63 protein-coding genes and 1 riboswitch (1 of these 64 only partly in view) are annotated in these 55,896 nt (G+C 48.7%); of the genes, 55 read left to right on the forward strand and 8 right to left on the reverse strand.

From position 1 onward, the window contains the following. The 9 genes from ABDK92_00770 to ABDK92_00810 form a co-directional block, all read left to right on the forward strand. Positions 1 to 626: BamA/TamA family outer membrane protein (locus tag ABDK92_00770; GenBank protein MEN3185155.1), on the forward strand; the 626-nt coding region annotated here is incomplete at its 5' end. 26 nt (positions 627 to 652) lie between these two features. Beyond that, a complete protein-coding gene (locus tag ABDK92_00775; GenBank protein ID MEN3185156.1) occupies positions 653 to 1,231 on the forward strand; it encodes an OmpH family outer membrane protein in 579 nt (192 codons plus the stop codon). Continuing rightward, entirely contained in the window at positions 1,228 to 2,253 is a 1,026-nt protein-coding gene (gene lpxD / locus ABDK92_00780; protein ID MEN3185157.1) for a UDP-3-O-(3-hydroxymyristoyl)glucosamine N-acyltransferase, read from the forward strand. The genes ABDK92_00775 and lpxD overlap by 4 nt, the downstream gene beginning before the upstream one ends. Then, the gene (locus ABDK92_00785; protein ID MEN3185158.1) at positions 2,246 to 3,088 is read left to right on the forward strand and encodes a UDP-3-O-acyl-N-acetylglucosamine deacetylase; all 843 of its coding nucleotides are present in this window, start codon (positions 2,246 to 2,248) and stop codon (positions 3,086 to 3,088) included. The genes lpxD and ABDK92_00785 overlap by 8 nt, the downstream gene beginning before the upstream one ends. After that, complete coding sequence (gene lpxA, locus ABDK92_00790) at positions 3,075 to 3,896, forward strand: acyl-ACP--UDP-N-acetylglucosamine O-acyltransferase (GenBank protein ID MEN3185159.1); 822 nt, start codon at positions 3,075 to 3,077, stop codon at positions 3,894 to 3,896. Before ABDK92_00785 ends, lpxA begins: the two co-directional genes overlap by 14 nt. Then, entirely contained in the window at positions 3,865 to 4,650 is a 786-nt protein-coding gene (lpxI, locus tag ABDK92_00795; protein ID MEN3185160.1) for a UDP-2,3-diacylglucosamine diphosphatase LpxI, read from the forward strand. Before lpxA ends, lpxI begins: the two co-directional genes overlap by 32 nt. 1 nt (position 4,651) lies before the next feature. Then, entirely contained in the window at positions 4,652 to 5,764 is a 1,113-nt protein-coding gene (lpxB, locus tag ABDK92_00800; protein MEN3185161.1) for a lipid-A-disaccharide synthase, read from the forward strand. After that, positions 5,748 to 6,872 carry a hypothetical protein gene (locus tag ABDK92_00805; protein ID MEN3185162.1) on the forward strand — a complete coding sequence of 375 codons (1,125 nt, stop codon included), beginning with the start codon at positions 5,748 to 5,750 and terminating at the stop codon, positions 6,870 to 6,872. The genes lpxB and ABDK92_00805 overlap by 17 nt, the downstream gene beginning before the upstream one ends. Further along, entirely contained in the window at positions 6,853 to 8,607 is a 1,755-nt protein-coding gene (locus tag ABDK92_00810) for an ABC transporter ATP-binding protein (protein MEN3185163.1), read from the forward strand. The genes ABDK92_00805 and ABDK92_00810 overlap by 20 nt, the downstream gene beginning before the upstream one ends. On the opposite strand, the gene ABDK92_00815 is transcribed toward ABDK92_00810, so the two are convergent. Further along, positions 8,562 to 9,107 carry a DUF4416 family protein gene (locus tag ABDK92_00815; GenBank protein MEN3185164.1) on the reverse strand — a complete coding sequence of 182 codons (546 nt, stop codon included), beginning with the start codon at positions 9,105 to 9,107 and terminating at the stop codon, positions 8,562 to 8,564. The two genes, ABDK92_00810 and ABDK92_00815, sit on opposite strands and share 46 nt — an antisense overlap. Positions 9,108 to 9,210: 103 nt before the next feature. Here ABDK92_00815 and ABDK92_00820 point away from each other — a divergent pair, with 103 nt between their 5' ends. The 11 genes from ABDK92_00820 to ABDK92_00870 all read left to right on the forward strand — a co-directional run bounded on the left by ABDK92_00820 (position 9,211) and on the right by ABDK92_00870 (position 18,326). Then, positions 9,211 to 9,675 carry a ferritin family protein gene (locus ABDK92_00820; protein MEN3185165.1) on the forward strand — a complete coding sequence of 155 codons (465 nt, stop codon included), beginning with the start codon at positions 9,211 to 9,213 and terminating at the stop codon, positions 9,673 to 9,675. A 1-nt stretch (position 9,676) separates the two neighbouring features. Then, positions 9,677 to 10,645 (forward strand): DJ-1/PfpI/YhbO family deglycase/protease, encoded by a 969-nt coding sequence (locus ABDK92_00825; protein MEN3185166.1) that lies wholly within the window; start codon positions 9,677 to 9,679, stop codon positions 10,643 to 10,645. A gap of 12 nt (positions 10,646 to 10,657) precedes the next feature. After that, positions 10,658 to 11,302, forward strand: a complete 645-nt coding sequence (locus ABDK92_00830; protein MEN3185167.1) for a thioredoxin family protein — start codon at positions 10,658 to 10,660, stop codon at positions 11,300 to 11,302. A gap of 30 nt (positions 11,303 to 11,332) precedes the next feature. Continuing rightward, the gene (locus tag ABDK92_00835; GenBank protein ID MEN3185168.1) at positions 11,333 to 12,391 is read left to right on the forward strand and encodes an NAD(P)-dependent alcohol dehydrogenase; all 1,059 of its coding nucleotides are present in this window, start codon (positions 11,333 to 11,335) and stop codon (positions 12,389 to 12,391) included. Positions 12,392 to 12,431: 40 nt separating this feature from the next. Beyond that, positions 12,432 to 12,547: riboswitch (TPP riboswitch) on the forward strand. 42 nt (positions 12,548 to 12,589) lie between these two features. Beyond that, positions 12,590 to 13,102: an energy coupling factor transporter S component ThiW gene (gene thiW / locus ABDK92_00840; GenBank protein ID MEN3185169.1), complete on the forward strand. Its 513-nt coding sequence runs from the start codon at positions 12,590 to 12,592 to the stop codon at positions 13,100 to 13,102. Beyond that, positions 13,087 to 14,331, forward strand: a complete 1,245-nt coding sequence (gene cytX / locus ABDK92_00845) for a putative hydroxymethylpyrimidine transporter CytX (GenBank protein ID MEN3185170.1) — start codon at positions 13,087 to 13,089, stop codon at positions 14,329 to 14,331. Before thiW ends, cytX begins: the two co-directional genes overlap by 16 nt. Further along, positions 14,316 to 15,125 carry a hydroxyethylthiazole kinase gene (gene thiM, locus ABDK92_00850; protein MEN3185171.1) on the forward strand — a complete coding sequence of 270 codons (810 nt, stop codon included), beginning with the start codon at positions 14,316 to 14,318 and terminating at the stop codon, positions 15,123 to 15,125. The genes cytX and thiM overlap by 16 nt, the downstream gene beginning before the upstream one ends. A 1-nt stretch (position 15,126) precedes the next feature. Beyond that, positions 15,127 to 15,759 carry a thiamine phosphate synthase gene (gene thiE, locus ABDK92_00855; GenBank protein MEN3185172.1) on the forward strand — a complete coding sequence of 211 codons (633 nt, stop codon included), beginning with the start codon at positions 15,127 to 15,129 and terminating at the stop codon, positions 15,757 to 15,759. Next, positions 15,756 to 16,763 carry a thiamine-phosphate kinase gene (thiL, locus tag ABDK92_00860; protein MEN3185173.1) on the forward strand — a complete coding sequence of 336 codons (1,008 nt, stop codon included), beginning with the start codon at positions 15,756 to 15,758 and terminating at the stop codon, positions 16,761 to 16,763. Before thiE ends, thiL begins: the two co-directional genes overlap by 4 nt. Before the next feature lie 13 nt (positions 16,764 to 16,776). Continuing rightward, a complete protein-coding gene (gene thiD, locus ABDK92_00865) occupies positions 16,777 to 17,604 on the forward strand; it encodes a bifunctional hydroxymethylpyrimidine kinase/phosphomethylpyrimidine kinase (GenBank protein MEN3185174.1) in 828 nt (275 codons plus the stop codon). Further along, positions 17,598 to 18,326 carry a DUF72 domain-containing protein gene (locus ABDK92_00870; protein MEN3185175.1) on the forward strand — a complete coding sequence of 243 codons (729 nt, stop codon included), beginning with the start codon at positions 17,598 to 17,600 and terminating at the stop codon, positions 18,324 to 18,326. Before thiD ends, ABDK92_00870 begins: the two co-directional genes overlap by 7 nt. On the opposite strand, the gene ABDK92_00875 is transcribed toward ABDK92_00870, so the two are convergent. Then, positions 18,323 to 18,715 carry an OsmC family protein gene (locus tag ABDK92_00875; GenBank protein MEN3185176.1) on the reverse strand — a complete coding sequence of 131 codons (393 nt, stop codon included), beginning with the start codon at positions 18,713 to 18,715 and terminating at the stop codon, positions 18,323 to 18,325. The two genes, ABDK92_00870 and ABDK92_00875, sit on opposite strands and share 4 nt — an antisense overlap. An 81-nt stretch (positions 18,716 to 18,796) precedes the next feature. Between ABDK92_00875 and ABDK92_00880 the strand changes: the two genes are divergently transcribed. Together ABDK92_00880 and ABDK92_00885 are read left to right on the forward strand one after the other, a co-directional pair. Then, entirely contained in the window at positions 18,797 to 19,396 is a 600-nt protein-coding gene (locus tag ABDK92_00880) for a hypothetical protein (GenBank protein ID MEN3185177.1), read from the forward strand. A gap of 12 nt (positions 19,397 to 19,408) precedes the next feature. Further along, complete coding sequence (locus ABDK92_00885; protein MEN3185178.1) at positions 19,409 to 20,413, forward strand: uroporphyrinogen decarboxylase family protein; 1,005 nt, start codon at positions 19,409 to 19,411, stop codon at positions 20,411 to 20,413. On the opposite strand, the gene ABDK92_00890 is transcribed toward ABDK92_00885, so the two are convergent. After that, positions 20,404 to 21,600 (reverse strand): VanW family protein, encoded by a 1,197-nt coding sequence (locus ABDK92_00890; protein ID MEN3185179.1) that lies wholly within the window; start codon positions 21,598 to 21,600, stop codon positions 20,404 to 20,406. The genes ABDK92_00885 and ABDK92_00890 overlap by 10 nt on opposite strands. A gap of 27 nt (positions 21,601 to 21,627) precedes the next feature. Further along, entirely contained in the window at positions 21,628 to 22,674 is a 1,047-nt protein-coding gene (locus tag ABDK92_00895; protein ID MEN3185180.1) for a SurA N-terminal domain-containing protein, read from the reverse strand. A 140-nt stretch (positions 22,675 to 22,814) separates the two neighbouring features. On the opposite strand from ABDK92_00895, the gene fabZ reads away from it, so the two are divergent. The 7 genes from fabZ to ABDK92_00930 are packed head-to-tail and all read left to right on the forward strand — an operon-like array spanning position 22,815 to position 28,132. Continuing rightward, positions 22,815 to 23,264 carry a 3-hydroxyacyl-ACP dehydratase FabZ gene (gene fabZ, locus ABDK92_00900; GenBank protein ID MEN3185181.1) on the forward strand — a complete coding sequence of 150 codons (450 nt, stop codon included), beginning with the start codon at positions 22,815 to 22,817 and terminating at the stop codon, positions 23,262 to 23,264. After that, on the forward strand, positions 23,261 to 24,244 hold the full coding sequence (locus ABDK92_00905; protein ID MEN3185182.1) for a beta-ketoacyl-ACP synthase III: 984 nt from the start codon (positions 23,261 to 23,263) through the stop codon (positions 24,242 to 24,244). The genes fabZ and ABDK92_00905 overlap by 4 nt, the downstream gene beginning before the upstream one ends. A 16-nt stretch (positions 24,245 to 24,260) precedes the next feature. Beyond that, positions 24,261 to 25,502, forward strand: coding sequence for a beta-ketoacyl-ACP synthase II (gene fabF, locus ABDK92_00910; GenBank protein MEN3185183.1), 1,242 nt, complete (start codon positions 24,261 to 24,263; stop codon positions 25,500 to 25,502). Between the two features lie 6 nt (positions 25,503 to 25,508). Next, complete coding sequence (gene plsY, locus ABDK92_00915) at positions 25,509 to 26,141, forward strand: glycerol-3-phosphate 1-O-acyltransferase PlsY (protein MEN3185184.1); 633 nt, start codon at positions 25,509 to 25,511, stop codon at positions 26,139 to 26,141. Next, on the forward strand, positions 26,104 to 26,430 hold the full coding sequence (gene trxA, locus ABDK92_00920; GenBank protein MEN3185185.1) for a thioredoxin: 327 nt from the start codon (positions 26,104 to 26,106) through the stop codon (positions 26,428 to 26,430). Before plsY ends, trxA begins: the two co-directional genes overlap by 38 nt. Next, the gene (locus tag ABDK92_00925; GenBank protein ID MEN3185186.1) at positions 26,363 to 27,109 is read left to right on the forward strand and encodes a polysaccharide deacetylase family protein; all 747 of its coding nucleotides are present in this window, start codon (positions 26,363 to 26,365) and stop codon (positions 27,107 to 27,109) included. Before trxA ends, ABDK92_00925 begins: the two co-directional genes overlap by 68 nt. Beyond that, positions 27,110 to 28,132, forward strand: coding sequence for a Clp1/GlmU family protein (locus ABDK92_00930; protein MEN3185187.1), 1,023 nt, complete (start codon positions 27,110 to 27,112; stop codon positions 28,130 to 28,132). A 1-nt stretch (position 28,133) separates the two neighbouring features. On the opposite strand, the gene ABDK92_00935 is transcribed toward ABDK92_00930, so the two are convergent. After that, positions 28,134 to 28,379 carry a hypothetical protein gene (locus tag ABDK92_00935; GenBank protein MEN3185188.1) on the reverse strand — a complete coding sequence of 82 codons (246 nt, stop codon included), beginning with the start codon at positions 28,377 to 28,379 and terminating at the stop codon, positions 28,134 to 28,136. 324 nt (positions 28,380 to 28,703) lie between these two features. Between ABDK92_00935 and ABDK92_00940 the strand changes: the two genes are divergently transcribed. The 26 genes from ABDK92_00940 to ABDK92_01065 all read left to right on the forward strand — a co-directional run bounded on the left by ABDK92_00940 (position 28,704) and on the right by ABDK92_01065 (position 53,767). After that, positions 28,704 to 28,991, forward strand: coding sequence for a hypothetical protein (locus tag ABDK92_00940; protein ID MEN3185189.1), 288 nt, complete (start codon positions 28,704 to 28,706; stop codon positions 28,989 to 28,991). A 99-nt stretch (positions 28,992 to 29,090) separates the two neighbouring features. Next, a complete protein-coding gene (locus ABDK92_00945) occupies positions 29,091 to 29,279 on the forward strand; it encodes a hypothetical protein (protein ID MEN3185190.1) in 189 nt (62 codons plus the stop codon). A 76-nt stretch (positions 29,280 to 29,355) separates the two neighbouring features. After that, entirely contained in the window at positions 29,356 to 29,904 is a 549-nt protein-coding gene (locus tag ABDK92_00950) for a LemA family protein (GenBank protein ID MEN3185191.1), read from the forward strand. Between the two features lie 367 nt (positions 29,905 to 30,271). After that, complete coding sequence (locus tag ABDK92_00955; GenBank protein MEN3185192.1) at positions 30,272 to 30,466, forward strand: hypothetical protein; 195 nt, start codon at positions 30,272 to 30,274, stop codon at positions 30,464 to 30,466. Positions 30,467 to 31,240: 774 nt separating this feature from the next. After that, positions 31,241 to 32,677: a sugar ABC transporter substrate-binding protein gene (locus ABDK92_00960; protein MEN3185193.1), complete on the forward strand. Its 1,437-nt coding sequence runs from the start codon at positions 31,241 to 31,243 to the stop codon at positions 32,675 to 32,677. Beyond that, positions 32,674 to 33,549 carry a TIM barrel protein gene (locus ABDK92_00965; protein MEN3185194.1) on the forward strand — a complete coding sequence of 292 codons (876 nt, stop codon included), beginning with the start codon at positions 32,674 to 32,676 and terminating at the stop codon, positions 33,547 to 33,549. Before ABDK92_00960 ends, ABDK92_00965 begins: the two co-directional genes overlap by 4 nt. 15 nt (positions 33,550 to 33,564) lie before the next feature. Next, positions 33,565 to 34,404 (forward strand): phosphogluconate dehydrogenase C-terminal domain-containing protein, encoded by an 840-nt coding sequence (locus tag ABDK92_00970; GenBank protein ID MEN3185195.1) that lies wholly within the window; start codon positions 33,565 to 33,567, stop codon positions 34,402 to 34,404. A gap of 12 nt (positions 34,405 to 34,416) precedes the next feature. Continuing rightward, positions 34,417 to 35,286: a sugar ABC transporter permease gene (locus ABDK92_00975; GenBank protein MEN3185196.1), complete on the forward strand. Its 870-nt coding sequence runs from the start codon at positions 34,417 to 34,419 to the stop codon at positions 35,284 to 35,286. Between the two features lie 24 nt (positions 35,287 to 35,310). Continuing rightward, a complete protein-coding gene (locus tag ABDK92_00980) occupies positions 35,311 to 36,117 on the forward strand; it encodes a carbohydrate ABC transporter permease (protein MEN3185197.1) in 807 nt (268 codons plus the stop codon). A 31-nt stretch (positions 36,118 to 36,148) separates the two neighbouring features. Further along, on the forward strand, positions 36,149 to 36,877 hold the full coding sequence (locus tag ABDK92_00985) for a FadR/GntR family transcriptional regulator (GenBank protein ID MEN3185198.1): 729 nt from the start codon (positions 36,149 to 36,151) through the stop codon (positions 36,875 to 36,877). Between the two features lie 3 nt (positions 36,878 to 36,880). Then, a complete protein-coding gene (locus ABDK92_00990) occupies positions 36,881 to 38,827 on the forward strand; it encodes a hypothetical protein (GenBank protein ID MEN3185199.1) in 1,947 nt (648 codons plus the stop codon). A 534-nt stretch (positions 38,828 to 39,361) separates the two neighbouring features. Continuing rightward, positions 39,362 to 40,315 (forward strand): sugar-binding transcriptional regulator, encoded by a 954-nt coding sequence (locus ABDK92_00995; protein MEN3185200.1) that lies wholly within the window; start codon positions 39,362 to 39,364, stop codon positions 40,313 to 40,315. Between the two features lie 3 nt (positions 40,316 to 40,318). After that, a complete protein-coding gene (locus tag ABDK92_01000; GenBank protein MEN3185201.1) occupies positions 40,319 to 41,362 on the forward strand; it encodes an alcohol dehydrogenase catalytic domain-containing protein in 1,044 nt (347 codons plus the stop codon). Then, positions 41,359 to 42,060, forward strand: a complete 702-nt coding sequence (locus tag ABDK92_01005) for a ribulose-phosphate 3-epimerase (GenBank protein ID MEN3185202.1) — start codon at positions 41,359 to 41,361, stop codon at positions 42,058 to 42,060. Before ABDK92_01000 ends, ABDK92_01005 begins: the two co-directional genes overlap by 4 nt. Then, complete coding sequence (locus ABDK92_01010; protein ID MEN3185203.1) at positions 42,057 to 43,562, forward strand: FGGY family carbohydrate kinase; 1,506 nt, start codon at positions 42,057 to 42,059, stop codon at positions 43,560 to 43,562. The genes ABDK92_01005 and ABDK92_01010 overlap by 4 nt, the downstream gene beginning before the upstream one ends. A gap of 90 nt (positions 43,563 to 43,652) precedes the next feature. Further along, a complete protein-coding gene (locus tag ABDK92_01015; GenBank protein ID MEN3185204.1) occupies positions 43,653 to 43,877 on the forward strand; it encodes a hypothetical protein in 225 nt (74 codons plus the stop codon). A gap of 15 nt (positions 43,878 to 43,892) precedes the next feature. Further along, positions 43,893 to 45,203 (forward strand): hypothetical protein, encoded by a 1,311-nt coding sequence (locus ABDK92_01020; GenBank protein MEN3185205.1) that lies wholly within the window; start codon positions 43,893 to 43,895, stop codon positions 45,201 to 45,203. 245 nt (positions 45,204 to 45,448) lie between these two features. Next, on the forward strand, positions 45,449 to 46,783 hold the full coding sequence (locus tag ABDK92_01025) for a glutamine synthetase family protein (protein ID MEN3185206.1): 1,335 nt from the start codon (positions 45,449 to 45,451) through the stop codon (positions 46,781 to 46,783). 18 nt (positions 46,784 to 46,801) lie between these two features. Then, on the forward strand, positions 46,802 to 47,899 hold the full coding sequence (locus tag ABDK92_01030; GenBank protein ID MEN3185207.1) for a glutamine amidotransferase family protein: 1,098 nt from the start codon (positions 46,802 to 46,804) through the stop codon (positions 47,897 to 47,899). Continuing rightward, a complete protein-coding gene (locus ABDK92_01035) occupies positions 47,868 to 49,382 on the forward strand; it encodes a glutamate synthase-related protein (GenBank protein MEN3185208.1) in 1,515 nt (504 codons plus the stop codon). The genes ABDK92_01030 and ABDK92_01035 overlap by 32 nt, the downstream gene beginning before the upstream one ends. Before the next feature lie 2 nt (positions 49,383 to 49,384). Then, the gene (locus ABDK92_01040) at positions 49,385 to 49,825 is read left to right on the forward strand and encodes a 4Fe-4S dicluster domain-containing protein (GenBank protein ID MEN3185209.1); all 441 of its coding nucleotides are present in this window, start codon (positions 49,385 to 49,387) and stop codon (positions 49,823 to 49,825) included. Then, positions 49,818 to 51,095, forward strand: a complete 1,278-nt coding sequence (locus tag ABDK92_01045) for an FAD-dependent oxidoreductase (protein MEN3185210.1) — start codon at positions 49,818 to 49,820, stop codon at positions 51,093 to 51,095. Before ABDK92_01040 ends, ABDK92_01045 begins: the two co-directional genes overlap by 8 nt. Then, positions 51,092 to 51,817, forward strand: a complete 726-nt coding sequence (locus tag ABDK92_01050; protein MEN3185211.1) for a hypothetical protein — start codon at positions 51,092 to 51,094, stop codon at positions 51,815 to 51,817. The genes ABDK92_01045 and ABDK92_01050 overlap by 4 nt, the downstream gene beginning before the upstream one ends. Before the next feature lie 60 nt (positions 51,818 to 51,877). After that, positions 51,878 to 52,030, forward strand: a complete 153-nt coding sequence (locus tag ABDK92_01055) for a hypothetical protein (GenBank protein MEN3185212.1) — start codon at positions 51,878 to 51,880, stop codon at positions 52,028 to 52,030. 5 nt (positions 52,031 to 52,035) lie between these two features. After that, positions 52,036 to 53,442, forward strand: coding sequence for an ammonium transporter (locus ABDK92_01060; GenBank protein MEN3185213.1), 1,407 nt, complete (start codon positions 52,036 to 52,038; stop codon positions 53,440 to 53,442). After that, complete coding sequence (locus ABDK92_01065; GenBank protein MEN3185214.1) at positions 53,423 to 53,767, forward strand: P-II family nitrogen regulator; 345 nt, start codon at positions 53,423 to 53,425, stop codon at positions 53,765 to 53,767. The genes ABDK92_01060 and ABDK92_01065 overlap by 20 nt, the downstream gene beginning before the upstream one ends. 27 nt (positions 53,768 to 53,794) lie before the next feature. Here the strand turns inward: ABDK92_01065 and hisIE are convergent, their stop codons facing one another. The 3 genes in view from hisIE to hisA are tightly spaced (at most 3 nt apart) and all read right to left on the reverse strand, a layout consistent with a single transcriptional unit that may run on beyond the window. After that, the gene (gene hisIE, locus ABDK92_01070) at positions 53,795 to 54,478 is read right to left on the reverse strand and encodes a bifunctional phosphoribosyl-AMP cyclohydrolase/phosphoribosyl-ATP diphosphatase HisIE (protein MEN3185215.1); all 684 of its coding nucleotides are present in this window, start codon (positions 54,476 to 54,478) and stop codon (positions 53,795 to 53,797) included. Next, entirely contained in the window at positions 54,478 to 55,257 is a 780-nt protein-coding gene (hisF, locus tag ABDK92_01075; protein MEN3185216.1) for an imidazole glycerol phosphate synthase subunit HisF, read from the reverse strand. Before hisF ends, hisIE begins: the two co-directional genes overlap by 1 nt. A gap of 3 nt (positions 55,258 to 55,260) precedes the next feature. Beyond that, positions 55,261 to 55,896: the 3' portion of a 1-(5-phosphoribosyl)-5-[(5-phosphoribosylamino)methylideneamino]imidazole-4-carboxamide isomerase gene (gene hisA, locus ABDK92_01080; protein ID MEN3185217.1), read on the reverse strand. 90 nt of this gene lie beyond the right edge of the window; only the last 636 of its 726 coding nucleotides appear in the window; the start codon falls outside the window, past its right edge; it ends in the stop codon at positions 55,261 to 55,263.

Raw genomic sequence — 55,896 nt, forward strand, 5'->3', positions numbered from 1 at the left:
TAGGAGAGCACTGGAAATGGACATTGCGTTACAAGACTGAGGATATTGCCATCACTGTTCTGGATGGAGAATCGCCTGATGGGGGCGGAAAAAGCAATTCGATTACTCCCACGATTATCTATGATACCCGAGATGACATTTTCAATCCTCATAGTGGTTGGTGGTGTAGTTTGCAAGCAGAGTTTGCAGGGAGATTTTTAGGGGGTGATTATAACTACAGTAAGTATGTATTAGATGTTCGCAACTATATCGATACGGGTGAGAATGCCACCCTGGCGCTCCGTTTTGTAGGAGGTATTGCCGATGTGGAATTACCCAGATTTGAACAGTTCTCGGTTGGTGGGGTCAATACCTTAAGGGGGTACGACCTCTACGAGTTTCAGGGTGAGAAAATGCTGGTCTTCAATCTGGAGTACCGTTTCGATATTGCTAAGAACACCCAGTTGGTTGTGTTTGGGGATGCGGGATATGCATGGCCTTTAGGTGAAACAATCCGCTTTGCAGACTTGAAAACTGGTTATGGCATAGGGCTGCGTTTCGATACCCCTATTGGTCCGATACGGCTTGATTACGGGATCGGAGAAGAAGGCGGACAGACCTACGTCAGCATTGGGCAAACTTTTTAAGATTTGGTGGAAAGGAGAAAAAGCACATGAAGAAGATGTATCACCGGTTGGTCATTGTTTCAGTGGTGACGATATTCCTCCTGGTTTCGGGACTGGCTTTTGCTCAGAGCAAAAAGGCCACTCCTTCTCCAAAGCCGGCTCCGACGGGTAATCCAGAGACCAACGTATCTTCTATTGGGTTGCTGGACATTAACAAGATTTTTGAGGCTCACCCGAATACCGCGAAGATCGTGGAGCTGGAAAAGAAAATCAATGAGGAATTCCAGAAAAGGCAGCAGGAATTAACCGAGAAAGGAAAAGGGAAAACCAAAGAAGAGGTGCAGAAGTTAGAAGAAGAGATGAATGCCGAATGGATGCCGATTCGGGATGAGATGTTAAAAAATCGGCAGGCGCTCCTCGATGAGCGGTATGGTGATATCATTGCTGCGGTGAAGAACGTTTCCGAAAACATGAAACTTACCCTGGTTATTCGGAGTGAACTCCGCATTCCGGTAAGCCAAAAAGAACTCTTAGAAATGCCCCTTATTTTTTATGGTGGTGTCGATATTACGGACAAGGTGATTGAGGAACTCAAAAACCTGGTTGCGAGTAAGACCAATCAATGAAACTTCGGGAGGTATGTCAAATCATTGGGGGTCTCCTTGATGGAGACCCCGATTTCGAGGTGGAGGGGATTAAGGAGCCTCAGGAAGCGACGGTTAATGACCTTGTTTTTCTGTATCACCCTCGTTTTATTACCAGTGTCCAGAATTCGCCGGCGCTGGCGGTGGTGGCGCAAAAGGATTTTCAAGGAAAATTACCAGGAAAACATTGCATTCTCGTCGATAATCCCCGGTACACCTTTACCCAGCTTGTTCCTTATTTTTTTGGGTTTCCGTCATTTCCAGTGGGGGTTCATCCTCAGGCGATGGTTCATTCTAAGGCGATTCTCAAGGAGGGTGTCTCAGTTGGAGCTTTTTCGGTTGTTGAAGAGGGAGCGCTGATTGGCGAGCGTACGGTAGTCTATCCTCAAGTGTATATCGGAAAAGATGTGGTCATTGGGCGGGAATGCCTCATCTACCCTCAAGTGGTGATTCGAGAACGATGTGTACTTGGTGATCGGGTTATTCTTCACAGTGGGGTGGTAATCGGAGCCGATGGCTTTGGATATGAATGGTATCAGGGAAGATATGTGAAAATTCCTCACGTGGGTCGAGTGGTCATTGAAGACGACGTAGAAATCGGAGCCAATGCCACAATTGACCGAGCAACCCTGGGAACGACCCGGATTGGACAGGGCTCGAAAATCGACAATCTGGTTACCGTAGCTCACAATGTGAGCGTGGGAAAGCATGTGGTAATTGCTGCACAATCCGGTATTGCTGGAAGTAGTCAGGTCGGAGACCGGGTGGTTATGGGGGGCCAATCTGGGGTTGTGGATCATTGTGATGTGCCTGAGGGAGTGCAGGTTGCCGGGCGAGCTGTGATTACGTCACGAGTGGAAAAAGGTTCTATGGTGTCCGGTTTCCCTGCCCAGGACCATCATAAGGAGCTTAGAGAGAGGGCTCTGGTGCGGAAATTACCTGAGATATGGCAGAGGTTGAAGAGTATCGAGGAGAAACTGACCAGGATCTTCCAGCATGGATGAGGGAGTACGGCAAAAGACTGTAGCAACTCCAGTTACTTTAGAAGGGAAGGGGTTACATACCGGAGAAGAGGTCTCGATGACGCTTTTTCCCTCCAAGGAGGACACCGGTATCGTCTTTCGGGTGATACAGAATTCTCGGGAAATTTGGATTCCGGCCCGGATTGAATATGCAACGTTCGGTTCCCGTTCGACTGCGTTGGCTAATGAAGGTGTTGTGCTCCGAACCGTAGAGCATTTTCTTGCTGCTTGCTGGGGGTGGGGGATAACCAATTTGGAGGTATGGGTCGAAGGAGGAGAACTTCCTGGAGGTGATAGCAGTGCGCTCATTTTCTTTGAAGCGCTTGCTCGCGCCGGGATGGTCATCCAGAATAAACTCTGTCCTGTACTTTCGCTGCAGCATGTGCTTAGAGTGGGTGACACAGAAAAAGGCCTGTTTGCGTTTCCGGCTCAGGACACCCAGGTTTTTTACCTTCTCGATGTGACGCAAAAAGGAATGTTCTTGCAGAGTGTACAGTTTCGAGAAGGGGATGATTTTGCTTGTCTTGCCCAAGCTCGAACCTTTGCTTTCGAATGGGAGATTGCTCATATTCTGGAACATGGGCTTGGATTAGGAATACGCAGCGAAGCCCTGGTTTTGGATCCCTGGGGGCGGAGTAACCACCCTTTACGCCATCCTCAAGAAGCGGCCTACCATAAAATCCTGGATTTTCTGGGAGATTTGATGCTTTTGGGGGTAAGAGTTCAGGGGGGATTCTTGGGTATTCGCTCTGGGCACCAACTTAATCAGCGGATGGTGGAGCTTTTGCGAAAGGAGGTCAAAAATGGTTACCATTGATCCCACCGCCAGAGTATCGAAACATGCCATACTGGAAGAAGGGGTTGAGGTAGGACCGTATGCTATCATTGGAGAAGGAACAAAGATTGGAGCACATGCGAGCATTGGTCCTTTTGCGGTTCTCGAAGGACGGGTGGAGATTGGTGCGCATTGTGTCATCGGTCCCCATACCATCATTGGCGCTCCGCCACAAGACCTCTCATACCGGGGTGAAGAAACTGCAGTAGTCATTGGAGAGGGAACCACCATCCGAGAGTTTGTGACCATTCACAGAGCGACTGGGGAAGGAAAAACCACCCAAATTGGCCGGGCTTGTTTCATCATGGCCTACTGTCATATTGCGCATAATTGTTCTATTGGTGATGGTGTGGTGATGGCCAATGGCGCCATGCTCTGTGGGCACGTAATCATTGAAGACTGGGCTACCCTAAGCGGGCTTTTGGGAATTCATCAGTTTGTTCATCTTGGGCGGTTGTGTATGGTGGGGGGGCTGGCCAAAGTAACTATGGATATTCCTCCCTATACCCTGGCTGACGGTCATCCGGCGCGAATTTATGGCCTCAATCGAGTGGGTCTAAAAAGGCGGGGATTTTCCCCGGAAAAACGTGAAGCGATCAAGAAAATTTACACTTTTCTTTATCGGAGTGGTTTACCGCTTCGTAAAGCTCTGGAAGAGCTTCCCAAAACGGGGTACGATATGGCTTTGGTTGAAGAGATTATTGCCTTTTTTGCTCGAAGTAAAAGAGGTGTAACCCGTTGGACCAAGGGCATGGAAGATGTCCGAGAAGATGCTTCTTTTGACGGGTGAAGGTAAGATTCCTCTTCTTGTCTATCAGAGAGCCAGCCTTACCAGTGAAGTGCTGGTACTCAGTTCTTCTTTTTTATGCCCTGAGGAGGGACTCCCGGTTCACTTCTTTTGTTCTTCGTTCTCGGTGAACGATGTGATTCGTTTGGTAAAGGACCATGGGATTCGCAGGGTATGTCTGGCTGGGAAGGTTCCCAAGAGGGTGCTTTTTCAGGGGGGTTTTCTATCGCAGGAGATCGAAGCGACTTCTCCCTCTTTTGCTGATCAGGTGATTATCAAAAAAGTTATGATGGATTTGATGCGTGAAGGGCTAGAAGTGGTTTCACCGCTTACCTTTCTCGCTGATTCTTTGACTCCGCCAGGGGTACTCACCGAGAGAATTCCTGATGTCCAGGAATGGTCTGATATTGCCTTAGGCTTTCGAGTGGCACGATTTCTGGCTGATGAAGAAATTGGTCAGACGGTGGTGGTGAAAAGGGGGACGGTCCTTTCTCTTGAGGGGGCAGAAGGAACTGATACCGCGATTCAAAGGGGTCTTGAACTTGGACGTGGGGGTGTAGTGGTCAAAGTGGCGCGCAGCAGCCAGGATTTCTTTATCGACATTCCCACTATTGGGTTACAGACGATAGAACTGTTAGTGCGCTTCGGGGGTCAAGTTCTGGCCGTGGAGAGCGGGAAAACCCTCTTTTTAGACCGAGACGAAGCACTGGACCGAGCCGAAAAGCATTCACTGAGCATTGTGGGAATTGAGCGATAAAGTGGGTAAGGCGATTCTTTTTTCCTGTGGTGACATTTCGGGAGATCGGTATGTGGGTGCAATGGTGCGTCTTCTCCGGAGGCGATTTCCGGACGTGGATGTGTTTGCTCTGGGAGGGGAAGAAAGCGCCAGCTCTGGAGCACAGCTTCTTTATTCTACCGCTTCGCTCTCGACCTTCGGGCTTCTGGAGGCGATTGGTTCCTTGCGCCAGTGGTGGAAGGCGTGGAATCTTGCCCGTCTCTTTATCAGAACGTATCGCCCCCAAGCGGTGGTGCTTGTTGATAATCCTGGTTTTAACTTTCGTCTGGCGCATTTCTGTCGAAAACAGAGAATTCCGGTGGTGTACTTTGCTCCACCTCAAGTGTGGGCCTGGGGTAAAAAAAGAGGCTGGGAGTTAGCAAGACTTGCTGACTGGATTTTCCCCCTTTTCCCCTGGGAAGTTCCCTACTTTTCTTCTGGTCGGGCCTGTGTTAGGTGGGCTGGGCATCCCCTTTTGGAATTGTTGCGGCAGGGTTTACCGGATATCTGGGAAGTTTTCTCTGAGATTCCCTGGGTAGTTCTTCTTCCGGGCAGTCGCAGAGCAGAGGTATTGCGATATCTTGAAGTTGTTCAAGAGTACCTCCAAAGGAATCCTTCTCTCGGAGATTCATATCGTCTGGTGGCCGTGGCAGCATCCCCGGAGCTACGGACCCTCTTAACTGAAAAACTGTGTCAATTTTCGGTAACAGTGGTGATGAAAAAGGAACTTCCTCGTGTTTTGCGTAACGCCAGCCTTGCCATTGCCTGTGCCGGGACGGTCACTCTGGAAGTGGCTCTGGCGGGAGTTCCTCAGATTATCGTCTATCGCCTCTCTCCATTCACTTTCTGGGTGGCGAAGATGGTATTTCAGGAATCTTTTATTGGATTGCCAAATATTGTTCTGGGGGAACGTATTTACCCTGAGCTTATCCAGGATGATTTTTCCTGGCGAAACCTGCAGCGAGAGGTGGAGAATATGTTGCAGGATGCACAGATTCGTGAAAAAGCGCTTTTCTGGGCGAGACAGATTCGGGAACGCCTTGACCGGGGGGATCCGTTCGCACAGGTGGTGGAAGTTCTTGGTACCTACCTCTAACCAAGGGGGACATCTTCTCATCACGGTCAATAGCCCTGGAGAGGTGTATTACTGGCTATGGCCTCTTTTAGAGGAATTGAAGTGTTGCTCGTGTGTTCCCCGGATATGGGTTTTTGTATCCCCCTGTCAGTTTGCCACCGGTCGAGAAGTTGAGATCGTCCGGAGTTTTCCCTTAGTTGAAAGGGTTTTTTCTCCCCGGGAAACCATCTGGTTTACCTTAGGTCTGTCACGATTTACACCCGCTTCTTGGGGTCTTACACTCTTTTTGGGGGGTGATCTTCTCTATGCGGTGCTCTTAAAAAGGAGAACTGGCTACCCCCTGTGGGCGTACGGTGTATCCCCCCGGTGGGTTTCTCAGGTGGATCGGTACCTGGTGCGTTTTCCAAATGATATGGTTCGCTTTCCTCAAAAGCAGCGTGTTTACGTGGGGGATTTACTGGCCTCGGCGGTGGCAAAATTGAAAACCGAACCCCTTTTCCCTTCAGGTACTCCTCGCTTTCTCTTTTTACCCGGGAGCCGAAGGTTTGCTTACCCGGCTCTTTTCCCTCTTTTCCAAACCTGGGTAAAGGCGCTGAGAGGACGATATCCGGAGGCTTCCTTTGTCATGGGTTTACCTTTTCATTATCAGCGTGCAGTGGTACCGGAAATATCGGAGATGGTGGTTTTCTTTGGGAAAACTTCGAGTCTTATCCAGGAGGCGGATCTCGTTATCACGGTACCGGGTTCCAACAATTTGGAAATTGTGTATCGGGAAAAAAGAGGAATCGTTGTTTTCCCCGCTTCCAGGAAAATTGAAATGCTCCCGGTTATGGGACCGCTGGCTATTTTGGAAAAAATTCCCTATTGGGGTAAAATATTGAAAAGAAGAATCCTTTATCGGAGGTTGGAGGAAGCCGGATGGATTTCCCTTCCCAACCTGCTCTGGCAAAAAGAGATCTTGCCAGAGCTCAAAGGGAACATTCCTGTGGAGCAATTCCTCGAAGTGGTAGAGAAAACTTTACGGGACCAGACCAAAAAGCTTTTACCGGAAGAACTTCCATCCCCCGATGCGTCGCTCCGTCTTGTAAACCTCATCATGGAGGCGTGGCATGGTGAAAAGGTCCGGTAGTCTTTGGCGGCTTTTGCGTTATCTCCGTCCCTATGGGTGGTATATCATGGGGGCTTTGTTGATGGCTCTTTTTGGCGCCGGCCTTAACCTCCTTCTGCCTTGGCTTTTGCGGGATACCATCGATCGGGTTCTCATTCAAAAGGATTTAAGACTTCTGATGTTTATTTCTCTGGGTGTCATTGTGATCTTTTTTGTAAAAGGGATTACCTCATATGCCCAGAATTTCTGGATTTCTCTGGCTGGTTTTCGGGCCATTACCAAACTCCGTTCAGACCTGTATCAGCATCTCCATTCTCTTTCGGCGTCCTTTTTTCAAGAAACACACCCTGGAGAAGTGATTTCTCGCATGACCAACGACATCACCATTCTGCAGAACCTATTTTCCAGTGTTTTTGTGAACATCATCATGGATTTTCTCATCTTTGCCGGTTCGGTAGTTTTCCTGTTTTTCATCCATTGGAAGCTGGCAGCGCTGTCGCTTCTCGTTTTTCCCTTGGTGGGGACGAGCGTCGATTACCTGGGCAAAAAAATCAAAAGTTTTTCGCATCTTTTGCAAAATAGAGCTGCGCTCCTCACTTCGCTCGTTGAGCGAGCTGTGACGGGAATGAAGATTATTCAATCGTATGTGAGCGGACACTATGAAGTGGAACGTTTTGAGCGGGAAAACGAAGTAAACTTTTACCTGGCCATGCAACAGGCCAAAGCCAAGGCCATTTTTACTCCCCTTGTAGAACTGGTTACTTCCTGCGGTATTATGGTGGTCATATGGTATGGGGGACGAGAAGTAGTTTACGGGAACCTCACCCCTGGAGGACTGATTGCTTTTCTGGGATATCTGGTCATTGCCTCTTCCCCGCTTTCACGTTTTTCGGCCGGCATTCAAACTCTACAGCAGAGTTTGGCTTCGGCGGAACGAATTTTCGAATTCCTAGACGTCCCTTCTCCCATTCAGGAGGATAAAGAAGCGACGGAGATTACTTCTGTTCGAGAAGGCATTGTTTTTCGAAATGTTTCCTTTGCCTATCGAGGAGAAGCAATTTTACGCCATTTCAATCTGAAAATCCGGTTGGGGGAAAAAGTGGGGATTGTTGGGCCAAGTGGAGCGGGAAAGACGACTCTCATTAACCTTTTGCTTCGTTTCTATGACCCAGATGAGGGAAGCATCGAAATTGACGGAGTGGACATCCGGCGATTTAGACTTTCAGCACTCCGTAATCTCATCGGAGTAGTGCTCCAAGATGCCCTAGTGCTGGGAGGCACTGTCCGGGAAAACATCCTCTATGGGGACTTGAAGGCGTCTTCCGAAGAGGTGTATACTGCTTCCTGCCGGGCGCATGCCCATGAGTTTATCGTGCATCTGGAAAATGGATATGATACCGATGTCGGTGAGGGAGGAAGTCGTCTCTCGGGAGGACAAAAACAACGAATTGCCATTGCTCGGGCCCTGTTGAAAGACCCCCCTATCATGGTTTTTGATGAAGCCACTTCCAACCTGGATCCTGAGTCGGAACGATGCATTCTCAATACCATCGCTCAGATTGAGGGGGATAAAATTGTGATTATCATTGCCCACTCCCTGAGAATGGTGCGCAACCTGGACCGGGTTGTCCTTGTGCAGGATGGAGAAGTCAAAGGGGAAGGAACGCATGAGGAACTGATGCGCTCCAACCCCTGGTATCGAGAGCTGTTTCAGGAAGAAGATTTGAGGGCCAGTTCTTTGAGAGATCTGCGGTAGAGTTCTCGAATCTGGAATAAAATAGGACGGTATTCAGGACTCGCGTAATCTGGGTAGGTATAGGGGAAGGGACGGAAATCTCCTCGTTCCCACTTAATGGTTGCTTCGGCAAAAATACCCTTTCCGATATAGACTCGGTGGGCAAAGTTTTTGGTGGTAGCCAGGACGATTTTCCCTCCGTCAAAGTATCCTGGGTCTAAATTGATTTTACGCTCTTTATGCTCATCTTTAGTCTTTTTCTCGATTTCATTGGTGGTCCATTTTATTTCGGAAAGCTGTCCAGGGTCAATGAGGGGTTTAAAAACCAGGAAAACCCGCACGAGGTTCGTTCCGATATCTCGATAATAATCGGTATACGTGAAGGGAACGGAAGGACTTTGCCATTCTATTTGGCCAAAGTGTTCCTGAAGCGGTTCGAGGACTCTTTGTAGCACCTTTTCTTCCTCATATAGAGTGGCAATGAAAAGCTTTACTGGTGGCGGTGGTTTGATCTCTCCCATTTTTTTCACCTCTTTTCTATTCTACGTCAGAATAGCTTTCCTGATAAGATGGTTAAAAAGTGTTAAAATAAAAATGGAAACGGAGAAAGGTAGGGATAGGCGAATGGTGTTACGTTTTGCTCCTGCAGAAATACTGGGTATGGCGGTGGAACTGGAAAGAAGAGGAATCGATTTTTATAGAAGACTTCAGGAATCGGCTCATCAGGAAGCCAAAAAGGTATTTGCTTTCCTTGCCGAAGAGGAGGAAAAACACCTGGCTTTTTTCCGTGGTCTTTTGAACACTCTGGAAGTTGAAGAAACCCTCCAAGACAGCGAAGAGGAAACCCAATATCTGGGGTCTATCGTGGAAAACGGAATTCTGGGAAAAGTCCTAGCTGGTCAGGTTTTACCTTCTTCTCTTGCCGATGCTCTGGAAACCGGTGTCGCGGTGGAAAAAGAGAGCGTACTCTTCTACCAGGGTTTTATTCCTCTGGTCAATCCGACAAAGAGAGGGTGGCTGGAAGAGGTGATTGCAGAAGAAAAAAAGCATTTTCTGAAACTCGTTGCCCTGAGGAAGGAGATGGGATGATGTGGCCCGAAGAAGAGTGATGATTCTGGTAGAAAATCAGTACCAGGAACTGGAGTTGTGGTATCCTCTATTGCGCCTCCGGGAAGAGGGAATTGAGGCCCGGCTGGTAGGGACGAGTACTGAAGAAACCTTTTTGGGACGGCATGGTTTTCCAGCCAGGGCTGAAGTGATTACCTCTTCAGTCAGTTCCCGGGACTTTGATGGAATCATCATACCGGGTGGGTTTGCACCCGATTATCTTCGGCGTTTTCCGGTGGTACTAACCTTGGTACGAGAGTATTATCAGCAGGGAAAACTGATCGGGGCTCTCTCACGTGCACCCTGGGTGCTTATCTCTGCGGACATTGTGCGGGGAAAACGGATAACGGGGCTCTTCTCAATTAAAGACGATGTAGTCAATGCTGGGGGGGACTTTGTGAATCTGCCGGTTGTGGCTGATGGGAATATCATCACTGCTCAGGGTCCGGAAGAATTGCCTCTTTTCATGAAAGAAGTACTCCTTTTTTTATGGCAAAACTCCATTCGGATTGGTGAATCCTGTCCGGATAGCTGGCTTACCGATACGGGTGGAACTCGGGTTTTGCTCTCCCAGGTTATTGCCGGAAAAGGGGCAGTACTCCTTTTTTTTGATTCCGTGTTGAGTCCAAGCAGCGAGAAATTGTTGCCTGCGTATAACACTTTGAGTGACACCATTACGAAACGAGGTGGTCTTTTTATCGGTATTAGCTCCGATGCATTTTTTGTGCAGCGGGTATTCATCAACCGCTCTTCAGTTTCTTTCCCCCTATACAGTGATCCTGCTCTCGATACCATTAAGGCGTTTGGGGTGCTCTCTAGGGAGTACTTGGCAGCGTGGACGGTATTCATTGTCGACCGGAACGGGACCATCCGTTATGGGGAAAGCTGTCCTGGTGGTGATATCGAGACGTTGCCCGGTTTCCAGAAAAAACTGGAAGTGATTTTAGGATAGGGAGGGATGTGGATGTTCCTGCAGAACAAAGATCGGCAGGCGTTAGCGGCATTTTTGCGCGAAAACCTGGTTCAGCCAGTGTATCTCCGTTTTTTCACTCAGGAGCTGGAGTGTGAGACCTGCCAGGATACACGGGCACTCCTCCAAGAGGTAGCGGAACTTTCTCCCTTACTTCACCTGGAGGTTTTTCATTTTCTTGTGGATCAGGAGAAGGCCAAGGCATACGGCATTGACAAAGTTCCTGCGACTGTGGTTGCAGGAGAAAACGACTATGGGATTCGTTTTTATGGCATTCCTGCAGGCTATGAATTTTCCGGGCTTGTGGAGACCCTGGTCTGGGTATCGCGTCGTTCCACAGACCTTGAGGAGGAGACCAAAGCTTTTTTACGTGCGCTCTCACGGCCAGTGACCATTCAGTCTTTTGTCACGGTAACCTGTCCTTACTGCCCGCAGGCTGTGGTGCTTTCCCACAAGATGGCGATAGAAGGGTCTTTAGTGCGTTCGGAAATGGTGGAGGTGACAGAGTTTCCTCATCTTGCCTATCGCTATGGTGTGAGTGCGGTTCCCAAGGTGGTGATCAACGATTCGGTTTCCTTTGAGGGGGCGTTACCGGAAGCACATTTTCTGGCCAAAGTAAAAGAAGCCATTACCGGATAATGTTTATGATTTGCGAAAGGGAGGTTTCGTATGAGTGGAAGAATGAAGGCTGCGGTGATGAAGGGAATCGGGAAAATCGAAATTGAAGAGCTTCCCATACCAATTCCCGGAGATGAGGAGGTATTAATTCGTATCAAAAGCGTGGGAGTATGTGGTTCGGATGTGCATTACTTCGTGGAAGGAAAAATTGGTGATTATGTGGTGCAGCCTCCTTTTATTCTGGGTCACGAATGTTCTGGAGAAGTGGTGGAAGTCGGCAGTCGGGTAAAAAACCTTCGCCCTGGAGACCGGGTAACCATGGAGCCAGGTATTCCCTGTGGAAAATGTGAATTCTGTCGCTCGGGTCGGTATAACCTCTGTCCAGATGTGGTGTTCTGGGCTACCCCACCCATCGATGGAACGTTCTGTGAATATGTTACCCATCCGGCCTATTTTACCTATCCGATTGGGTCTTCAGTGAGCTTTGAAGAAGCGGCACTGGTGGAACCACTTTCGGTTGGTTTCTATGCCGTGCGCAGGGCTCAGGCGGAACCAGGACAGGTGGCGCTCATTCTGGGCAGTGGTCCTATTGGCTTGGTGACGCTGGAAATGCTTTTAGCACGGGGAATAACCGAGGTTATCGCAGTTGATATTTCTCCTCTTCGGCTGGAAAAGGCCAGGGAACTCGGCGCTCAGTATGTGGTCAATGCCAAAGCGGATGATTTGAAAAAAACAGTAATGGAAATCACCCGGGGTCGGGGTGTGGATGTGGTGTTTGAAACGGCTGGAAGTGTGATCACCACCCAGATGACGGTAGAGCTAGTGCGTAAAGGGGGTAAAGTGGTTCTCATTGGCCTTCCTTCGGTGGCCCGGGTGGATTTTGACGTGATTAAGGTCATCGATAAAGAACTGGATGTGCTGGGAATTTTCCGCTATGCCAATACCTATAAGGGTTGTGTGGATCTCCTCAACGCAGGGAAAGTGAACCTGGCCACGCTTATCACCCATCGTTTTTCGCTGGACAGGGCTCAAGAAGCCCTGCAGTTTGCTCACCAGCATAAAATGGACGCCATCAAAGTGGTGGTAAACGTGGGAGATGTGATTACTTGATTTTGGAGTTTTGAGATAATGTGGTATAATAATAAAAATTGAATAGTACCAGGGGAGCTCCTTGAAGGCGGAGCTGAGAGGAGGGTGTCAAACCCTCGACCCATTGAACCTGATCTGGGTAATACCAGCGTAGGGAGTTGGTTCTGAGAAAAAACCATCTACCGCTGGTAGATGGTTTTTTATTTGGAGGTGAAAAGGATGGATAAACACGTGCGTCTTCTGGCGTATACCGGGCTTTTTGTAGCTCTGGGTGTGGTTGCTTCTGGGGTACATATTCCGGTTGGACCGACCAAAGTGTTCCCTTTTCAACATGCCTTGAACGTGCTGGCAGGCATTAGCGTTGGGCCCTGGTATGGAGCGTTGGCGGCTTTTATTACCGGAGTTTTACGCATCATGCTGGGTACTGGTACCATTTTTTCTCTCCCTGGAGGCATTCCAGGAGTGGTGGTGGTGGGATATTTCTATCACTATGTGAAGCGGAGCGACTGGATGGGGTTGCTGGAACCCTTAGGTACAGGACCAGTCGGGGCGACTCTGAGTACCTATGTGGTGGCACCACTTGTGGGGCGAAGTGCAACGCTCTTCTTTTTCCAGAGCGCGTTCCTTTTGAGTAGCATCCCGGGAAGCATTGTGGGGTTGCTCCTCGTCAAGATACTGCGCAGAATGGTTGATTTAGAAACATGGAGGAGAGAACCATGTCGATTGAAGTAATTCCAAAAGAACGCCGTACTCTTGGAAGTGGGGATTTCTTCCTTCTCTGGATGGGTGCAGCCATCGCCATTTCTGAAGTCTGGGCGGGGGGGATACTCGCACCCTTAGGATTTATCTGGGGAATGGGGGTGATTCTTGTGGGGCATCTTATCGGAAATGTTCCATTTGCCCTGGGTGGTGTTTTGGGAAGTGATTGGGGTATTCCATCGATGGTATCAACTCGGTTGGCTTTTGGTGCCAAAGGGTCGTATCTGGCCTCGATTCTCAATGTCGTTCAGCTTCTTGGCTGGACAGCAGTCATGGTCATTATCTGTGCTCGTTCTACGGATCTCATTATGCAATCTCTTTTTCACTTCAGTAATTTCCGATTGTGGATTCTTCTTGCTGGCCTGGTGAGTACTTTCTGGGCACTGATTGAAACCGAATGGTGGAAGTGGATGCAGAGAATTGCAGTCGGAGCACTAGCGGTTCTCTCGGGTCTCATGACCTATGTGGCCCTCCGCAGTGTTTCCTGGTCCACGTTGATTGCGTTTCCAAGAGAGAGTACGCTTCCTTTGGGTATGGGCCTTGATCTTGTCATTGCCATGCCCATCTCCTGGCTACCGCTTGTGGCTGACTATGCCCGTTTTGCCAGAAACACAAAAGGGGCGTTTTGGGGAACGTTTCTGGGATATTTTATCGCCAGTTCCTGGATGTACACTGTGGGTCTCATAAGCGCCCTGGCGACCAAGAATCCGGATCCGTTGCCGGGTATGGTTTCCATGGGCCTTGGTGTGGCAGCGCTTTTTGTCGTCCTTTTTTCCACATTTACCACCACCTTTCTTGATATCTATTCGGCTGGAGTCTCGTTTCTCAACCTTTTTCCTCGTTTGCGAGGGCGGTGGGTGACGATTCTTTTTGGTTTAGGGGGGACGATTCTGGCGCTTATCTTCCCCATGGAGGAGTACGAAAAATTTTTACTCTTCATCGGGGCGATCTTTGTCCCCCTCTTTGCGGTGGTTCTTTTTGATTATTTTCTCGTACGCCGTCGGAACATTGATCTCGGCGAGGCTCTTGAGGGAAGAAAAACTGTTGATTTTGGGGCTATGGTGTCCTGGATAGGGGGTGTGATAATATATCTCCTTTTTACTTTTTTCTTATCCGGTCTCGGCGCTTCTTTGCCTAGCTTTTTTGTGGCTGGGATCTTTTATCTTTTGTTAAAGAGAGGATGGCGATGGAGAGAAATTTGAAGGAAAAAGGTGTGGAAGTATTCCGGCGTATCCGGGAGTCAAAACCCTTGGTGCACCATATCACGAATCTTGTGGTGACCAATGACAATGCCAATACCATGCTGGCTGTGGGGGCTTTACCGGTCATGGCCTACGCCGAGGAAGAAGTGGAAGAAATGGTGACTCATGCCCAGGCTCTGGTGCTCAACATTGGGACTCTGACTCAGGAAGTGGTGCGGAGCGCAATTTTGGCCGGGAAAAAGGCCAATGCCCTGGGGATACCTGTAGTTTTTGATCCAGTGGGAGTGGGAGCGACCTCCTTTCGTACTGCGAGTGCCCAAGCGATTTTACGAGAGGTGAAAGTGGCTGTAGTAAGGGGCAATGCGGCAGAGATTGCTGCTCTTTTGGGAAGAGAAGCCCGCATTCGAGGCGTGGAATCGTCAGATGTTCTTTTGGATCCATTTCGTCTTACTCAGGAGGCGGGAAAAATCCTGGGTACCACTGTAGCGGTAACTGGTAAAATTGATTTTGTGAGTGACGGAGAGAGAACGGCAATTATTCAGAATGGAGACTTCCTCCTGACCCGAGTTACCGGAACTGGCTGTATGGCTACTTCCCTGTGCGGAGCCTGTGTGGCAGTGGAAAGGGATATGTTTCTTGCTGCTTCTTTCGCGCTGGGATTTCTGGGAGTTTGTGCGGAAATCGCTGCGACCTTATCCCGAGGTCCGGGGAGTTTCCATTACACACTGTTTGATGTCATGTATGCATTAACCGAAGAGGAATTTGTTCAGCGTTTGCAGATGGAGGTCGTATAGCATGGATCTTTCGCTGTATGTCATTACAGATCGAACGATTGAGGCCCCTCGAAGTAACGTCGAAGTTGCGAGAGAAGCCGCTAGAGGAGGGGCATCGGTTATCCAGTTACGGGAAAAAAGGGCGTCTACTAAAGTTTTTCTGGAGGAAGCTCTGGAACTGCGAAAGCTCACCAGAGATGAGGGGGTGCTTTTGATTATCAATGACCGGTTGGACGTTGCCCTGGCCGTTGAGGCTGATGGTGTTCATTTAGGAGAAGAGGACATGCCCATTTCTTATGCGCGTCGTCTTGCTCCTTCGCTTCTTATTGGTGTGTCCTGTGACACCGAAAAAAAAGCTCGGGAACTGGAGGCACTGGGTGCTGATTATCTGGGGGTAGGAACGGTTTTCCCCACATCGACCAAAAAGGATGCTGGTGAGCCCATTGGACTTTTGCGTCTGCGCCAGATTAAGGAAGCGGTGAAGATACCGGTGGTGGCCATTGGAGGTATTACGCTCGATAATGTCGAAGAAGTGCTGGCTACCGGAGTTGATGGTGTGGCGGTTGTTTCGGCTGTGGTGGGGGCTTCTTCGCCTTTTGAGGCAGCTCGGGCATTTCGCCAGAAAATCGATACCTTTTGGAGCAAAAAGCGATGAAGACCATTCAAGATCTGGGAGAGTTTGGCATTATTGGGAGACTTAAAACGGTTTTTCAGCCCTCTCAGGAACTGGTGGTTGCTGGTATTGGTGATGACTGTGCGGTGATTGAAGGACCAGATGGTTTTTTTTATCTTCTGACCTGTGATACTCAAGTGGAAGGGGTCCACTTCCTTCCGGATACCGACCCATATCTTCTGGGGAAACGGGTTCTGGCGGTAAACCTCAGCGACATTGCTGCCATGGGGGGAATACCGGTATTGGGGCTTTTGTCATTTATATTACGGTCTTCTCTGTCGATCGAATTCTGGGAAAAATTTATGGCTGGATTGAGAGAAGAGGCTCAAGCTTACCAGGTGGACATCGTGGGGGGGAACCTGGCTCGAAGCAACGGCCCCCTGACCTTTGATGTCACGCTCCTGGGAAAAGTAGAAAAGACTCGCCCTCTTCTTTTGCGTTCCAATGCCCGGGTTGGAGACGCAGTGCTCATAACTGGTTATCTTGGGGAATCGAGGGCAGGTCTTGCCGTGGCAAGCGGAAACAACCCTATAGAAAAAGACCGGTATCAACCCCTTTTAGAACGATTTCTGGCACCAACTCCCCGGATTGAGGTGGGAAGGCTTCTGGGGAAGATGGGAGAACGAATGGCGCTCATCGATGTTTCTGATGGCCTGATTCAGGATTTATCGCACGTCACGGAAAAAAGTGGTGTGGGAGCGGTACTCGAGGCATCCGCTATTCCAGTATCTTCCCTTTTGCGGGCATGGTGTAACGAGAAGGGAGAGAATCCCTTGCAGTTTGCCCTCCAGGGTGGAGAAGATTTTGAGCTCCTTTTCACGGTCCAGGCGAAGTGTGCTCCGGATGTGGTACGGGAGATTGAGCAGTCCTGTGGGGTCAAAGCCTGGATTATTGGTGAAATAGTCCGAGAAAAGGGAATATACCTCCGGAAAAATGGAGAGACTGTGCCAGTTGAATTGGTAGGATGGAATCATTTTCAAAGATAAGGAGATGAATCGTATGAAAAGAGCGTTGACCATTGCCGGATCCGATTCAGGTGGTGGGGCGGGGATTCAGGCTGATCTTAAGACATTTTGTGCCTTTGGAGTCTACGGAATGTCAGCCATCACGGCCATCACGGCGCAGAATACGAAAGAAGTACAGACTGTCTTTCCTCTTCCGGAAGACCTTGTGGTACAACAGATTGAGGCTGTGGTAAGTGATATCGGTGTGGATGCCGTGAAAACTGGGATGCTCCATAATGTGTCCATCATTCGGGCCATTTCCAGGGTGATGAGGGAATTTGGTATTGTGAATCTCGTGGTTGACCCGGTCATGGTGGCGAAAAGCGGGGCGGTGCTTCTTGAAAAAGAAGCCGTTGAAACGCTGATTAGAGAGCTTTTTCCGCTGGCATTGGTGGTAACACCGAACATTGAAGAAGCGTCGATTCTGGCTGGGTTTTCGGTGAGGGACCAAGAAGACATGGAAAAGGCAGCACGGTGTATCTGGGAACGGGGTCCCCGCTACGTGGTGGTGAAGGGAGGACACCTGAAGGGAGAAGAGTTGGTAGATATCCTGTTCGATGGAAAGACAATGCGACCCTATCCGGGGAAAAGAATTTTGACCAAAAACACGCACGGTACTGGTTGTACCTACTCAGCGGCACTGTGCGCGCTTCTTGCTCTCGGTAAAACCGTAGAAGAGGCACTTCCGGTGGTGAAAGAGTACATGGAACTCGTCATTCAGCATGCGCTACCTCTGGGAAGTGGTTTTGGTCCAACCAACCATCTGGCGCCTCTCTTTTTAAAGATGGGTCTTTTGCCCTCTGAAGGGGGAAAAGGATGGTAAAACGGTGCTGGATAGGAACTTCTGGTTGGGTTTACCCCCACTGGAAGGAGGTTTTTTATCCGGCGGCTGTGGCGCAGAGGAACTGGTTATCCTTCTATGCACGGTTTTTCGATACGGTGGAAATCAACGCTTCCTTTTATCGCCTTCCGCCTTTATCGACTTTTGAACACTGGAGGATGCAAGTACACCCCTCGTTTCTCTTTGCCGTAAAGGTGAGCCGTTACATCACTCATGTGAAAAAGCTCAAAGGGGTTGAAGAACCCCTGGCACGTTTCTATGATGTTCTTCAAGGTTTGGGCCAAAATTGTGGTCCCCTTCTTTTTCAACTTTCACCCCGGACTGGATTTGATCGGGAACGATTGGTTTCTTTTGTCCGGCTTCTCGATTCTCGTTTCCGCTACGTCTTTGAATTTCGTCATCCGAGTTTTTTCTGTGACGACGTTTATGAAATTCTGTCCCAAAGGAACATCGCGCTTTGCTTTTCTGATACCCCATCTTTCCCGTACCAAGAGGTCTTGACCGCTCCGTTTGTGTATTTGCGTCTTCATGGAAGCACCTCTCTCTATACCCACCTTTACAGTGAGCGGGAAATTATGAGCTGGGCAGAAAAGATTGACCGTTTCCGGCAAGAGCGCGATGTTTTTTGCTATTTTGATAACGATTACCAGGGATTTGCCATCCGTAACGCACTTCGCCTGAAAGAACTCCTGGGTTTGGGTTAGCTCCGCAAGGTATTGGTGATTTCCTCAACTCCTCCTCGTAGGGTATTCATGATGGTGCAGGCCCTTTCCGCAACCTTGAGGAGCCGTTCTTTTTCTTCGTAGGTTAGATTTCCCTGCAATTCAGTTTCAAGATGAATTTTCTGAATGCGAGAAGGGGTCTCACCCAGTTCTCCCCGGATGCGGATGATGACTTTATCCAGGGGCAGGTTTTTGGTCTTGGCGTAGGCGAAGACCGTTCCGGAGAAACAACTTCCCAGTGCAGCGAGGACATACTCTGTGGGCCAGTGACCCTGGTCACTTTCGGCACCACTGCTTTTGAATGCTACCATATCGTTACCGATTTTTGCTTCCATCTTTCCTTTCTGGGCAATGAATTCGACATAAGCCATACGCTGATACCTCCTAAAGTCTCGTTCTTTATGGTAAAATGAACCCGGTTGGAAAAAAGATATTCCGGGAGGCACCGGTCGATGAAAACACAGTACGTGGTTTTGGGGTTGCTTGTATCGATTCTCCTTCTTGTGGGTGGGTGCGCTCAGGTAGAACTCGCTATTAGAGTGAATAATGATGCCACCATCCCTAAGGCTCGGATTGCAGTGCTGGTCAATGATTACACCGTTTTTGGTCAGTTGAAAAACGTGGCGATCAGCGAATATCGAAAACTTCCTCCCGAAGAGCGGAAATTTGTGGAGGTGCAAACCAAACAGGATGCACCACCCTACATCGTGGCCTGGGTATGGAGTTTCGAAGACCAGGAAAAGGCTCGGGCTTTTACGCAGCAGTTTCTGGGGAGTTCGGCGGAACTCACCAAAGATCAGGATCTCGTGGTGCTCCGGGCAAGCCTTCGAGGAGAAGAGCTGGAAACGGCGCTCAACAAAATGGGTGCATCGAAAGCCAAACCTTTCCTTAACTCAATCACCCTTGCTCTTAAGGCTTATATGCCTGGAGAAATCTTGAGTTATGTGGAAGGCAAGGTCGATGGCAAAGTCTGGACTCAGGATTTCAATTTGGGTAGGATTTATAAGGAGAAACCCACGGTTGAAATTGAGGTCATTTCCAAGGACCAGTAAAGGAGAGTTACCTTGGAAGAGCGCGAGAGAATTTTAAAAACCCTTGATTTTCGGGAAACAGATTTTGTCCCGTATCATGTTGATTTCACTATTCCTGCTCGCCTCAAAATGGCTGAGTATTTGGGAGACCTGGAGTTTGAAAAAAAACTGGGAAACCACCTGGCTTTTGTGAAAGCCATTGCGCCGGGAACGTTTCAGGAGGTGGCTCCAGGTTTCGTTCGGGATGAGTGGGGAGTGGTTTGGAATCGAAGCATTGACCCGGACATTGGGAATCCGGAACCGGTCCTGCCCCGTCCTTCGCTTGCAGGGTACCGTTTTCCTGATCCAGATGACCCCCAAAGGTTTCTCCCCATTCAGCCGTTTGTTGAAAAACACCAGCCTCAGTTTAAGCTCCTTCGTCAGACCTATACCCTTTTTGAGCGTGCCTGGAGTTTGCGTGGCATGGAAGCACTTTTGAGTGATTTTATTATGAATCCCGATTTTGTGGAAGATCTTCTGGATCACATTACCACTTTCAATCTGAGAGTCATTGATAGAGCGTTAGAAATGGGTCTTGATGGTGTTCACTTTGGAGACGACTGGGGATGGCAAAAGGGTCTTATCATGGGAGCTAAGTGGTGGCGGAAATTCATTAAACCCCGCATGGCTGAAATGATTGCTCTGGTAAAAAGGAAAGGTAAGAAGGCTTTTTTACATTGCTGTGGAAAAGTGGAGGAAATTTTCCCGGACCTCGTGGAAATTGGGCTTGACGTGTTTAATCCATTTCAGCCAGAGGTCATGGATATCTTTGCGCTCAAAAAAGCTTATCACGGAAAACTCTCTTTCTGGGGTGGCATCAGTATTCAACGCCTTCTACCATTTGGAACTAAAGAAGAGGTGCGACAGGAAGTGAAAAAAATCCTCCGGGAACTTGGCGAAGGTGGGGGCTACATTGCTGCTCCGTCACATGCCCTTCCTAAGGATATTCCTTGTGAGAATATTCTGGTTATGCTTGAAGTCATCCGGAATCAGAATTGAGTTTCATCGAGGCTTTTTCCAAAATCCCAAGGGGTGAGATAGGTATTCTGGAAACGGTATACCGTTTTTCCATTTCGGGTAACCGTGGTTTTTACGGTAAGCAGGCCATCGTTGTCTTTTGTTTTGTCCAGTGACACAATGTGAACCTGGATTTCAGTTTGGCTTGTGTTCTCTTTTTCACCCCAGATTTCGCAGATTAATTGGTCGGAAATGGTGTAGGCGAAAATGACCACCGTTTGATTGGGGAAGTTGAAGCGCAAATCTTTGGCCCCATAGCTTACGGCTGCGTCTCTTCCGGGCGGGACATAAGAGGTGGTTGGTGAGTATCCAGAGTGAGGGTGCCGTTCTAGAATTTCTGCTTCGGTATGGAGGAGTGCATTGTAAAGTGTGGTAGAGACCTGGCAGACTCCTCCACCGTATCCAGGAACCAGTTTTCCGTTGACCACAATCTGGGTTTTGCGATACCCATCTTCCTGGTCTGCTTTTCCGACTACCTGGTTAAAAGAAAACACCGTGCCCTTTTTCACTATGATTCCATCGATCGCTTGAGCTGCCTTTTTGATGTTGAAGATCACGTCTTCGTCTCGGTCCTGGAGTGATGTTTCGTAACGGGCAAGAAGGTATGGAAATCCCTTGGCAGTAAGGAGCGAAACGGTATCGTGCTGAGGCGGGATGGGATCGAAATGGGTGAGTTCGACCTCATCCATTCCCTTTTCCAGCTTCTCTTTGAGCTCTATAAGGCTTTTCTCCACGTTGAGGATACTCCCCTCCTGAGAACGGATAAATCGTTGATTTTTGAAGGAAGCATTTTGCGGTAACAGGGCAAACTTTTGAACGATTTCCTGCAAAAATTTTTGGATTTGTTCTTCGTTGAACGAGAGAGCAAGTGATACTTCTCGTTGACCACTAAGAATAGCGTTTCGAATAGTGGTGTGATTCCAGGTAATTCCTAGCTTTCTTTTGTCAATGAGTAGAGCTTGTTCCCCAATCTGAAGGGTAAAAGGCTTTTTTTGCCACTTTTTTTCCATGATCTCAAGGAGTGGCAGGAGGTCTCTTCGGCTGAGGTTGGAAAACTGTTCACCCAAAAGAGAGAAGGAATATGTGCGGGTAAAAGAAAAAGCGAAGAGGAAACCACTCCCACCGATGACGAGGATAAGCGCGCAAAATAAGCCTAAAAACCTCTTCATCGTTTTCTTCAACCTAGTTTACGTTTCTCATTCCTGACCCTGTGGTGCCGCAGGAACAGAGCTTCCTTCTGGAGAGGGCGAAGCACTGGGTTCCGGTTGGAGGAGTTCGGAAATGCTGATGGTGCTCTTTTCTCTGAGCTCAGCCAGAAGGTGATTGGTTCTTACATTTTTTTGTTCAGCAAGGAGCAACTTTTTGATTTCCTCTCTGACTTCTTCATAAGCTTTTTCTTCCTGAGGTTTCCATTCCAGAACTTTATAAATGTAAAACAAATTGTTTCTGGATACAACCGAGGTCACTGCTTTGGGGTTATCCCGAATTGCTTGAATGGCTTCTTTGGATTCTTTGGGAAGCTGGGTTTCTGGAATCCATCCCATATCCCCACTCTGTTTTGCTGATGCAGAATCAAGAGAAATCTCCTTCGCGACGGTGGCAAAATCTTCCCCCAAGTACAGACGCTTCAGGGCTTTTTCGGCTTCTTCCTGGCTGGGAAGTACAATCTGAGCAAGATGGTACTGTGCGGGGGAGGAGAAAAGATTGCGGTGTTCGTCGTAGTATTTCCTGATTTCTTCTTCGGGGATTTCAACTCCCTCGGTGAGGTTATCAGTCAATTTTTGAATCATTAGGGTTCGTCGTAGCGATTCCTGAAGGTCACGAAGCGTGATTCGTTCGTATTCCAGAAAACTGCGAAACTCCTTTTCCGAAGGGAAGGTTGATTTCAGGCGGTCCAGTTCATTTTTCACTTCCTGATTGGAGACCCTGATGCGTCTTGATTTTGCTTCCTGGTAAAGCAGTTCATTGTTAATAAGGTTTTCCAAGGTGAGACGACGTAAAAAGTCGAACATTTTTTCGTCAAACTGGCTCAGCGTTTTGGAATCGTAACGGGAAAGGAGAGTGCGGAAAGCCTGGTCTAAATCATAGAAGGTGATAGAGGTGTTGTTTACGGTAGCTGCTACAGCTTGTTGAGAACGACCGGAACGGCGGTACGAACCGTATCCGTAATAAATGGTAACAGCAAAAGCAACTACAACAATGATTAAAATGATATCCAGGTTTTTACGCAGAGCTCTCATCATATCCTTTCCCACCTCGAGTGTGCTATTTTTATCATTGTTTCCTATTCTGCTAAAATACTACCTTAGGACTTTGTTCTTGTCAATTTTAGAAAGTTTCGGTAGAGTATTGGAAATGTTTTGCACTGAAGGGGGTCCATGAGATGGAATTAAATGTTCAGGAAATTCAGAATATATTGCCCCACCGTTTCCCCTTTCTTCTGGTAGACAGGGTATACATGACCCAGGAAGGAATGGTAACGGGAATCAAAAATGTCACCATCAATGAGTGGTTTTTCCAGGGACATTATCCGGGTAGACCCATCATGCCCGGGGTGCTGATCTTAGAGAGCATGGCTCAGGTGGGGGCGACTATGATGATGAATATGGAAAAATTTCGGGACTGTGTTCCCTATTTTGCTTCGGTTAACAAGGTACGTTTCCGCAAGCCGGTCCAGCCAGGCGATCAGCTGGTGATGGAAGTAACCTTGCTTAAGATGAAAGGCGGCGTTGGAAAGTTAAAAGGTGTAGCCAAAGTGGATGGTATGGTGGTTGCAGAAGGCGAGATCGGTTTTTCTTTGGTCCGAAAAGAAGCAAAGGGGGATATCAATTGAGGAATCGATGGATCAAGGTTTTGGGAACTGGCTCAAGTGTTCCAGATACAGTTCTGACCAATGGCGATTTGGAGAAAATGGTGGATACAAGTGACGAGTGGATTACCACCCGAACTGGGATCAAGGAAAGGAGAATTGCTGGACCTCAGGAAACTACGGGGACTTTTGCGTTGCGGGCTTCGCAACTTGCGCTCCAGGAAGCAGGTATTGCTCCGGAAGAACTCGATCTCATCGTGGTGGCGACCGTCACGCCGGATATGCTTTTTCCAGCCACGGCGTGTCTAGTGCAAAAAGAATTGGGAGCAAAAAAAGCCTGCGGATTTGACCTTGAAGCAGGATGTACCGGTTTTGTCTATGCACTGGCTATAGTGGAGAAATATCTCCTGGCTGGGGGGGGAAAGAAAGCGCTGGTTATCGGTGCAGAAACTCTTTCCAAAATTGTAGACTGGCAGGACCGAGCAACCTGTGTGCTATTTGGTGACGGGGCTGGAGCAGTGGTTCTGGGAGTGACTGATGAACCGGGGATCCTCGCTACCTATCTTGGTTGTGACGGCAATGGTGGATCGCTTCTTGAGCTTCCTGCTGGATGTTCTCGTTTTCCAGCTTCTTTTGATACAGTCAAGAACCGCCTCCACTATATTAAAATGAATGGAAATGAAGTTTTTAAGTTTGCCGTGCGGGTAATGGAAGAAGCTTCCTTGGAAGTGGCACGAAGAGCTGGCGTTTCGACGCAGGACGTTGATTTATTTATTCCCCACCAGGCGAATATCCGGATTATCAACTCTGCAGCCAAACGATTAGAAATTCCGGAAGAGAGGATTTTTGTCAACGTCCACAAGTATGGGAATACGTCTTCGGCCTCGATTCCGCTGGCCCTGGATGAAGCGTATCGAGAGGGGCGCATTCAGGAGGGAAACTTGCTCCTTCTCGTTGGTTTTGGAGCTGGCTTGACCTGGGGTTCAGCACTCATTCGATGGTAAAAAGGAGGTTTTGACGTTGATGCGTAAAGTTGTGGTAACCGGTATCGGGGTTATAAGCCCCGTTGGTATCGGGAAGGAAGAGTTCTGGAAATCATTGATAGAGGGCAAATCGGGGATTGATTCCATTCGGAGTTTCGATACCGAAGGCTTGGATAGTAAAATTGCTGGAGAGGTACGAAATTTTGACCCGGAACAATTTTTGCCCCGGAAAGAGGTCCGACGCATGGACCGTTTTTCGCAACTGGCGGTATGCGCTTCACTCATGGCGATTAACGATGCTGGATGGGATGCGGAGGGTATTCCTCGAGAACGGGCGGGTGTCATTCTGGGATCTGGTATCGGGGGAATTCAGACTTTTGAGGAACAGCACCAGGTTCTTTTGAGTAAAGGTCCGCAAAAAATCAGTGCCCTTTTTATTCCCATGATGATTGTCAATATGGGAGCAGCGAATGTAGCCATTCGCCTGGGACTAAAGGGCCCCAGTAGCTGTGTTTCAACGGCTTGTGAAGCATCGACCCACGCCCTGGGGGAAGCGTTGCGCATGATTCAGCGGGGTGATGCCGATTTTATGATCGCGGTCGGGGCCGAGGCTTCCATCACCCCCCTGGCCCTGGCTGGATTCTGTGCCATGAAAGCCCTCTCAACGCGAAATGAAGAGCCGTCCAGAGCTTCCCGCCCTTTTGATAAAAACCGGGATGGATTTGTGATGGCCGAGGGCGCCTGTGCTCTGGTATTAGAGGAGGAAAAGATGGCCCTTGAACGAGGAGCCCGGATTTATGCCGAACTCAAAGGCTACGGTTCCACCTGTGATGCCTACCATATTACAGCACCCGACCCGGAAGGGGAAGGTGCGGCTCGTTCCATGTATCTTGCCATTCGTGATGCTGGATTGACCATTGGAGATATCGACTATATCAACGCTCATGGTACATCCACGCCCTTAAATGACAGAGTGGAAACTCTGGCGATTAAAAAGGTTTTTGGTGAGCGAGCTTATCAGATAAAAATCAGTTCCACCAAATCCATGACTGGACATCTTCTGGGTGCTGCCGGGGCTCTGGAGGGTGCTGCAACTGTGCTCTCCCTTTATCATGGGATGATTCATCCCACCATCAATCTTGATGAACCAGATCCAGAGTGCGATCTTGATTACACACCCCATAGATCGTGTTCATTTCCCCTCCGAAATGCTCTTTCGAATTCTTTTGGCTTTGGGGGACACAATGGGACGCTGGTATTTGGACGATACGAGGAGTGATGATGGGTGAATTATTGGGTATTGCCACTCAATTATTTTTTGGGTTCCCTTCCTTGCGGGCTTCTGGTTGCGTTCCTGGCAAAGGGCGTGGATATTCGAAAGTATGGAAGCGGTAATGTGGGAGCGACCAATGTTTCCCGAGTGGCGGGTTTTTTACCAGCCCTAATCGCCGGTATTGGTGACGCCCTCAAGGGGTTTGTGGGAGCGTATTTAGCCGTCCATTTTCTTGTGCACCCTCTTCTTTCTTTCGTTGGAATTTTCCTCGTGGTAGCCGGTCATGACTGGTCCTTGTTTTTACGTTTTCGTGGTGGGAAGGGCGTGGCAACCACTCTGGGGATTCTCTTTTACCTTTCCTGGCAGGCAGCATTTTTATGTTTCCTGGTCTGGGTTCTGGTAGTGCTCTTCACCCGTTACTCTTCTCTGGGTTCTCTTTCCGGGGCACTGGCGATGCCAGTTTTACTTTTCTTATTTCGAAGGCCATGGTGGTTTGTAGGCTGGGGAATATTCGCCGCGGGTATCGTGTTCTGGAAGCACAAAGAAAACATATCGAGGCTCCTTAACGGAAAAGAGCTCAAGATTGGTCAGAAAGGACGTGAAGAACATGGCAAACGTGATGGAAATCGATGGAAGGAACTTTGACGACGAGGTGCTCAAGTCGGAAGTACCGGTTCTAGTGGATTTCTGGGCTTCCTGGTGCATGCCCTGTAAAATGATGGCTCCCATTGTGGAAGAAATCGCCCAGAGCTTCACCGAAACGGTTAAGGTGGTCAAAATTAACACGGATCATGTTCCGGAAGTAGCCAGCCGCTATGGTATTCATGCCATTCCCACCCTTATTATCTTTCATCAGGGAAAAGAGGTTGGCCGGATCGTCGGGTATGTGCCTAAAAAAACCATCGAAGATAAGCTTCGACCACTCATTCAGTAGATTCATTGTTTCTTTTTTCGTCGTCGCGCTTCTCCTTTTTCCTGGGTATGGTGAAACAATCGAAATTGAAGAAGCCGTTTTTGGGTTGAATCAGGTTCGTTATTTGGGTGGGAATCAGGAAGCGAGAGATAAGGTCGCTCTGACCTTCGACGATGCACCAAACGGTGCGACAAAAGAAATACTCGGTATTTTGAAGGAACAGAAGGTCAGAGCAACGTTCTTCCTGATCGGCTCCCAGGTAAAAAAATACCCTGATATTGCTCAGGCCATTGTCAGAGGCGGGCATGAAATTGGGAACCATTCTTATTCGCATCGGCTTGATGAGAGTTTTACTCTGGAAGATATTCTTGACGATCTCAAGCGGGCTGAGGATATTATCAGGGACGTTACAGGGTCTCTTCCTGCCTATTTCCGTCCCCCTCGTGGTTTTACCAATGGGGAAATTAAAGAGGCCTGTGGAAGAATGGGATATACCATCGTCATGTGGTGGGTTGATTCCCGGGACTGGCAACTTGGAGGCCAGGAAATTCTTGACAGAGTTTATTCCCACCTTCGACCGGGAGGAATTGTTCTCTTACACAGCGTTCCTCAAACGGTACGGATTTTGCCCCAGATGATTCAGGGACTTAAGGAAAGGGGGTATACGCTGGTGACCGTTTCGGAGCTGCTGGAGGGATGAATGAGGGATCTTTCCTGGCCTGATGAATGGAAATTTCTTGCTACCGGATTTTCCAGTTTTCGGGGTACCATCATGGTCCTTGCTCCTCTGGATCGGGGGAAGAGCACCTTGATTCGTCTGCTCTACGTGTTTTTTCTTCGTGAAGGGCGGAGGGTAGGGTGGGTTGACTCGGATCTGGGCCAATCGACGGTTGGTCCGCCAACCACGATTGGTTTAGTAATCAGTCGAGGAAAAGAGGCGACGCCTGAGGAGCGCCTATTTACTCCATACTTTCGTTTCATCGGTGATACCACTCCGGAACATGAAATTGTGGCTACGGCCTGTTATGCAGCTGAGCTGGCTCGTTTGGCTTCAGCCCGGTGTGATGTGGTCCTTTTTGATACCTGTGGTCTTTTTTCCTATCCTTCTGGGTACTTCCTCAAGATGTTGAAAATCCGGCTCACTGAACCGGAAGTGGTACTTGCCGTTGGAGAAAAAGAGGAATTCCTGTTGTGGCAACGTTTTTTGCGCGAGCGGTTACTGGTTCTCCCTTTACCGAAAGAGGTAGCTGCAAAACAATATGAGTTTCGCCGGGGATATCGCCAGCAGCTTTTTAACCGCTATTTTACTCAAAAAAGGATGCTCACCCTGCCCCTTGAAGCGTTGCGGTTTTCTCTGCCCTATTATCCATATTTCTTTGAGTCGATACTTCGGCAAGAAAAAAATGAGGTATTCTTTCTGACCCGAGGAGAAAAGCTGGTCTTCTCAGAAGACGGGAACTTCCTTGTTATGGAAAAAAGGGGTCAACGGATTCCCGTTCTGGGAATGCTGTGTGGAATCTTTTCAAAAGAGGGGAAAGAGCTGGGTCTGGGTATAATTCACAGTGTTAATCTTGAGAAGGAGACGGTCACGGTATGGGGGGTGTGCATTAATCCCGGAAAACCAGGTGCACTGGTTCCTGGTTGTTTGAGACTCAATGAACATGGGGAGGAGAAAGGGCGATATCTTCTTTTTTCCTCCCCACTACGGTTAGAGCGATGGTAAATTATATTTCGATGTACCGAACGGTAACCCCTTCCAGTTTTTCCAGGTCTTGCTGGAGTTTTTCGACTTCCTCTTGTTTTCCGCTGAGTTCTAAGATGACCAGTCCATCTTCGGCACAATAATCAGGGGAAACTTCATGGAGCCCCAAACGAGTTTTGATGGTACAGCCATGTTTGGTCAACACTTCCTGGACTTTCAAAGCCTTGCTGGAGCGAGTTTCAATTTTGATAACCAGAATTTGATACATCGTCCCACCCCCGAATTTGAGATTATTCTCATTGTACTGGATAAAGTTACTTTCGAATAGGGATACTTAGAGAAGAGACTGGAGTTTCATCCTCGCTTTACATGGAAAAACCTGATATTTGAGAAAAATGGCTTGGAAGAGCTGTAGGTCAATTTCGTGTCCTTGTGTTTCTGTTAAGCTTGCTGATTTTCGTTCCTGGAGATGGGCGAAATCCTATTTTCATGCTGCCATCGAACTGACTTTTGCCCTTCAGAGAGATGGCGACGTGACTGGTGTTAAAGAGCATTCTTTGCTTTTGCGGGATAGGTTTCCTCGACTCATCTTTTGCTTTTACGCAGAGGGGTTGACGATATTATCTTTGAAGATTTTTGCGATGAGGACATTCGAGGACCTTACCCCTTTGAAGTGGGCTGCGGTCCTCAAGAAGTGAGTTTGTGTTTTTTCTATCAGGCACAAGACGAAGTACGGATTTTTTGGATTCAGCATCTTCTGGTGGAAATAGTCAAGCGTTTTCAAGGTATGGCGGAAATGTATTGGGAATTCATCGAAGCTCAACCAGCATGCTTGTCCTCTCCAGCCTGGTGCTTCCCTGGTTTCTGGATCAAAGGGTAGCGTTCGAGTACCACCGTTAGTGAGCTTTCGTATTTCCGGAGTGATTTCCCCTTTTGCAAGGAGCGCCTGTATGGATACTCCTTCTGGGACCATTACCTGGTGTATGCCATGATCCTGGGGGTGGCTGAAAGGCTTTTGCAAAAATTTAAACGATGTGTACCAGAAACTCAGGTTGCGTTCCAGGGACTATCCTGGTATTATCCAGTTTATGGAAAGATGGCGGGTTTGGCCATTTTGATGCTCTTTCCCAGAGCAGCGAAAACGTGGTCAACCTGGGAAGGGTGTTGAGCACCGCAACCAGAAGTGTGGAAGATACTCCAGTGGTGGTGATTTATCAAGTGCAGACTAAAAGGAGGTGAATGAAATGGGTTGGCTCATTCTGGTTATTGTAATCATCGTGGGTTTGTATTTGATTTCACTGTATAATCGTCTGGTGACGTTTCGGAATCGGGTTGATAATGCCTGGGCTCAAGTGGACGTCCAGTTACGGCGGCGCTATGATCTCATTCCCAATCTCGTGGAAACGGTGAAGGGTTATGCAGCTCATGAAAAGGAGGTATTCGAAACCGTAGCCCGGGCGCGTCAGATGGCTATCAGTGCTCAGGGACCGCAGGAAAAAGGAGCGGCCGAAAACCAGCTTACTCAGGCATTGCGACAGCTTTTTGCGGTAGCCGAGGCCTATCCAATGCTGCGTGCCAGCGAAAACTTCCAGAGTCTCCAGGGGGAACTTTCCGAAACCGAAAACAAAATTGCCTACGCTCGACAATTCTATAATGACACGGTTTACCGGTACAATACTACCATTGAAAAGTTCCCGGCAAATCTTTTTGCTTCCTCTTTTGGCTTTACCAAAAGGGAATACTTTACTGTGGAAGGCGAAGGACGGGAGCCAGTGCGGGTACAATTCTCGTAAAACCTCAAAATTAACCAGGCCAAATCTGGCTCTGGCGGGTAGGAAAGAAAACTCTCGCTTCTTACTTCCTCAATCGTTTTTCTCTCCAGGGGTAGGTGAAATTCCTCTTCTACCCCTTTTACTTATCGCCAATTACCTCGGTACTCTCGACTCCTCTTTCATCAGTGTGCTTTTGCCCTATCCTGTAGTCTAGGCGGCGAATCGACTTAACTTCCGGTACTTCGTTTTAGCTCGCTTATTCGGGCTATGAATACTATTCCCAAGAGAAAAGCGCTCCCTGACTATGGCCCTTTCTGAGCGTCATCCGGGTTATGTCTCCTAGAATGGAAGAAGTCAGAGAGTTGTTCCTGAACGGATTAAACTTCTGGTGGAGGTTTGGGTTCCGGTGGTTTTTGCCCGTATTCGGGGAGCTTGGTTGCACAAACCCCTCTATTTAGACCATTCTCGTCTTGGCTTGGTTTTCATCCTTTTTACGGTTCTTTTTGGTGGTCCACTCGCTTCTTTTCGGCATTCTGAATGGGGATGGCAACGGGGAAACCTGGGTTCCACTTTGATTGCGTAACTCTTTTATGGTGTATTATCACGGGAAGCCGAAAACGCTCTGGAACTCTGATTACGGTGGTACCTCCCACCACCTAATCCACAGAGTTTCAGGGGGTATACTCCTTGAGGGTGAGAACGAGTGGCTTCAGCTTGTGGTTAGGAAAATCATGAAAAAGTCGTACTGTACTACCTTATGGAAGGTTGGGTTCATATGGATGGTTACGTTTTGTTCCTCGAGTACTGGGATAAGCCTACTGTCTTTGGATACAATGGTATTTTCACCAATAGCCAACTAACTTGGTAAAAAACCTTACCAGCATAGCTCAATTCCAAAATTGGCTGGTCTCTTTTATCAGGTTTAGTGATAGGATTCTTGATCGTCATTTCGATTGCGTTATCCCAATCGGAGTGTTCACCCGCTTCCTTCGCAAAGGTATTAAAAGGCTGAGTACTCGAAAGGATTATTGGGGACTGGGGTTGGTGGCTTTCCGCTATGGTGACTGAAAGTTTTCCAAAATTCGGAAATTATAATTTTTTCATAAGATTCTTTGGTCCTCTTCCTGATGCAATGCTCAATTCTCTAAGGGTGTTTTTCCTCCTTTTCATGACCGGTTACTTCATTTTTCCATACCGATAATGCGTCCCTTTGACAGCCTTTTTCCCTATTTTAAAGTGTTGGGAACGAGATTCTGACCTATCGACACCATTTTGATTCATTATCTCTTGACAAACACCATAGTTTTACCTATATTAAACATCAGATGTTTAATATCTAATCTATAGGAGGGATAGTATGTTGAAACGCCTTGTTACTTTCGCTTTAGTTCTTTTTTTGGGTGTTGTGATTACCAGCGTTGTGGAAGCTCGTTCGGCAGCAGAAATCGCCATCGAAGAAGCCAAGAAATATATCGGTCAAACTTTAACTGTCACCTGGGAATCAGGATTGCAAGCTCAGGGAATTCGAGCCATTTTGCCAGAATGGGAAGAAAAGACTGGGGTCAAAATTAACTTAGTGGAGTTATCCTTCTGGGACCTCCACGACAAAGTGATTATGGAACACCTTGCCGGAACTGGTGCGTATGATGCTCTGGCGATTTCTTATGCTTTTATGGGTGATTTTGTGAGTGGAGGAGTGGTAGAGCCAATTGATAAGTGGGTTACGCAATACATGCCACCTGAAGCCCTTGAGGATATCAATCCCGATTTCAAGCGCGCTTTTCAATACTATGGCGATACCATGTATGCGTTAACTGCAGATGGTGATGTTCTCATCCTCTACTATCGTAAAGACCTCTTTGAGGATGAAAACAACAAACTTGAATTCCAGGCAAAATACGGATATGAGTTGTCCCCACCAAAAACTTGGCAAGAGTTTTACGATATAGCCAAGTTCTTCACTGAAAAGTATGCTCCAGAAATATATGGTGCAGCCGTTCAAAGAGGCATGCAATCGTATAGCTGGTTCACCGGTCAATTCGTTGCTCAGGGGGGTCAGTTCTTCGATCCAGAAACGATGGAACCGCGCATTAACGGAGAGATCGGGGTAAAAGTCTTACGAGATATGCTCCAACAAAATACAGTCATGCCTCCAGGGATTATTAAGTGGGGGTTCATGGAAGTTCTGGCTGCGTGGTTAGATGGAAAGGTTGCCATGATCATCACCTGGCCTCCCATTGGTCGTTGGTCGGAAGGGTATGGCACAAGGACAAAACAGCTGGACTGGGTACCACCGAGCAAAGTGGTGGGAAAGGTCGGGTACGCGCCAATGCCCAACAATCGTTCCACGTTGGCTGCTGGTTTCTCGGTGGGCGTGGCTTCACAGAGCAAAAAGAAAGACCTTGCCTACTTTTTTGCCCAGTGGCTTACCAGCCCTGAAGTGAGTCTGCAGGTCACCATGCTCCCCTTTACCCTGGTTGATCCGTTCCGTCTTAGCCATTATCGTTCACCGATGTACCGCAATGCGTGGGACAACGCTGGGGCATACCTCGATACGCTGTACGAAGCAGCGAAAGGAGGGGTTCTCGAATTGAACATCCCCGGAGCGCGAGAGTACTTTGCGGTTCTGGAACAAGCGATTACGGCCTGTTTTGCCACTGAGGACCCCCAGGAACCCCTCAATAAGGCTGCTCAGGAATGGGAGCGCATTACAGACCGTATCGGGAGAGAGAATCAGAAGAAGGCTTACCAGGCGTACTTAGCGTTGCAACAGAGCGTATGGGAAGGGCGATGAATTCCTGGAAGGCGGCAAGCGGCGCTTGCCGCCTTCTAAAAGGGGATATCCGTATGTGGGGGCTTAGTACTTTTACTTATCCCTGGGCTTTTGGGATCAGTGGGTATTTTCCGCCAAAGCCTTTACTTCCTGAAGAACTTTTTAAGCGGGCTCACAATTTTGGTGCTCAGGTGGTACAGATAGGTCACAACGTTCCCCTCCATACCCTTACCGAAGAAAAGCTCCAGGAAATAAAGGGTCTGGCCCAGAGGTATAACGTAGTCCTCGAAATTGGCACCCTAAGCATCCGGGAACCGCATCTTCTTACCTGTCTTCGCATCGCTGAACAACTCGAAGCTCGTTTCGTGCGAACGCTTCTTGACGCACCGGATGACTCTCCATCGCTTGGGGAAGCAGAACGGGAAATACGCTCGGTCCTGCCACATTTTGCAGCGAAAAACATTTACCTTGTGCTGGAAAACTACGAGCGACGAAGAAGCGAAGAACTCCTTTTCCTTTTTCGGACAGTCAATCATCCTTACCTTCGATTTTGTTTTGACACCGCCAACTCTTTGGGGGCTTTCGAAAATCCGCGAGATGTCCTTCGTGCCATGGTATCCTACACCATGAACGTCCACCTCAAAGAAGTGGTTTCGTTCCGACCTCCCTACCAGCTTGGTTTTATTGTTGAAGGAAGACCTTTGGGTAAAGGTGCGCTGGGCATAGAATGGGTTTTCGAGATGCTGGAGGGCCGGCACGATGTGAGTTATATTATCGAATTGCTGACTCCTTGGCAAAATTCCATAGAGAGTACGATTGCCAGAGAAGCAGAGTGGGCAGAGGAAAGTGCTCGATTCCTGAAAGAATTTTTAGGAAGGAAAGGAATATCCTAAAGGAGGCGTTTTGTCATGGAAAAGGTGCAAAGTATCACCATCCTCGGTGCAGCTGGAAAGATGGGCAAAAGAATTGTGGAAAAACTTCAACCCCAGGGATACACACTCTTCTACTGTGAGAAGGGTGAACGGGGTCTGGCTGCTCTTCGCGAACAGGGTTTAAAACCTTCTTCTCCAGAAGAGGCCATTCCAGAAAGTGACCTGGTAATCATGGCGGTTCCGGACCGAGTTTTGGAAGCAGTTTCCCAGGAAATTGTCCCCTTGATGAGGCGAGATAGCATTATGGTTTGTCTTGATGCTACAGTTCCCTATTTTGGGAAAATTGCAAGGCGCGAGGATTGCACTTTTGTTGCTACCCATCCCTGCCATCCCCCACTGTTTGCAGAAGAAGAAACCGAAGCTGCACGGAGAGACTTTTTTGGAGGAATCGCAAAGCAGGACATTGTCATTGCCCTAATCAGTGGTACAGAGGAAAATCTCCAGGCAGCACAAAAAGTGTGCGAAGAAATGTTTACCCCAGTGCGCAAGACCTACCGGATTACCTTGGAACAAATGGCACTGCTTGAGCCAGGAATAGCGGAAGTCGTTGCCGTACCTGCGGTGGTCCTAGTGAAGGAAGCCCTGGAAGAGGTGGTGAAAAGAGGTCTACCCTATGAAGCAGCCCTCGCTTTTATGCTTGGGCACCTGCGGATTGACTTGGCGGTGGTTTTCGGTGGGGCGAATATTGAATTCTCAGATGCGTGTAAGGTGGCGCTTAAGCATGGGTATGAAGCCCTCATTCGACCAGACTGGCGGAAGGTTTTGGATAAAGAAAACTTGCAGGCGATTGCTCGGGAAATGATTGAAAAAAGTTAAAAGGAGGCAAGCATGTATTCCCGGCAATACCGGTCTTTCGCCCTGGTCCTTATTGCTCCTTCTTTCCTGGTCATTTTAGCTGTGGTCATATTTCCTCTTATCTACTCCCTGTCTTTAAGTTTCCTGCACTGGGACGCACTTTTCCCCGGACGGCAATTTATAGGGGTTAGGAACTTCATCCAGGCCTTCCAGGATAGACGTTTCCTTTTTTCTTTCTTACACACTGGTGTTCTTCTTATTACGATTGTGAGCCTCGAGTTCTTTATAGGTTTTATCATTGCTTTAGCCTTGCTCCAGGAATTTTATCTCCATAAGGTTGTTGCAGCGTTGTTCATTCTCCCTGTCACCGTGATTCCCACAGTGGCAGGATTCATGTGGAAACTCATTTTTGATGCTCAATACGGACCGCTGAATCATGTTCTGAGTATTCTCCTGCGGAGGGACATCCAGTACACCTGGCTTGCTCAAACTTTCACCGCTTACCTGAGCATCATCATTACCGATGTATGGCAGTGGACGCCCTTCATGATTTTGGTGCTTTTGGCTGGCCTGGTGTCTCTACAGAGCGAAGCGCTTGAAGCAGCGGAAATAGACGGTGTTTCCGGATGGCAAAAGATACGTTTTATCATTATCCCCATGCTGCAACGGGTAGCCACCGTGGCGGTACTGCTTCGCAGTTTGGATGCACTGAAACTCTTTGATGTTGTCTTTGCCATGACTCAGGGAGGTCCTGGCACTTCTACAGAAACGTTAAGTTACTACATCTACCGTAATGGTTTTGAGTACTTTCGTATGGGGTACACCGCTTCGCTTTCCTATATCGTCCTTGCGGTTGTCTCAATCGTGGTTATGTTACTTTTTGGGCGCTTGGAGGAACAATAAGCTTAAAAGGAGGAAAACGGGTTTATGAAAGGATGGATTCGATACCTGGTGCTTGGTGTTGCCTTGATCTTTTTCCTTTTTCCGGTGGTTTGGATTGTGCTCACCTCGTTTAAAACTCCGGGAGAATTCCTGGCTCATCCTCCAAAATGGATTCCGCACCAACCCAATCTCACCCATTACTTTGCCGTAGCTCAATTAGGGGGGTACGCAGCTCTAAGAAACACCCTTATCGTTTCTTCGCTTACCACTCTTATATCCATAGCCTTTGGTACACCCTGCGCGTACAGTTTGGCCCGTTTTCGAATCGGTGGAAGGAATTTAGCCTTTTGGTTTCTTTCCCATCGCATGCTTCCTCCCATCACCGTGGCTTTCCCGGTTTTTCTCCTCTTTCGAAGCCTGGGGTGGATCGATACATATCAGGCGTTGGTTCTGACCCATCTTACCTTTACCCTTCCTTACGTTATTTGGATGATGCGGAGCTTTTTCATGGATGTACCGATGGAAATCGAAGAGAGCGCCCAAATTGACGGATGTTCGTACTGGCAAACGTTCACCAGAATCGCGCTTCCGCTCTCTGCTCCCGGACTGGTGGCAACTGCGGTGTTCTGCTTCATTTTCAGCTGGTGCGAACTCCTCTTTGGTCTGGTCCTGTCCCGCACGGCGGTTGTTCCTCTTTCCGTGCAACTTCCCCGTTACTTTGGTCAGCAAATGGTTTTTTGGGGTGAAATCGGAGCGCTTTCTACGCTCTCTATGCTACCCATTTTCGCTCTGACCCTCTTCACCCAGAGGTTTTTGGTGCGTGGATTAACCCTTGGTGCGGTAAAACAGTAGCGGTATAATATTTTAAAAAGGGAGCGAGTGTGTGGTGCACAGTGTGAAAGAAAAACACCTCTTTGCTTTGCCGGACCGGGATAGTGCTACTGATTTGGTTATAAAGCACATTAAAACCCTCTTTGTAGAGAAGAAGCTCCGCCCCGGGGATCGATTGCCGAGCGAATACGAACTCTCCGAGGCGATGGGGGTGAGTCGGGGCTCAATCCGTGAAGCGATGAAAATCCTTAAAGCCGTTGGTGTTGTTGAGATCAAGCAGGGTGATGGCACCTACGTGACTCAACCTTCCACCAGGGCGTATTTTGACCCCCTGTTTTTCGAGCTCCTCCTCACCGAAGCAAGTGTCCGGGAATTTATGGAGCTTCGAGAAATCATCGAAAGCGGTGTGCTACGCTTAGTGGTTACGAATGCGAGCGATCAAGAATTGCGGGAACTGACGAGTGTCCATCAGAAAATGGAAAACGCAGTTGCCACATTGCAAAGCACCTTTCGGGAGCTCACCCAGCTTGATATCGAGTTTCACCTTACCCTGGGTCGGCTTACCCACAACGTGCTTTTGGAGAAGATTTATCGTTTCATCCTGGATTTCTTTGCTCCGACTATTGAGCGGACCTACCATCGAGAAAAAACGGGAGCAAATGCCCTGCGCCTCCATCGGGACATCCTCAATGCCCTCATTGAGAGGGATGGAGAAAAGGTGCAGAGCGCGCTTCGCGAGTCAATTCACGAATGGCAACGGCTCTTTCGGGAGGGAACCTGAAATATGGAGAAAGAGCTTCTCTATTTTGGGGAAACCAGTCGCTTCCAACCTTTACAAATTCTAAGCTTTGGGGATTTCGAGGTGGCTTTTCGTGACGGGGAACTCTTCTATTTTCGTTACCAGGAGGAAGAACTCATCCGCCGTATCTATGTCGCCGTTCGAGATCGAAACTGGGGGACTGTTCCAAGCTCCATAAGCGTTTACCATTTCTCTCAAGACCCTCAGGGTTTCTCCGTTTCGTTTTCTGCCATCAGCAAAAATGACGAAGTTGACTTTCGGTGGCAGGGAACGGTGGTTGGAGAGAGCCGGGATACCCACAAGGGCTGGCTTCTTTTCAGCATGGAAGGAGAAGCGTGGAACGATTTTGCCAAAAACCGTATTGGCATATGTGTGCTTCTCCCTGCTTCTTTTGCTGGAAAAAGGGTAACGTGCCACAAACATCCTTGTTGTGGAGGATACATCGAGAAAAAACGGCTTCCTGAGTCCATTGCTCCTCATCAACCACTTCTGGACTTTTCTCGGTTGGAGGTGGAAATTGCCCCGCTGAGTACACTTCTTTTAGCCTTTGAGGGAGATATTTTTGAAATGGAGGACCAGCGTAACTGGAGTGATGCTTCGTTTAAAGTCTACTCCACGCCTTTACGCTATCCTTTTCCGGTTTTAGTACGTCGGGGCGAGCGGATCGTGCAGCGGGTTACCGTAACCTTTGAAACCAGAAAAGCTCCTCTGATCCCTTTGGGGACCAGGGGAAAATCTTCATGCCACATCGTCGTTGGTTCTACACCCACTAGTACCCTTCCCAGTTTTGGGCTGAACCTTAATGAAGGATTGCATTCCTTTGACGAGGAAGCTCAGCGAATACTCTATACCTTGCAACCAAATCATTTCCGTGTCGATGTGGATACATCGCTTTCCCCCAAGACCGAAGAGGAAAAGATTCGTCGAGCAGCTACCATCTCGCAGCACGTGAATGTGCCACTTTGGTTTGCCCTTGCGGTCAGCAATCCCCAAGAGCTCGAAGGGCTGTTCGATTTACTCCCCTGGGAAGGAGCGCATCGCCTTCTTATTTCTCGCAACCATCCTCCCTGGGATACCCCGAGGGAACTTATTGAGGAAGCCAAAAGACTGATGGAAAAAAAAGGCCTGCATCTCTCTCTTGGAGGTGGAACCAAAGGATGGTTTGCGGAATTGAACCGTCGATTGCCTTTTCTGGAGGGCATCGATTTCGTGTTCTTTGCTGTTTCTCCTCAGATTCACGCTTCAGACAACGAAACCCTGATCGAAAATCTACCAACCCAAGAGATGCTCTGCCGATATGCCCACAAAATCACTGGACTTCCGGTTGTACTCAGTCCTATTACTCTCTCTGTGCCCTTTAATCCGAACGCCACCGAGCGAAAGAAGCGCTACCTTCCCCCTGTGTTTGACCCTCGGCAGTGGAGTCTTTTTGGGATGCTCTGGACCCTGGGAAGCGTAAAATATGCTTCCTCAGCGGAAGCGCTGACATACTATGAAGTGTTTGGACCTTGTGGTATCATCCCTTTGCCTGAGGTTCAGGATTACTGGTATAAACATGGGTACAGAACGTTTGGGGTTTCTCCCCTATCTCATATACTCAAGGATTTAAACAGTAAAGAGGGGGCTACGATTGTGCCAACCAGAAGTACAAACCCACTCGTTATTGATGCACTTTGCCTTTTGGAAAGGTCTGAGCGTGTTCTCTACCTTTGGAATTACACTCCGTGTCCTCAAAGACTGAGTGTCGCGGGATTAACCTTTCGAATCGAACAGGGCTTGACCTTCAGCGAAAAATGTTTCGAAGAACTCGTTAGCACACTTGAAGCAAAGCCAAGGCGATGGGAACATTTCACCCAGAGCAAAACCACCCTCGACGTTGCTCTCCAACCATGGAGTGTGGTGAAATTGGTTGGTACGCTATCTCCTTCCTAAACTGAGCAAGGGAATTGAGCTTTTGAACAAGCGTTAGTCACGGCACACTTTAGCCAATTTCTGAAAGAAACAAGCTTTATGCGCTAAAGGTAAGGATTCTCTCACGGAAAAACCAAAAGAGACAGTGTTTAAGAAGAGGTCATCGTCAGCCCTGGTTCTTTACTCTGATTTTCTCCAACCGTAGTTTTCCCAATGCCTTTGTTTTTTTAGATCTTCTGACGGGTATCCAACCTCGATATTAGGGAGTTCAGGGATTCGCTGTACCCGATTTGAACAGTTTCGAAAGAAAAGGAACGGCTGGTACCACTTTCACCGGGTTTTTAAGAAATGGTCGATGAGGGCCTATGGACATGGTGCCTTTTTATTCTGGGGCCACATTTCGACGATACTTTGGAGATTGTTCGGATACCCCCTATAAACAGTGACGTTCTTTTTGTCGGTTTCTGTTCATAAAAATTTTTGTTTTTGAAAATAATTTTTATACTTGAAATTTATAACGATATATGTTATGTTCCTCAATGAAGGAGGTTCGGTATGCGTCCAGTTCCTGGTGATGACCTGATTGTTCGAGTTGCCTGGCTTCACTATATCGAAGGGTATAACCAGAATGACATTGCTGATATGCTTCGGCTTTCTCGTCCCAAGGTCACACGTCTTCTTGACCGAGCAAGAAAACAAGGAATTGTAAAATTTTTCATTAAAGCGCCTCAAGTAAACCTTTTTTCTCTGGAAAAGAAGCTGAAGCAAGCTTTCGCTCTTCACGATGCAGTGGTGGTTCCTTCGGGACGGAATGATGAAGAAACGATCGAAAATATCGGCCGCGGCGGCGCTTTATATTTTTCTCAGAATGTTTGGAAGTGGCGTCTTGTAGGGTTTAGCTGGGGAAAAACGTTACGAGCGTTTGCCGAGAATCTCTTTGCTATGGATGAAGTCAGAGATATCCGTTTTGTGAGTCTTGCTGGGGGTTTGACCCTGGGAACCTTTATGAATCCTTTCAATATTGGTGAGCGCTTATCGCTGGTATTCAATGGGCAGTGTTATTACATTCATGCCCCGGAAGTTGCTGAGAGTGTGGAGGCACGGGAACTCTACCTTTCGGAGCGTGTAAACCGGAAAACGTTCGAGATGGCCAGGCAGACAGAATGCTCACTTCTGGGTATCGGGGTTGCGGATGTTGAGCATTCTACGTATATCCAGGCTGGCTTTATCGACCGTCAGGATATGGAAATCATTCGCCAAAAAGGGGGGGTTGGTGACATTCTGGGTCAATTTTTTGACCTGGAGGGGCAAATCCTGGATCTTGAATTGCACCGTAAGACTATCGCTATTCCCCTGGAAGATTTACGCAAAATGCCCAACGTGATTGGCCTTGCTGGTGGACCTCATAAGATTGAAGCCATTCTCGGTGCATTACGTGGAGGGTTTGTCAAGATTCTCATCACCGATGAAGAAACGGCACGTAACGTTTTGGAAAGAAAGGAGTTGTGAGTTTTGAAGGCGCTCGTTTTTCTTGGACCGGGCAAAATGGAATTACAAGAAGTGACACGTCCCGAGTGTACTCCGACCACGATGGTGCTTAAGGTGGAGGCATGTGGTTTTTGTGGTTCTGACCTCCGCACCTACCAGAGTGGTCATCATCGGGTGAATCCTCCCTGGATTATTGGGCATGAGGTTGCGGGGATTGTCATAGAGGTGGGGAACAAGGTAAAAGGTTTTCAGGAAGGGGATCGCGTTGCCGTGGCTCCTCCAGTCTATTGTGGACAATGTTGGTATTGTAGGCGTGGTATTTATTATCTCTGCATCAATCAAAGGGAGTTAGCCCAAGCCTGGCCGGGAGGATTTGCTGAGTACATGGCTATCCCCGAAGAAGCATTAGCTTTTGGGAGTATCCATCAAATTCCTGATGGCCTCTCTTTCGAAGAAGCAGCGATTTCGGAACCGGCTTCGTCCTGTGTAAACGCTCAAGAATTGGCCGGGATATCTCTAGAGGACGTAGTTGTGATTATCGGAGCAGGACCTATCGGGTGTTTTCATGTCGAAATTGCCCGGGCTCGAGGCGCGAGGAAAATTATTCTTATGGATGTTCTGGAATCAAGGCTGGAACTCGCTCGGAAGTTCTCACCGGATCATCTCATGAAAAATGCCTCCGAAGGGAAAGAGTACATTGATGAAGTGAGAGAACGCACCGACGGACTGGGGGCTTCGGTCATTATTGTTGCCTGTCCTTCTGGAGAAGCGCAAAAAGATGCTCTGGCTATGGCAGCAAAAGGTGGTCGGGTCCTTTTCTTTGGTGGGCTGCCTAGGGACCGAAGCCAGGTTCTTTTTGATAGTAATCTGATTCATTACCGGGGACTTCATGTGATTGGAGCCACGACCTTTTCTCCCAAACACCATCAGATTGTACTCGATATGTTCGTCTTAAAGAGAATTCGTGCCCGGGAGTATATTACCCATGTTCTTCCCTTGGAACGATTTGCAGAGGGTATCGAAGCGTTACTCAAGGGGGAGGCACTAAAGGTGGTTTTGAAGCCTTGAATGATAAGGTATTGATTTCAGCTTCTTTGGCCTGTGCCGATTTTGGTTGTTTGGGAAAAACCATCAAAGAGCTGGAGCAGGCTGGTATAGCGATGTTCCATTTTGATGTGGTTGATGGTTCTTTCGCGCCGACATTCATTATGGGTCCACCGGTTATAGCTTCGTTGCGAAAATACACTAAACTCCCTTTTGAGGCGCATCTTGCGTGTTGGCATCCTGAACAGTATGTCGGCCAGTTTATCGCTTCTGGGGTTGACTATCTCGCTTACCATCTGGAAGCGACAGGTGATCCTTTGAGTGTAGCCAAAATGGTCAGGGAAAAGGGTGCCAAACCGGTTCTGGCATTGCGTCCTGAAACACCTGCGGAGGCGGTATCTGATGCCTTGCTTAAAATGGTTGATATGGTGCTTATTTTGACGGTTAACCCTGGTTTTGCAGGACAACAATTTATTCCCAAGGTTTTGGAGAAAATCGACCTCCTTTTCCGGCGCATTCAGGCTTATGCATTGCCTTGCTCTATCGAAGCGGATGGTAATATTTGCGAGACGACCATTCCCTTGGTGGTGCGGGCTGGCGCACGAGTGCTTATTGGTGGAAGTTCGGGACTCTTTCGCATGGATCGGAGTTTGCATGAGTCGGTATCAGATATGAAGTGGGCTGCACGGAACGCTCTCCAGAAAGGAAGGGAAAAAGATTGAGCGAATACTTTTTGGAAATGCGGAATATCTCGAAGAGTTTCCCTGGGGTAAGGGCTTTAAAAAAGGTTTCCCTTTTTGTGAAACGGGGTGAGGTCCATGGACTAGTGGGTGAAAACGGTGCAGGAAAATCGACGCTGATGAACATTTTGGGAGGTGTGCTCCAGCCGGACGAAGGGGATATTTTCATAAATGGTCAAAAGGTGACCATCTTCAATCCTCATGAAGCTCAAAACCTCGGTATTGCTTTCATCCATCAGGAGCCGACCCTCTCCAATTTTCTCAACATTGCCCGGAACATTTTCATTGCTAATCTTCCCAAAAAGAATGGACAAATCGACTTTGCACTTCTCTATGAAAAGTCACAGGAATTGTTGCGGCGAGTGGGGTTGAAAGAAGACCCCAAAATGCTGGTAAAAGATTTACCCCTTGCTGAAAAACAGATGGTGGAGATTGCGAAGGCCCTTTCTTTTGAGAGCAAGATTTTTGTTCTGGATGAACCGACTTCTCCTTTGACTGACAAAGAGGTGCAAAATCTCTTTCGTATCATTCGGGATCTTAAGGCCCAGGGAGAAGCGGTAATTTTCCTGGATGAGAGAGGAAGCGTGCTTCGTCCTGCCATTCTCGGTATGGACATGCGGGCTCGAGAGGAAAGTGAAATGTTGAAAGCGCATTTTGGAGAGGAGTGGCTTTTGCGAACTTCTGGAGTTCCAGTACATCCTTTGACCAGCGCTGCTAAGATTTTCTGGGTTCGTCGCCATGAGCCTGAAATCTTTGATAAAAGCTGGAAAATCCTCTGTTACGAGGATTTTCTCTTTTTCAAACTCGGTGGCGTCCCGGTTATTGACTACTCTATGGCTTGCAAAACCATGCTCTTTGATCGCCTCACGAAAAAATGGTCATCTGAAATTCTCGAATACCTTGGCCTCCAGGAGGGGAAGCTTGCTTCCCCAGTTCCTTCGGGAACGGTGATTGGTGAACTCAGGGAAGAGTATATCCATGTCTTCAGGTTTTCTCGCCAATTGAAATTGGTCACTGGAGGACATGACCAGTGTTGTGCAGCCTTAGGAGCTGGCTCAACGCATGAACGGATTGCCTTTGATAATGCGGGTACCGCTGAGGTCCTGGGAATTCCGGTCGAAGACGGAGATGTCGTTTTGCGGATTCGGCCTTTGAGTTTTTCTTGCTATGGTCACGTGCTCCCGGAAAAGTTTCTCTTGGCAACCCTGAATCAAACCGCTGGTCTTTTTCTGCGATGGTATCGGGACACCTTCAAAGATGGTGCGGTTTCGTATCCTGAGCTCTTGCAAAAAGTTGCACCTGAACCGTCTCCGATTCTGGCCTTACCACATCTTGTGGGGAGTGGGACACCTTGGATTGATGCTTCGTCGAAAGCGGCTTTTGTGGGTATGACGCTTGCGACAAGGGAAAGTGATATTCTTCGTGCCATTTTGGAGAGCGTCGTTTTTGAGCAGAAGTTGAATGTGGATCTTTTCCTTGAATAGGGAGTACATTTTGACGAAATTCGGGTAACGGGAGGGTGTTCACGATCACCACTGTGGTTGTAGATTCGGGCCGATGTTTTTGGAAAATCGGTGAAAACGCTCCAATGTGAAGATGCAAGCGTTCTTGGTGCAGCTATCCTCGCTGCCTGTGGGGTTGGTGCCTATCGCTCACCGGAAGAGGCGGCTTCAGTAATGGTCCAGGTGAAGGACGTATTTGAGCCAGACCAATCCTCCTACAACGTTTATCAAGAAAAGCTTTTGTTGTATCGTGACCTTTACCCGAGATTGAAGGAACTCAATCATCGTCTTCGATAGAAGGGAGTGCGTTTCGTGTATACACTTTTAAGGGAGCTTGAAAGGCGGGAATTAGTCAGGGATTATTTGAGAGTAGGCTTGGTGGGTTGTGGTCAGATGGGTAGTGGTATGCTGAGTCTCACCTACAAGATGCCTGGTCTTCGCATTGTGGCCGTTGCTGATCTCGATGTGGAGAGAGGCATAAGGGCTTTTCAGGAAGTGGGGTATGGTCAAGAGGATATCGTGGTGACTGAAAAGCGTGATGAAGCACAGAGTGCTTTAGAACGTGGAAAATCGGTCGTCACCCCCTCGGCGACACTCCTTGCTCAACTTGACCCCCTTGAAGCGCTGGTTGAAGCAACCGGTTCGCCAGAGGTGGGGGCTCGAGTTGCCTGGGAAGGCATCCTCCAGGGAAAACATGTGGTGATGCTCAATGTGGAGACGGATGTCACCGTAGGATGGCTCTTGAAAAGGATGGCTGATCGAGCTGGAGTGGTCTACACCGTTTCCGCTGGTGATGAACCTGGGGCAGTCATTGACCTCTACCATTTTGCTAGGATTCTTGGATTTCAGGTGGTCTGTATTGGTAAAGGAAAAAACAATCCAGTGAACTTTTTTGCCACTCCGGATGACTGCCGGGAGGAAGCCCTAAGCAAAGGCATGAACCCCAAGATGCTCTGTGCGTTTGTCGACGGGACCAAAACCATGGTGGAAATGGCCGAGGTGGCGAACGCGACGGGAGCCATACCCGATATTCCTGGTATGCATGGGGCAAAAGTTGATGTTCCAGACCTTTCACGTTTTTACATTCCTAAAAAGGATGGTGGAATTTTCGAACACGGTTTTGTGGTTGACTACTCCACGGGTAAAGTGGCCCCGGGTGTGTTTGTGGTGGTTACCACGGATTCGGGGCATCTTCGTCAGGACCTGCACTTTTACTCCATGGGTGATGGTCCATACTATACCCTCTATCGGCCTTATCACCTGTGTAGTTTTGAAACACCGATTTCTGTGGCCCGGGCCTGTCTCTTCCTAGAGCCGACGATTAACTCAGAACACCTCTACGCGGAAGTGGTGGCAGTGGCCAAACGTGACCTTCTTGTGGGGCAGCGAATTGATGGTATTGGTGGATTCGATATCTTTGGGAAAATCTATACCGCTCAGGAGGCACGGGCCGAAAATGCCGTTCCAGTGGGAATCGTGGCTGGAGCAAAAGTCGTACGGCCGGTACAGAAAGGGGAAGTCCTCACACATCAAGATGTTGAACTCGATTCCGCTTCTTTTGTGGTGATACTCCGAGCCATGCAGGACCGTTTCATTAAAGAGGAAATGAACTTCTCTGTGTAAAAGGAAGCCCGGTGTCACCGCTTGTTATAAGGGACAGTTTCTCAAGGTTTTGAGTACTGAAAAATTCTGGTCTATTTCCATGGAGGAGTTTCTATATTCTATTGACAGAATATAGAAGCTGGTGTATACTACAGCGCAAAGTGAGAGCCTGATGGTGGGCAATACGTGTAGCCTTTGAAGGCGCTTTGTTTCCGAGGATGGAAACAAAGCGCCTTTTTATTTTTGCCATAAGGGGGTTTTATCCGATGACGTGTGCACCGAAAAACAGGGAAGAGGTTTTGGCTTTTTGTCGAGAAAATGGCGTGAAATTTATCCGGCTCTGGTTTACCGATGTTTTGGGAAGCTTGAAAAGTTTTGCCATTCCGGTTGAGGAGCTGGAAAATGCCCTTTTTGAGGGAATGGGGTTTGATGGGTCCTCCATCAAAGGATTTGCCCGGATTGATGAGAGTGACATGATTGCCATGCCGGATCCCTCGACCTTTCAGCTTCTTCCTTGGCGGGAAGGTGTGGAAAAGGTTGGGCGGATGTTCTGCGATGTGCTCAACCCTGATGGGACACCGTTTGCCGGGGATCCGCGCTATATCCTGAAGAGTAATTTGAAGAAACTGGCTAAAAAGGGTTTTAAGTACTACGTAGGTCCAGAACTGGAGTTCTTTTACTTCAAAAACGAAAAAGAACCAATTCCACTGGACCAGGGTGGGTATTTTGACCTCACCACGCTCGACGCAGCCTCGGATTTGCGGCGGGATACCATTCGAACCCTCGAGGAAATGGGAATCCGGGTGGAGTACAGTCATCACGAGGTGGCTTCTTCACAGCATGAAATTGACCTTCGGTATGCTGATGCCCTCACTATGGCCGATAATGTGATGACTTACCGGATTGTGGTGAAAGAGATTGCTTCCAAGTATGGGGTATATGCCACGTTTATGCCCAAGCCGGTTGTGGGAATCAATGGTTCCGGGATGCATACCCATCAATCGCTCTTTGAGGGGGAACGAAATGTGTTTTTTGATTCTGACGATCCATATTACCTTTCGGATATTGCCAAAAAGTACATTGCGGGAATCCTGCGCCATGCGCCGGAATTTGCTCTGGTGACCAATCAGTGGGTGAATTCGTATAAACGCTTGGTACCAGGCTATGAAGCACCGGTGTATATCTGCTGGGCGCGACGCAATCGTTCCGCGCTGGTGCGGGTACAGATGTATAAACCAGGTCGGGAGAAGGCTACCCGGATTGAAGTGCGTCACCCAGATCCGGCCTGTAATCCGTATCTGGCGTTGTCGGTTATGCTCGCTGCAGGACTTGCCGGAATCGAAGGAAATTATGACCTTCCTGAGCCGGTGGAACGGGATGTGTACCACATGAGTGCACGTGAAAGAGAAATGCTGGGTATCTTGTCGCTTCCTGGAAACCTTAAAGAAGCCATTGATTTGGCGAAGGAGAGCACACTTCTTCGGGAAACGCTGGGAGAACACGTTTTTACCTATCTAATCGAGAGTAAGATGATTGAGTGGGATCAGTACCGCCTGGTGGTCCATCCCTATGAAATTGAGCGGTACCTTCCCATTCTGTAGAAAGGAGTATGAAGAACCATGCGAGAGCGAGAGCGGATTCCATCTGGTTGTGCGGTGGCGGGAATACTTTCGCAAAGTAAAAGCCCGGTTGGTGGTGAGACCATCATTCAAGCCATGCGGGTGATGCACGAGCGCTCAAATGGTTTGGGGGGTGGTTTTGCCGGTTATGGAATCTATCCCGATTTCGCTTCGCTCTATGTTTTTCATGTCCTCTATGATTGTGGAGAACGTGCTGATGATGTTGAAATGACCTTATGCAAAAATTTTGTCGTGGAACAAAAGGAAGCCATACCGACCTGGGAACATTCTCCCCTCAAGAACCATCCGAAATTCATGCGCTATTTTCTGCGCTCTCGAACACCAGGAGACGAAGAAGAACTGGTGGTGCGGACGGTGATGGAGATCAATGCTCGTATTGATGGGGCATACGTTGTGTCCAGCGGGAAAAATATGGGAGTTTTTAAAGGGGTCGGATACCCTGAAGAGATTGGTGAATTCTTTCGTCTTGACGAATACCAGGGATACTGTTGGATTGCTCATGGTCGTTTCCCCACTAATAGCGTCGGTTGGTGGGGAGGAGCTCATCCATTTAATCTGCTCCATTTTTCGGTGGTCCACAACGGAGAACTCTCTTCGTACGGGATTAACCGCCGGTATCTGGAGAATTTTGGCTATTTCTGTACACTTCAGACTGATACCGAGGTGATTGCCTATCTTTTGGATTTACTGTTACGCCGCCATCGGGTCCCACCAGAGGCGCTGGGAGCTATTTTTGCCAGTCCTTTTTGGTCTCAGATTGAGGCAATGGAGGAACCAGAGCGAAGTTTTTATCAGGCCATTCGTATCACGTATGGTGGTGCACTCCTCAACGGGCCTTTCAGTATCATCGTTGGTTTTGAGGGAGGGATGTTGGGACTTGTGGATCGGATTAAGCTTCGTCCTATGGTGGCAGCGTGGAACGGAGACATGTTCTATCTTGCCAGTGAGGAAAGTGCTATTCGAGAAATTGCCCCGGAACTGGATACGGTCTGTGCCCTCCGGGCTGGTGAGGTGGTAGTGGGAAAAGTGAGACAGGGGGTATATCATGGTCAAGAGCTTACTCCTTCCCAAATTTAAGATTGAGCGAGACGTTACTCGCTGCATTGCCTGCCAAGTGTGTGCCAGACAGTGTGCAAGTGGGGTACACTCCTACGATGAAACAGATGATTCGCTGTGGAGTGAGGAAGCGCACTGTGTGGGATGTCAGCGTTGTGTCACTTTGTGTCCCACCGGAGCACTCACGGTGCAACGGCGGGAAAGGGGTTTTCGGGAAAACGCCAACTGGGAAGAACCATTTCTGCAACGTCTTTACAAGCAGGCCGAAACAGGAGGAATTGTGCTTACGGGCATGGGATGTGATCGACCATATCCCATTTATTGGGACCATTTGCTTCTCAACGCCAGTCAGGTCACCAATCCGTCCATCGATCCGCTGCGGGAACCCATCGAAATCCGAACCTTTCTGGGACGAAAGGAACCCCGGCTGGACGTCGACTGGGAACGTCGTTCCTTAAAGACCACTCTGGCACCGCAACTTGAACTTTCTTTGCCTGTCCTTTTTTCCGCCATGTCTTATGGATCGATTAGTTATAACGCCTTTCGTTCCCTTGCGGAAGCTGCGCAGGAAGTGGGAATACTCTGTAACAGTGGTGAAGGAGGTTTACACCCTGACTTCTATGCTCTGGGAGGGAACATCATCGTCCAGGTGGCTTCTGGTCGTTTTGGAGTAACCCCTGAGTATCTAAAGGTGGCTCGGGCTATCGAAATTAAAATCGGTCAGGGGGCTAAACCGGGAATTGGTGGGCATCTTCCCGGAGAAAAAGTGACCACAGAGATTTCCCGTACCCGACGGATTCCGGTGGGGAGTGATGCGATTTCTCCAGCACCTCACCACGATATTTATTCCATTGAAGATCTGGAACGGTTGATTTTCGCTATTAAAGAAGTCACGAATTATACGAAACCGGTTTCGGTCAAAATTGCTGCCGTGCACAATGTGGCGGCGATCGCCTCGGGGGTAGTTCGGGCGGGGGCCGATATCGTTGCCATTGATGGGATTCGAGGTGGAACTGGAGCGGCACCTCAAGTGATTCGAGACAATGTGGGAATTCCTGTTGAACTGGCACTGGCTCAGGTAGATGAGCGTTTGCGTCGAGAAGGAATTCGTCACCAAGCTTCCATTGTGATTGCCGGTGGGATTCGTTCCAGTAGTGATGTCATTAAAGCGATCGCTTTGGGGGCGGACGCCGTATATATTGGTACCGCAGCCCTTCTTGCCTTAGGGTGTCATTTGTGTCAGAAATGCTACACGGGGCGCTGTAATTGGGGAATTGCGACTCAGGATCCGCTTCTCACCAAGCGTCTTAATCCCCGGATTGGAAAAAGACGTTTGGTGAACTTGATGCGCGCCTGGGCTCTGGAGATGAAAGAGATCCTTGGTGGTATGGGGATTAATGCGATTGAGAGCCTGCGGGGGAACCGGGAACAGTTGCGAGCAGTCGGTTTGCGGAAAGAGGAAGCACAACTCTTGGGAGTCAAAATGGCAGGGGAGGGCTGGTAGCGATGAGAAAAATCCGCATTCATGAAGAGTACTGCATTGGATGTCATCTCTGCGAAATTACGTGCGTTGTGAAGCATTCCCCCTTAGGGAAACTCATCAAAACCTTTCGGGAAGAAAGGGAAAATCGCCCTCTTCCCCGAGTACGGGTGGAAGAAGAGGGATATGTTTCCTTTGCCCTGCAGTGTCGTCATTGTGATGATGCACCCTGTGTGGAAAACTGCCTGACCGGAGCCATGTACCGGGATGAAAAAACCGGAATGGTGCTCTGTGACGAAGAGCGGTGTGTCGGATGCTGGATGTGTATTATGAGTTGCCCTTTCGGCGTGACTGAACGGCACAGAAGTCAAACTCGTATCGGTAGTAAATGTGATGGGTGTGTAAAGAAGGGGGGAATACCTCCCTGTGTGGAAAACTGTCCCAACGAGGCTTTGACCTATGAATGAGATCCATGCACCATATCTTATCGTTGGTTTTTCGGTCGCAGGCCGCTGGGGAGCACGAGCCATCCAGGAAAAAAATGCTTTTACCCCCATCGTGGCTGTGAGTGAAGAACAGGGTTGGTACTCTCGGCCGTTGATTACCTATGCCTTAGGGGGAAATAATCCGAGTATTGAGCATTCCACGTGGTCACTTGATGCGACTTCGCTCAATATTCTTGAGGGAGACCGGGTGGAACATTTTGACTCTGAAAACCGGGTGGCATTTTTACGTTCAGGGAAACGGGTGTTTTTTGAAAAAGCGTTGCTCGCTCCAGGGGGTGTGCCCATTGTGCCTCCGCTTGAAGGTATCGCGGAATCCGGAGTTTTTACCTTTACTGGCAGAAGAGACTTAGAAAGAATGCTCCAGTTCTTAGAAACGGTCAAACCCAGACGGATCCTCATTTTGGGGGGAGGTTTTATCGGTCTTAAAACCTGTGAAGCCTTCATGCGTCGGGGTTTGGAAATTACCCTGGTAGAGCTCTCCTCGCGATTGCTTCCTCTCATGCTCGATGATGATGGATCGAGGTATGTGGAGAACGCCCTGGTTCAAGCTGGGGTGCAGGTAATACTTGGTGAAACGGTAACAGCGTTTGAAGGGAATGGGGAGAAGCTTGTCCGAGCCACCCTGAGAGAGGGAGGGTATACTCCGGTTGACTGTGCTGTGGTGGCCGTGGGAGTCAGACCGAACGTGGAGTGGTTGCGGGATTCAGGAATCGAAATTCAGAAGGGGATTCTCGTTGACGAGTTCCAGGAGACGTCGAAAAGGAGCATTTTCGCGGCGGGGGATGTTGCAGAAACCCGGCACCTTTTGACTGGAGAACGTGGTGTGGTGGCGATATGGCCGGAAGCGGTCCGGCAGGGAAAAGTTGCCGGTGCGAACATGGCTGGTGGACGAGTGACGTACCCGGGGAGCCTACCCTTGAATGCGCTTGATCTGGGAGGCATGGCTCTGGTTTCTGTGGGTTTGGTGAATCCTCCAGGTAATGGGGATTATGAAGCCCTGGTGCGCAAGGAAAAAAACGAGTACATGAAGGTGATTTTAAAAGACGAGCGGATTGTGGGTCTTGTGATGCTTGGAAAAATTGAGAAGAGCGGTCTCTATATCCGGTTGCTCCGGGAGCGCATACCGGTTACCAGTTTCAGGGAACGGCTGCTCGACCCCAAATTTAGCTTGGTGAGTTTACCCAGAGAATTTCGCAAAAGTTGGATAGAAGGAGTCGGGTTGGAAGTATGAAGGTTCTTGATTGTCGGGGAAAACATTACCGGGAGATCAACGCAACTTTAGAACAGTTGTGGCGGGAAGGAGTACAAGAAGTTGTGCTTCAGGGTGTCAATGGTCAACGGTATCTGGGTCGGGGTCTTTGGCGGGGTGAGATCGTTATCGAGGGAATCCCAGGTGATGACCTGGGCATGTTTTTGAACGGAGCCACCATCCGGGTACGAGGGAACGCTCAGGATGGGGTGGGAAATACCATGAACATGGGAAAAATTATTGTCGAGGGTGACGCTCGAGATATTGTTGGTTTTTCCATGAGGGGTGGAAAAATTTTTATTCGGGGTGATGTCGGGTATCGAGTTGGCATTCACATGAAATCGTATCTCGATGAGTATCCGGTTATCGTTTTTGGTGGTCAAAGTGGGGATTTTTTGGGAGAGTACATGGCTGGTGGTCTCATTGTGGTGCTGAATTTAGCCCATCGAAAGCCGGTTGAAGGAAGTTTTGTCGCTTCCGGGATGCACGGGGGAAAAATTCTCATCCGTGGTGAGTTGGATCGGCGTTTCCTGGGAGCAGGAATCAAAATGGAAAAAACGACTGAAGAGGATTGGAACGGCGTTGTTCACTATCTTCAGGAGTACTGTCAGGATTTGAATCTTCCTTTTACCTTTTCCAGTGAAGAGTTTGTGAGTATTGCTCCGCTCACGACTCGACCGTATGGGAAAATTTACGTCTACTAGCTGAATGTGTTGAAAGCGCTGTTGCTGTAGCGTCAACACGAAGGAGTATCCCTGATATGTTTGCAGGGATGGTATCCGGGTAAAGGGAAGCCCCTGATTCTGGAAGTGCTGTTGCTTCCTAAATCGGGGGTTTTTTCTTTAGAGGGAGGTGAGAAAAAAATCGGTATTCATGATGTGGTTTTCATGCTTGAGAAAATTGAGAGAAAGGAGTAACGACGATGGTGCGAACAATGATGGTGAGGGTGTTTCTGATAGGAATCTTCTTGGCCATTGGGGGAGGTTGGGTGCTGGCTGCAGATCCTGGTGGAGCGACAACGCTGCAGACGATGCCCAGTTTACCCATTGATTACGTGTGGATTCTGGTCTGTGGGTTTCTGGTCTTCTTCATGCAGGCTGGGTTTGCCATGGTGGAAACAGGGTTTTGCCGAGCCAAGAATGTGACCAATCTTTTGAGCAAGAATCTCATCGATTTTGTGGTGGCTTCGCTCGTCTTTTTTGCTGTTGGATACGGCTTTTTGAAAGGAAGTGACCTTGGGGGACTGATTGGCATTGGTCGGTGGTTTCTCCGTGGTGAAGCCTACGATGTGGGTGCGTATCTTGACTTTTTCTGGCAACTGGTGTTTTGTGGTACTGCAGCGACCATCGTTTCTGGCGCTGTTGCTGAGCGACTCAAGTTTTCAGCGTATCTCGTGTATACATTCCTGGTGAGCATATTCATTTATCCTGTTTACGCTCACTGGGTTTGGGGTGGAGGGTGGCTGAGCCAACTTCCTTTTGGAGTAGGACATGCTGATTTTGCCGGTTCTGGCGTGGTTCATGCCATCGGTGGTGTGGTGGGGCTTGCTGGTGCAATGGTCCTTGGGCCTCGTTTTGGAAAGTACGGGAAAGACCATAAGCCCCTTGCCATACCCGGTCACAATATGTCTCTGGCGGCCCTGGGGACCTTTATCCTCTGGTTTGGATGGTTTGGATTCAATCCAGGAAGTACCTTTAGCGCTCATCACCTCCGCATTGCTGTGGTGGCTGTGAACACCAATTTGGCGGCGGCAGCAGGGGCTTTCACCACACTCCTTGTTATGTATGCCAAAACCCGCAAGTGGGACCTGGGTATGGCGCTGAATGGAACTTTGGGGGGACTTGTAGCGGTGACTGCACCCTGTGCTTGGATTGAAGGGTGGGCAGCGATAGTCATCGGGGCTATCGCTGGTTTGCTGGTTGTGGCTGGGGTGTATTTCTTTGAAAGTCGGGGGATTGATGACCCCGTGGGAGCAGTGAGTGTCCATGGAGTAAACGGTCTCTGGGGGCTTTTGAGTGTGGGCCTTTTTGCCGATGGGACCTATGGACTCTATACGCTTGAACCACCCTACGTAACCGGTCTTTTCTATGGTGGTGGCGGGGGACAGCTGCTTGCCCAGTTCATTGGGGTGTTGGCTGTGGTGGCCTGGGGGTTTGGTCTGGGGTATCTCATGTTTAAAGTTATGGACCTTATTTTTGGCATTCGGGTTTCTCCTGAAGAGGAATTGCAGGGGCTGGACATTTTTGAACATGGAACTCCAGCGTATCCGGAGTTTACTCGTCGTCGCCTACTTTTTCCAGAGAGGAGGCATGAACGTGTACAAGCTTGAGATTATCGTCCGGGAAGAAAAAGTGCCAGAAGTGCTCGACGTTTTAGAGCGTTTTGGCTACTGGGGAGTGACCATGTATCCGGTAGAGGGACGGGGACGACAAAAGGGTCTTGTAGAACAGTTCCGGGGGCGGAAATATGAGATTCCCTTTCTTCCCAAGACCAAAATCGAGGTCCTCGTCCGGGATGAGGACTGTGAGGAGATGATGAATCACGTGGTGGAAGTGGCTCGAACCGATACCGTGGGTGATGGTAAAATATTTGTCTATCCGGTGATTGATGTGGTTCGTATCCGAACCGGTGAAAAAGGAGAGTGTGCCCTTTGAGTACGCTTGGAATCCGAAGCCCCTTCCTTAGGAGGAAGGGGCTTTGCTTTTTGAGGAGGAACGCCGCTTCTGGAGTTCTTCAATGACCTCAAGGTAGGGAATTCCTTCATGCTTGAGCAGAACCAGAAGGTGGTAGAGAAGGTCTGCAACTTCAAGACGCAGGTGGTCTTTGTGTCGCAGGGTGTTCTCGAGGGTAGCCAGAATCACTTCGGTGGTTTCTTCAGCCACCTTACGCAGGATTTTTTCTCGTCCTTCCCGAAGAAGCCTTGAAGTGTAGGAATTACTATCTGGATGCTGCGCACGTTCTTCGATCACTTCGAAGAGCTCCTGGAGAAAAGAAGCCTGGGGGTAGGGTGGATATCCAGCTTCCGGAGCGGAGATGGTTTCCTCCTTTATTTTTCGGTGAAAACAGGAGGGTAGACCAGTATGACAGGCAACCCCCTCCTGCTCGACCTGTATAAGAAGCGTATCGTTATCGCAGTCAAGATATAAGCTTTGTACACGCTGAACGTGGCTGCTCGTCTCACCTTTGTGCCATAGTGTTTTGCGGCTGCGACTGTAGAACCAGGTGGTACCGGTTTCCATGGTTTTCCGAAATGCTTCTTCGTTCATATAGGCCATCATGAGTACTCGCCCAGTCACCACATCCTGGATGATCGCTGGAACCAGGCCGTTTTCGTCGGTTTTGATTTTTTCCCAGAGGGTATCCATCAATCCTCAATCCTCACCGGAATACCACGTTTTTTGAGAAATGCTTTGGCTTCAGGCACGGTAAAGTGGCGATAGTGGAAGATGGAAGCAACCAGAGCGGCGTCGGCTTTTCCTTCCTGGAGTACCGCAGCCAGGTGTTCTAGTTTTCCTGCTCCACCTGAAGCGATAATCGGAATATTCACCTTTTCAGCGATTTTTCTGGTAAGACTGATGTCATATCCTGACTGAGTTCCATCGGTGTCCATGCTGGTGAGGAGGATTTCGCCTGCTCCTAACTTTTCCACCTGCTGGGCCCAGGCAATAGCTTCTTTACCGGTGGGAGTGCGACCACCATTGATGAAAACTTCCCAGTAACTGCGATGAGTGATGCGATCCCAGGTTTTCTTAACGTCGATGGCCACCACCACGCACTGGCTTCCGAATTTGTCGGCCAGTTCTTTAACCAGTTCCGGGTTAAGGACTGCTTGGGTGTTAATGGAAACCTTATCGGCTCCGGCTTTAAGGAGTTTACTGACGTGTTCTGAGCTCCCAATTCCTCCCCCCACGGTGAATGGAATGGTGAGCGTTTCAGCCACTTTCTCGGCCACGTGAATCATGATTTCTCGCTGTTCATAGGAAGCAGTGATATCGAGAAATACCAGTTCATCGGCGCCTTCTTCTTCATAGCGTTTAGCCAGCTCCACCGGATCCCCCACATCCTTAATATCTTCGAAGTGGACACCTTTTACCACTCTTCCTTCTTTGACATCCAGACACGGAATAATTCGCTTGGCTAACAATTTTTATTCCTCCCGTAAAGTTTTAATCACATCTTTGAGCCTGAGGGCTGAAGTGTAGAGAGCCTTACCCAGGATAACGCCCTCAACGCCCTCGATGGTTTTTACCTTCCGAATATCGTCAACACTACTTACTCCTCCTGCAAGGATGATGGAAACACCACTTTCTTGCAAGAACTCTTGGATCACCCGGGGACGAATGCCAGTTAAGGTTCCATCCTGGGCTACATCGGTGAAGATGAAATGCTGGATGCCTATCTGTTTTAAATTTTGGGCAAAGCATGTGGCACGAATGGAGGTATTTTCAGTCCAGCCCTGGATTTTCAGATTCCCGTTTTCCACATCCAGACTCACGGCGATTTGGGAAGCAGCAAATGCAACCATTTTTTCGAACTCTTGAGGATCCTTGATGGCAATACTGCCCAGGACCACCCGTTGTGCTCCTTCTGTGATATAGTGGCGGAGTGTTTCAGTGATGCGCACGCCACCACCTATCTGAACTGGAATGCGCACCGCTTTCAGGATTTGCCGAATAGATTCAAAATTGACCGGCCAACCCTGGCGTGCTCCATCTAAGTCGACCACATGGAGCATGGGAGCACCTTCTGCCTCCCATTTTCGTGCTACTTCCGACGGAGTATC

It is taken from the genome of Atribacterota bacterium, assembly GCA_039638595.1.
Taxonomy (GTDB): Bacteria; Atribacterota; Atribacteria; order Atribacterales; family Caldatribacteriaceae; genus Profundicultor; species Profundicultor thermophilus.

Excerpts from the sequence above, each read along its gene's own strand:
- ABDK92_00775 (MEN3185156.1), top strand. The coding sequence starts at position 653 with ATGAAGAAGATGTATCACCGGTTGGTCATTGTTTCAGTGGTGACGATA.
- lpxD (MEN3185157.1), top strand. The coding sequence starts at position 1,228 with ATGAAACTTCGGGAGGTATGTCAAATCATTGGGGGTCTCCTTGATGGA.
- ABDK92_00785 (MEN3185158.1), top strand. The coding sequence starts at position 2,246 with ATGGATGAGGGAGTACGGCAAAAGACTGTAGCAACTCCAGTTACTTTA.
- lpxA (MEN3185159.1), top strand. The coding sequence starts at position 3,075 with ATGGTTACCATTGATCCCACCGCCAGAGTATCGAAACATGCCATACTG.
- lpxI (MEN3185160.1), top strand. The coding sequence starts at position 3,865 with ATGTCCGAGAAGATGCTTCTTTTGACGGGTGAAGGTAAGATTCCTCTT.
- ABDK92_00810 (MEN3185163.1), top strand. The coding sequence starts at position 6,853 with ATGGTGAAAAGGTCCGGTAGTCTTTGGCGGCTTTTGCGTTATCTCCGT.
- ABDK92_00815 (MEN3185164.1), bottom strand. The coding sequence starts at position 9,107 with ATGGGAGAGATCAAACCACCGCCACCAGTAAAGCTTTTCATTGCCACT.
- ABDK92_00820 (MEN3185165.1), top strand. The coding sequence starts at position 9,211 with ATGGTGTTACGTTTTGCTCCTGCAGAAATACTGGGTATGGCGGTGGAA.
- ABDK92_00830 (MEN3185167.1), top strand. The coding sequence starts at position 10,658 with ATGTTCCTGCAGAACAAAGATCGGCAGGCGTTAGCGGCATTTTTGCGC.
- ABDK92_00835 (MEN3185168.1), top strand. The coding sequence starts at position 11,333 with ATGAGTGGAAGAATGAAGGCTGCGGTGATGAAGGGAATCGGGAAAATC.
- thiW (MEN3185169.1), top strand. The coding sequence starts at position 12,590 with ATGGATAAACACGTGCGTCTTCTGGCGTATACCGGGCTTTTTGTAGCT.
- cytX (MEN3185170.1), top strand. The coding sequence starts at position 13,087 with ATGTCGATTGAAGTAATTCCAAAAGAACGCCGTACTCTTGGAAGTGGG.
- thiM (MEN3185171.1), top strand. The coding sequence starts at position 14,316 with ATGGAGAGAAATTTGAAGGAAAAAGGTGTGGAAGTATTCCGGCGTATC.
- thiE (MEN3185172.1), top strand. The coding sequence starts at position 15,127 with ATGGATCTTTCGCTGTATGTCATTACAGATCGAACGATTGAGGCCCCT.
- thiL (MEN3185173.1), top strand. The coding sequence starts at position 15,756 with ATGAAGACCATTCAAGATCTGGGAGAGTTTGGCATTATTGGGAGACTT.
- thiD (MEN3185174.1), top strand. The coding sequence starts at position 16,777 with ATGAAAAGAGCGTTGACCATTGCCGGATCCGATTCAGGTGGTGGGGCG.
- ABDK92_00870 (MEN3185175.1), top strand. The coding sequence starts at position 17,598 with ATGGTAAAACGGTGCTGGATAGGAACTTCTGGTTGGGTTTACCCCCAC.
- ABDK92_00875 (MEN3185176.1), bottom strand. The coding sequence starts at position 18,715 with ATGGCTTATGTCGAATTCATTGCCCAGAAAGGAAAGATGGAAGCAAAA.
- ABDK92_00880 (MEN3185177.1), top strand. The coding sequence starts at position 18,797 with ATGAAAACACAGTACGTGGTTTTGGGGTTGCTTGTATCGATTCTCCTT.
- ABDK92_00890 (MEN3185179.1), bottom strand. The coding sequence starts at position 21,600 with ATGAAGAGGTTTTTAGGCTTATTTTGCGCGCTTATCCTCGTCATCGGT.
- ABDK92_00895 (MEN3185180.1), bottom strand. The coding sequence starts at position 22,674 with ATGATGAGAGCTCTGCGTAAAAACCTGGATATCATTTTAATCATTGTT.
- fabZ (MEN3185181.1), top strand. The coding sequence starts at position 22,815 with ATGGAATTAAATGTTCAGGAAATTCAGAATATATTGCCCCACCGTTTC.
- trxA (MEN3185185.1), top strand. The coding sequence starts at position 26,104 with ATGGCAAACGTGATGGAAATCGATGGAAGGAACTTTGACGACGAGGTG.
- ABDK92_00930 (MEN3185187.1), top strand. The coding sequence starts at position 27,110 with ATGAGGGATCTTTCCTGGCCTGATGAATGGAAATTTCTTGCTACCGGA.
- ABDK92_00935 (MEN3185188.1), bottom strand. The coding sequence starts at position 28,379 with ATGTATCAAATTCTGGTTATCAAAATTGAAACTCGCTCCAGCAAGGCT.
- ABDK92_00950 (MEN3185191.1), top strand. The coding sequence starts at position 29,356 with ATGGGTTGGCTCATTCTGGTTATTGTAATCATCGTGGGTTTGTATTTG.
- ABDK92_00960 (MEN3185193.1), top strand. The coding sequence starts at position 31,241 with ATGTTGAAACGCCTTGTTACTTTCGCTTTAGTTCTTTTTTTGGGTGTT.
- ABDK92_00965 (MEN3185194.1), top strand. The coding sequence starts at position 32,674 with ATGAATTCCTGGAAGGCGGCAAGCGGCGCTTGCCGCCTTCTAAAAGGG.
- ABDK92_00970 (MEN3185195.1), top strand. The coding sequence starts at position 33,565 with ATGGAAAAGGTGCAAAGTATCACCATCCTCGGTGCAGCTGGAAAGATG.
- ABDK92_00975 (MEN3185196.1), top strand. The coding sequence starts at position 34,417 with ATGTATTCCCGGCAATACCGGTCTTTCGCCCTGGTCCTTATTGCTCCT.
- ABDK92_00980 (MEN3185197.1), top strand. The coding sequence starts at position 35,311 with ATGAAAGGATGGATTCGATACCTGGTGCTTGGTGTTGCCTTGATCTTT.
- ABDK92_00990 (MEN3185199.1), top strand. The coding sequence starts at position 36,881 with ATGGAGAAAGAGCTTCTCTATTTTGGGGAAACCAGTCGCTTCCAACCT.
- ABDK92_00995 (MEN3185200.1), top strand. The coding sequence starts at position 39,362 with ATGCGTCCAGTTCCTGGTGATGACCTGATTGTTCGAGTTGCCTGGCTT.
- ABDK92_01025 (MEN3185206.1), top strand. The coding sequence starts at position 45,449 with ATGACGTGTGCACCGAAAAACAGGGAAGAGGTTTTGGCTTTTTGTCGA.
- ABDK92_01030 (MEN3185207.1), top strand. The coding sequence starts at position 46,802 with ATGCGAGAGCGAGAGCGGATTCCATCTGGTTGTGCGGTGGCGGGAATA.
- ABDK92_01035 (MEN3185208.1), top strand. The coding sequence starts at position 47,868 with ATGGTCAAGAGCTTACTCCTTCCCAAATTTAAGATTGAGCGAGACGTT.
- ABDK92_01040 (MEN3185209.1), top strand. The coding sequence starts at position 49,385 with ATGAGAAAAATCCGCATTCATGAAGAGTACTGCATTGGATGTCATCTC.
- ABDK92_01045 (MEN3185210.1), top strand. The coding sequence starts at position 49,818 with ATGAATGAGATCCATGCACCATATCTTATCGTTGGTTTTTCGGTCGCA.
- ABDK92_01050 (MEN3185211.1), top strand. The coding sequence starts at position 51,092 with ATGAAGGTTCTTGATTGTCGGGGAAAACATTACCGGGAGATCAACGCA.
- ABDK92_01060 (MEN3185213.1), top strand. The coding sequence starts at position 52,036 with ATGGTGCGAACAATGATGGTGAGGGTGTTTCTGATAGGAATCTTCTTG.
- ABDK92_01065 (MEN3185214.1), top strand. The coding sequence starts at position 53,423 with ATGAACGTGTACAAGCTTGAGATTATCGTCCGGGAAGAAAAAGTGCCA.
- hisIE (MEN3185215.1), bottom strand. The coding sequence starts at position 54,478 with ATGGATACCCTCTGGGAAAAAATCAAAACCGACGAAAACGGCCTGGTT.